This is a genomic window from Clostridium sp. (genome assembly GCF_036569345.1).
In the GTDB taxonomy this organism is placed as follows: domain Bacteria; phylum Bacillota; class Clostridia; order Clostridiales; family Clostridiaceae; genus Clostridium_AD.
On sequence record NZ_DATCQT010000218.1, the window covers coordinates 1 to 47,813 of the forward strand.

The following is a 47,813-nucleotide window of genomic DNA, read 5'->3' on the forward strand; positions in this document are numbered from 1 at the left end:
CGGGCAAAAGGGGGGAGTTTTGTGGGGAACTTTATTATAATACAGAAAAAGGAAAGAGGGTGGGAAGGTAGGTGGGTGAAGGGGTGGAGGGGTGATGGGGGATTTTGAGAATTTGCGGTAACTTTTTTATTAGGGAACATATTTTGTTCAATTATAATAAAGTTTCGGGATCTAACCAAATATCAAGCCACGCATTTAGTCATAATCGGCTAAATGCGTGGCTTTTATTATCAATTATGGAATTTATAATTGTATAAAGGTATAATACTTATAAGGTTTAGTAATGATATAACAATTTTTACAGGTGTTGGGTGTTGTAAAGTGAAAAATTACGTAAAATAAGAGTTACTTTAATTGCACTTGTAAGTAAGTTAATTATTAGACTTATCTAATAAAACACAAAGGAAATATTAGGATGTGAGGTTATAAATATGATTAATTTTAAAGTTGAAAATGGAGTTTTTAATTTTCGTGTTGCAGGAATTTTATTTAATAAGAATAAGGTACTTATACATAGGTTAATTAATGATGATTTCTATGCTTTCCCAGGGGGTAGAGTAGAAATGTTTGAAAGTACCGAAAATACAATTATTAGAGAGATGACAGAGGAACTAGGTATTAATGTTACAATTAATAGATTATTATGGGTTGTTGAACATTTCTTTAACAATAATGATAGCAAATACCATGAAATTTGTTTCTATTATTTAATAGAGTGTTGTGACAAAAACTTTTTGGGAAGAGAAGATATATTTTATATTACAGAAGGTAGTAATAAATTTGAATTTAGATGGGTTGATATAGCAGATATTAGAAACCATGTAATCTATCCTACATTTATTAAAGAAAAAATTGAAGACCTTCCTATAAATATAGAACGAATTGTTCATATTGATGAATAAAGAAAGGGGACTATAATTTCAAATTAACTCTCTAATTATGGACTCCATAAAGAACGCAGGCTTTGTGGAAAACTCTTCTGCTTTTTTATTTGTTCAATTAAGTAGTTAAAACCAGCTGCAGTGTGAAAAATCTTAAAAGGGTTATATACTGACATACAACTACATTAGAGGGAGATGATGACATTGCCAAAAGATGTTCAAGCAGTATTTATAGATAGAGATGGCACTATGGGTGGAGATACTGACGTAACATACCCTGATAAATTTGTTCTATACCCGTTTACAGATAAAGCTATAAATATGCTGAAAATCAAAGGAATCAGAATATTTGCATTTACAAATCAACCAGGCATTTCAGCTTATAAAGCTACAGAAGAAAATTTTATTAATGAGTTAGTTGGTTTTGGTTTTGAAAAAGCGTATATATGTCCTCATGCCCCAGAGAATAACTGTAAATGTAGAAAACCTGAAACTGGATTATTGTTAAAGGCAAAAGAAGAGTATGCACTTGACCTCACAAAATGTATCGTAATTGGAGACAGGTGGAGTGACATGATGGCCGCGGAAAGAGTTAATATGGGTAAAATACTTGTATTAACTGGGTCTGGTATTGAGACGTTAGAAAAAGACAGGAGTAAATGGTCAGAAATAGAGGCAGATTATATAGCTGATAATTTATTAGTGGCTGTTGAGTGGATTATGGCCTAAAGTTATAGGATTAGAAGGGGCTATTCCAACTGGTAAAAGCAAGTCTAAATTTTTAAGTTTTACTTAATAATTAATCAAAATAGAATCAATAGAGGAATTTACGAGTTAATTGATGGAAGGTGAGTTATATAAAATTATTATTTATATGTAGTAGAAACAAGTGGCGGAGTCTTACAGCAGAAAAAATATTTAATGGAGTAAACGGATATGATGTAAGGTCAGCAGGAACGGAAGCAAATGCTCGTATTAAGGTTACAAATGGCCATATAGGATGGGCAGATATAATATTTGTAATGGAAAGAAAACACTCTACAAGGCTTAAAAATAAATTTGGGAATTTGCTTAATGATAAGAAAATAATTTGTTTGACATACCTGATGAATATCAATTTATGGATGAGGAATTGGTTGAATTACTTAGGGGTAGGGTATCAGAGTATATTGAAGTAGATATTTACAAATGACTGTTATTAGATGATATTCATCCACTAACAGTCATTGCTTATTTATAGATATTTTGTATTTGGTGTTATATAATAGAATTAGCTAATTAAAAGAATCAATTTGAAGCATAGTTTTAATATTAAGTGGATTTTAAATTAGGCAGAGGAAGGAAGTGAGTATTTAGTGGGTCGTTGGAATTTTTACACGATTTCGCACTAAAGATAAAGTATGGATAATAAATTTCCCAACGCTGAAAAGATATTAGAATGTCTGTTAGAAAATTTGGACCAAGGAGTTCAAGTAGTAGATAGTGAAGGTAAAACCATCTATTATAATGCAGTGATGCAAAAGGTAGAAGGTGTAGAATTTAGTGAAGTTATAGGAAAAAAGGTTAATGAATACTTAAAGGATGTAAAGGATGAGGAATCTACCCTTATGAATGTATTAAAGACTGGTAAAAAAATCGTGGGACTAATACAACATTATGGAAGTGGATATAAGAAGAAGGTCACTACTATAAATACTACTGTGCCAGTAATTTTAAATAATAAGACTATAGCAGTGATTGAAATAGCTAAAGACATGACTCAACTAAAAGAATTAACTGAAAGTATTTGTAAATTGCAAAATTTAGATGCGAAGGTGAATGCACATTATGCTTTTAGTGATATATATAGTAATAATCCTGTTATGAAAAGCGTTATAGAAAAAGCTAAGAAAGCAAGTATGTCAAGTTCATCTGTATTAATATATGCAGAAACAGGTTCCGGAAAAGAAGTTTTTTCTCAAAGTATTCATTATGATGGGTTAAGAAAAGATCAGCCCTTTATACCTATAAATTGTGCTGCTATTCCTGCGCTATTATTAGAAGGAATGCTTTTTGGTACAGAAAAAGGAGGGTTTACTGGTGCAGAGAATAAAAAAGGATTATTTGAAGAAGCAAATCATGGAACCATTTTATTGGATGAAGTAAATTCTTTAGAACCGTATCTTCAATCTAAACTTTTAAGAGTACTTCAAGATGGATATGTAAGGCCTATTGGAAGTACTAAAAGTATACATATTGATGTAAGAATAATAGCTACGTTAAATGAGGAACCAAAGAAACTTATTGAGAGTGGTAAGTTAAGAAAAGACTTTTATTACAGGTTAGGTGTACTTAGAATAAATATACCTCCACTAAGAGAGAGAAAAGATGATATTATTTTATTTGTAGACAAGTTAATTGAAAAATATAATAAAATTCTGTGTAAAAATATAACGGGTATTGATGAAGATATGATAAGAAAACTTAAGGGATATAATTGGCCGGGAAATATTAGAGAATTAACTAATGTTATTGAAGTAGCAATGAATATGGCAGACAATAATTCTATTTTAACAGACGACCATTTTGATTCTGGGATAGAAAATGAAATTTGTCTAAATGATCACGAAAGTATTTCAAATATAGATAAAGACTTTGATTTAGAAGCTTATATGAGTAATATTGAAAAGAATATAATAGAAAAGATCTTGAGAAAAAACAGTTGTAATGTCAGTAAAACGGCTAGAGAACTAAGCATTTCAAGACAAAATCTTCAATATAAAATAAAAATACATAAAATAATATAATATTATTGAAATAAGCAAATTTTTTTGCTATTCATGCAAAATTTTTTGCATATACAATTATTCATAGAAAACACAGTAAATACTGGAAGTTATTGTTTTAATTGAATAAGTCATACAAAAAATATGCAGAATATTTTGCGAAATTTAAACACCTATGTCTAAGCAATGGCTTAAACACAGGTGTTTTTTCTTTGGCATGGTAGTTGCTAAATAATAACATAAGTATAAGAATTATGTATTTCAATAATAATTTAAATCTCGGGAGGTAAAAACTATGATTAAAAAAGGCACATGGGTTGAAGTAGAAGAAATTGTTTTAATGCCAATAGACAGAGCTACCAATATACCGGATGAAACAAAAAAGACTCCACTTAAATCTTGGATACGAGGGAAGTGCCTTAGTGATTCTGAATTAGGAAATGAGGTACAAGTTGAAACTAACATAGGTAGAATTGCTAAGGGGAAAATCGTTGAAATAGAGCCAGGATATTATCATACCTATGGTAAATATGTTGAAGAGATAAGTAATATAGGAAAACAAGCTAGAGAAATAATAGCTAAATAAAGTAATGATTTTAGGAATAGTTTTAAGAGGAGGTTATGCGGCATGAATAAATATGAGGAGCTTATGGGTCGAAAGAATGAAATAATACTTAAATCAATTGGTGTGGATTATAGTAAATATGAAACTGGAAAGTTTTCATTTGATTATGAGAGATTGATGGATGATGTTGAATATTCATTTAGTGAAGTTAAGGAAATTCAAAATGACGTAGGAGTTGGAAATACACCATTGCTGGAATTAAGGAATATAACGAAATTGGCAAGAAAGGTTTCAAAAACCGGAAAGGCAGCTAGAATATTTGTAAAAGATGAAAGCGCTAATCCCTCTGGGAGTTTTAAAGATAGAAGAGCATGCATATCTGTATTTGACGCAAAGAGGAGAGGGTACATTGGCGTAGGAGCAGCTACTTCAGGTAATTATGGAGCCGCAGTTGCGTCACAGGCAAACATTAGAGGTCTGAAATGTATTATAGCAAATGAATGTTATGATTCAAGAAAAATAGGGCAACCAGAGATATTAGAAAAAGGGAGAAAGTGTGAAGGCTTTGGAGCAGAAGTTGTTAGGCTTTCTGTAGGACCAGAATTATTTTATGATTACTTAAAAATACTTGAAGATACAGGTTATTATAATGCGTCATTATATTCTTCTTATGGAGTTGCGGGAATTGAAACTTTAGGATATGAAATAGCTGAGCAGTGTAGAGAAAGACTAGAAAAAGATCCTGATGCTGTTATTGTAACCCATGCAGGTGGTGGAAATGTTACTGGTACAGCAAGAGGACTTATAAGGGCAGGGGCCGTGGAAACCAAGGTTATAGGAGCGTCAGTTGATCTTTCAGGCCTTCACATGGCTTCCGATGTAGACTTTAACAAGAAATCTTTTACTACAGGACATACAGGATTCGGAATTCCATTCATGACCAATCCTGATAGATCAGATGTACCTAGAAGTGCAGCAAGGCCTTTAAGGTATTTGGATAGATATGTAACAACTACGCAAGGCGATGTATTTTGGATGACTGAAGTATTAGCTCAACTTGAAGGATTAGAAAGGGGACCAGCAGGAAATGTATCTTTAGTCGCTGCATTTTCAATTGCTCAGGAATACGATGATGATGCCATAATAGTTGTCCAAGAGACTGAATATACGGGAGCGGGAAAACATTTATTACCTCAACTTAATTTTGCTAAAGAAAATGGGATTAATGTGTATGTGGGCAATCCTAAAGAGCAAGTACCTGGTAAGAATATAGTAATTCCGGCTAACCCATCATTAGTAACAGTCACAGATATAGATATGGATGAGTTGAAAAATTCCTATATAAAAAATGTTCTTAAAAAACTGATTGATAATAGGGTGGAAAAGGTTGATATTGAGTTTTTAGCCTTAGAAACAAGATATTCTAAAGAAAAAATAATCGATATATTAAAACAGCATAATGTAGAGATAGTATAATATTTAAAAAAATAATTCTAAAATATTAGGGGGATTTAGTTATGGTAAGAGAGGATGATTTTGAAAAAAGAAGAGAGCATCTGAAAAATTTGACTAACGACCAGTTATATGAAAAATTTTGGAGTCTTACGAGTAAAGTTGTAAAACCAATGGTGGACTTAGCATATACTCATACATCACCAGCTATTGAACGTTCAGTTGTACTTAGAATGGGATTCTCTAGCATGCAAGCGCAACCTATAATTTCTTATGGTACAAAATGGAATTTACTAGGAAAAGGAATAGGAAATGTGATTTTAACTTACGCAAAGCTTAAAAATATAGATTATCTTAAAGCAGGAGTGGAGTTATCTAAAGGAATAGGATGGGAGATTATATCTGAAAAAATGAAGGGAAGTGACAACTAATGTACGGAAAATTAGAAGAAAATGAAAAGCTCAACGTAGAAGAAATATTAAAAGACCTTGACACGTATGAACCAAAATGGAGAGGGTGGCACTGGAGAGAAAAAAATGAGAAAGGTAATGTTGGAGAGTTTATATATCATGAAATATCTACATCTTTAAAAAGGAGTCAACCTCTTCCAGCAGCAAGAAGTTTTGGAAATATAGATCCACAGCCAAGAGCTACTATTACCACAGAAATTGCTTCAGGGAGATTTGAAGACGATATAAGAAGAATGAGAATGGCAGCATGGCATGGTGCGGATCACTTAATGGTTATTCGTACAATGGGACAAAGTCACTTTGATGGATTGCTAGAAGGAAGCCCGGAAGGTTTTGGCGGGGTACCAATAACTAGAAAAGAAATTAGAGCAACAAGAAAAGCAATAGATTTAATAGAAGATGAAGTAGGAAGAAAAATAAATTTCCATTCTTATGTATCTGGAGTGGCTGGTCCTGATGTAGCAGTAATGTTCGCAGAAGAAGGGGTTAATGGAGCTCATCAAGATCCACAATATAATATACTTTATAGAAATATCAATATGCTTAGATCTTTCGTTGATGCTGCAGTTGCAAAGGGCATAATGGCATATACAGGAATGCTTCAGATAGATGGTGCACATAATGCTAATGCGACAGCTATGAAGGGTTACAAGGTGATGCCTGAGCTTATGGTGCAACATGCTATAAATTCTTGCTTTTCAGAACTGGTTGGAATGAAACCAGAAAATATTGCGCTTTCAACAGTGCCTCCAACATCTGCTCCAGCACCTTGTATGAGATATGACCTTCCTTATGCAGTGGCGCTTAGAGAGTTTTTTAAAAAATACAAAATGAGAGCTCAAATGAATACAAAATATATAGAATCTTGTGAAAGAGAAGCAACAGTAGGGCATACTTTGAATCTTTTAATATCAGAACTAACATCAGCAGACATTCAAAGTACAATAACTCCTGATGAAGGACGGAATGTTCCTTGGCATTATAATAACATTCATGCTATAAACACAGCTAAACAGGCATTTATAGGTATGGATGGATTAATGGATATGGTAGAACTCAAAAAAACAGGATATCTCAGAGATAAAGCAAGAGAAATTAAGGAAAGAGCTGTTTTATTCCTTGAGGAAATAATCGACGTAGGTGGATATTTTAAATCCGTAGATTCTGGATTTTTTATTGATTCAGGTCAATACCCAGAAAGAAATGATGATGGTATTGCAAGGAAAATTGATGGTGGAGATGCAGCTGGAACAATAGTTAAGAGAGACTCAGATTATTTTGCACCAGTTTGTGGTCATTTTGGATACAATAACGTTCCAAAAGAGTATAAAAAACCTTGTGATGCTATAGATGAATGTACTTTATGTAATCATTCTAAAATTCAATATATTGATGAACTAGATGATAATGATAATGTATTTAAAAGAATGGAAAAAGTTAAAGAAGATGGTACTGTGGTTCCAGAAGTTCAATGGGCTAAAGATGGGTATGTAAAAATCACTTTTTGTATACCAGAAAATGAACAGATTAGCGAAGCAGCTGCTCTTGAAATGGGCAAAAGAATGAATTTGAAAAATGTTGAAATTATTCATAAACAAGTGTTACAAAAGGCTGAAGGAACTCTTGTAGAAATTAAGGGGGTATGTGATTTTACACCTGTAAAACGGGATGAGCTTGTTCTTCCCAAAAGAAGAAAAGTACTAACCGACCAAGTAATGAAAGAATATGTAAAAGAACATCCGCTTAGAGTTGTTGCAGCAACAGTAGGAGAAGATGAACATTCTGTTGGAGTACGCGAAGTTATTGATATTAAGCATGGAGGAATTGAAAAGTTCGGTATAGAAGCAATTTTCCTTGGAACTTCATGCCCAATAGAGAAACTTGTAGATGCAGCTATTGAATCTAAAGCGGAGGCGATACTTTGTAGTACAATAATTAGTCATAACGATGTTCACACAAAAAATATGAAAAAACTTAGTGATCTTTGTATTGAAAAAGGTGTAAGAGACAAGATTATTCTTGTTTCCGGTGGTACACAAGTAACTGATAAAATAGCTAAAGCAAACGGTATGGATGTTGGATTTGGTCGTGGATCAAATGGAACGTCTGTTGCATCATTCATAATCAAAAGGTTAATGGGTATTTCTGATAATGAAGTAGAAGAAGAATAAAAGGAGGCTTTAATTGTGAAGGTGGATTATCTTGTGGCTGAAATAGGGAGCACCACTACTTTGGTTACTGCTTTTAATCTAGGTTACGACGAGGCAGGACAGGTTTCTGTAAATATACCTTTTCAAGGTAATAGCTGTACTACAGTAATGGATGGTGACGTTACTATAGGATTAAAAAATGCAATTAAAGATATAGAAAGTCAAATACATGAATCAATTACATGGGAAAAGATGTTAGCAACGTCTAGTGCTGCCGGCGGCCTTAGAATAACTGTTCACGGTCTTATGGAGCACATGACAGTTAAGGCTGCTAGAGAAGCAGCTCTTGGAGCCGGTGGTATCATAAAAATGGTTACTGCTGGGAAAATGAGAAAAAGTGATTTAAAGAGAATACATGATATTAACCCAAATATGATAATGATTGCTGGAGGTACGGATTATGGTGAGCGGGAGACAGCTATTCATAATGCAGAACTTATAAGCGTTGAGAAATATAACAAACCTATTGTATACTGCGGAAACATCGAAAATGTAGAAGAGATGAAAGAAATATTCGTGGGACAAGAACTATATTTAATAGATAATGTTTATCCAAGTGTAGATGAATTAAACGTGGAGCCTGCAAGAAAAGTAATACAAGAAGCTTTTGAGAAAAATATTGTAAAGGCACCAGGAATGAGCAAAATAAAAGAAATGGTTAATGGAAGCATAATGCCAACCCCAGGAGCAGTAATGGAAAGTTCAAAACTTCTATATGAGTTAATAGGAGACTTAGTAGTTTTTGATGTTGGAGGTGCAACTACAGATGTACATTCTGTTACGGAGGGAAGCAGCGAGGTTTTAGATATGCTAATAAATCCGGAACCCAAAGCTAAAAGAACTGTAGAAGGAGATCTTGGTGTTTTTATAAATAGTAAAAATGTAATTGATTTACTAGACCTTAGGGATTTAGGTGGATTTACAAAGGAATATATAAAAAATCATATAAAACCTATACCACAAGATATGGATGACATAAATTCAAGTAGATTGCTAACCAAGAAAGCTATAGATGTTGCAATAAATAGGCATGTTGGATTTATCAAAAGAAAATATGTTGGGGAAAGTGGTTTTGAGGCTTATGGTAAGGATTTGTCTGAGGTTAAATATATAATAGGAACTGGAGGGGCACTGACAAGGCTTCCCAAAGGAGAAGAATTACTTTTGGGAATAAGATACTTAAAAGATGAGGTTACAATGCTTCCTAAAAAAGGAGCTAAAGTTCTAATAGATAAAAATTATATTATGGCATGTGCAGGAGTTTTAAGTAGAGAAAATAAAGAAGTTGCTAAAGCACTATTAATTCAAAGTTTAGGAATAAAAAAGGATATGGAAATTAAAATAGATAACTATCATCTATGAGGAGGAGAATATTATGAAAAACAAGATAAGAGTTGTAGTTTGGGGATTAGGGGCAATGGGAAGTGGTATTTCTAGAATGGTACTTAGTAAAAAAGGATTTACTATTGTAGGTGCTATTGATATGGATCCTAGTAAAGTTGGAAAAAAACTTTATGAGGTGTTAGGGATTGAGGCAAATGAAGATAATTCCTGTATAGTTACAAAGGATTCTAAAGATGTTATTAAGAAAGATTTTGCAGATGTTTGTCTTATGGCTACAGCTTCTTTTACGAAAGTTGTATTTCCATTAATAAAAATGGCGGCAGAAGCTGGCATGGATATTGTAACAACAGCTGAGGAAATGTCCTACCCAAGAGCATTAGATCCAGAATTGTCAGATGAAATGGATAAAATTGCGAAAGAAAATAAAATATCAATACTAGGAACTGGTGTAAATCCTGGATTTATAATGGATCTAGTTGCAATAATGCTTACAGGAGTCTCTGATACAGTTGATAGCATAAAAGCTACTAGAGTTAATGATCTAGCTTGCTTTGGCAAAGCAGTTATGGTTGAACAAGGTATTGGATTAAAGCCAGAAGCATTTATACAGGGAGTGAAAGACAATACAGTAGATGGACATGTGGGATTTTTACAATCCTTTGGGATGTTCGAGGAAGCATTTAATATTAAACTCAATAACATTAGACAAGAAAAATCACCAATTGTTACAACGCTGCCACGCAGCACGGATATCATTTCAGTAAATGCTGGAGAGGTTGTTGGATGTAGCCAATTGGGATATGCAAATTTAGGTGAGAATGTATTTGTCACCATGGAACATCCTCAACAGATAAGACCAGAACTTGAAAATGTGGATACTGGAGACTACATTACAATTAAAGGAGTTCCAAACTTGAACCTACAAATAAAACCGGAAATACCAGGAGGAATTGCAACAATAGCTATATGTGTTAATATGATTCCACTTGTAATGAATTCACGACCAGGACTTAAAACAATGCTGGATTTACCAGTTCCAAGAGCCATAATTGGTGATGTAAGGGATTTAGTAAAAGAAAGAGAAGTAAAATAATGCATAATTGATGATACAAGGTGGCTATAAATTATAAAAATAGAAACTTGAGAATTGATTATAAATAAGCAGACATGAGAGAAATCTTATGTCTGTTTTGTTATTGAAATTTTATTTGGTGTAAGAAGCGAATGGTGGAACAATTTACTGCGAAAGTGAAGTTAATAAAGGAAGCACAGTTATATTTACATTGCCTCTTGAAACTTAACTTATTAAATAAAAAGTAAAAAGTTTTAAATAAATGTAAATAAATATTATAATAAGAAATTAGTGGTAGATATTTTAAATAAAAGATGGTATTATTTTTATAATCGATAAAACCTACAAATAGTTGGAAATGTTTCAACTTTGGGAGAATTTTATAAAGATAATGGTTGGAGCAGTAAGTGATAAGAGGGAAAATTAAGAGAAAGAAAACACGCGTGTACTACTTTAAAAACAAAATAAGACTAAAATAAGGAGATAGAAAAATGGAATTAGTTTTTAATGATTATGGAGTTGAGGTTTTAAAAAATGAGAATAAATATTCTTTAAGATATGATGCTGGAGAAATAGTAATTGAAATGAGAGAAATATATATTACAATAGAAGAAGCAATACAGATAAAGGCTCAGAAAAGTTCAAAAGAGTTATATGATTATCTAATTAAAAACCTTAATAAACGAATGTTTGTATAAATAAATTGTAAACGATACACAGAAAAAAACGACTTCAACAATTGCTGAGGTCGTTTTAACTTATATGCTTTTTATTGGAAATTCAATTCTAATTATAGGTGCCATAACTTTATTAAATATGGAATTACTCCAATTGAATTTAAAAAAACAATAATGAGTAAAATTGGTGATACAAATTTAATAAATACATGTACAACATTTAACACAAGATCATTGTTTAAAGTTCCTTGATTTGATAACTCAAATTTAAAATCTTCTTTTTTAACAAAGTATCCAATGTAAATTGCTGTTATAAGTCCGCCTACTGGAAGTAATATATTAGAAGATAGATAATCAAAGGAATCAAAAAATCCTTTTTTCCCTAATATATGAATATTACCAAGGACACTTGTGGTATCAGCTGATAATGTAGCAAGAATACCAATCACCATTATTATACCAGTTGTAAGGAGTACTGCTTTTTTTCTACCCATACCTTTTTCTTCAGTAAAATATGCAACAGGAACTTGAACAATAGACATCATTGCTGTTGTAGCGGCTATTGCAGTTAAAACGAAAAATGCTACTAGAAGAACACTGCCAAAGGGTATTTTTGAGAATACAAGTGGTATTGTCATAAATAAAAGTCCAGGACCTGCGCTAGGCTGCATACCAAAAGAGAATACAGCTGGGAATATTGCAATTCCTGCTAGTATTGAAATAAGTGAGTCAGATATAGCAACCTTTGCAGACGTTGCTATCATATCATTATCGTGTGTAAAATAACTTCCATAAGTTATCATTATTCCTATTCCTAGAGACATTTTGAAAAATGCAAGTCCAAGAGCAGTTAATATAACGGGCCCAGTTAGCTGCGTAAAATCAACATGAAATAAAAAATTTAATCCTTGTGATGCACCTGGGAGTGTTAATGCTCTAACATCACAAATAATAATTAATATAAATAATACCGGCATAAGGGTTTTTGTTATTCTTTCAATTCCATTTTTAACCCCTGCGATTAAAATTAGTGAAACAACGATAAGAACTATAAATTGCCATACAAGTGGAGGTATTGGACCAACTAAAGTTGTCATGAATTTTGATCCGGCAGTAGCAGCAGTAACTCCGGCAAAATCACCTTTTAATGCCTTGAAAACATAGGAATAAACCCATCCAGCAACACAGCTGTAGAAGAACATAATTAAGAATGCTGATGCCACTCCCATAAATCCAATGATTTTCCAACCTTTAGCAGCTTTTAATTCTTTAAAAGCTCCCACTGCATTTTTTCTAGATTTTCTGCCTATGTAAAATTCACATGCCATAATGGGAATACCAACCAATGCAACACATAAAAGATATGCGAAGAGAAAAGCGCCTCCACCATTAGCTCCCGTTAAATAAGGAAATCTCCATATATTACCTAAACCTACTGCTGAGCCCAATGTTGCGAAAAAAACTGCAAATCCTGTTGAAAATGTTTCTCTTTTGTTTTTGCCCTCCATTACATATTCCTCCTTTTTATATTAAATTAAACAGTTCTTTACGGTAATGATTATAAAGCACTGTTTTAAGACAAAAAAATAGACAGTATTTTCACTATGAGGCGAAAAGATGTCCGCGGTACCACAGCATTTTGTATTTTTTACACTATAACATGTTTACATTGTTAAATCAACATAAAGATATAATAAGTAAAATGGGTTTAAATCTAATAGGCATGGTCAATACTTCTAAATAGAGGTGGTAGGTATGTCTTTTATCATTTCTTTACTAAAAACAAGAGATTTGCTTTTAATAAGGAAAAAATTAATTACTATATACATATTAAATGTAACAGATGTTATATTTACAATTTTCCTAATCAATACGGGTATGTTCTTAGAAACTAATGCTTTCATGGCACCATTTATAAACAATAGGCAATTATTAAGCATAATAATTAAGATAGTGATTCCATTAGTGCTTTTGTTTTGGGTATACCAAAGAATGAGAAAAGCTACTGAAAAGCAACTATACCAGTCAAATATTTTAATAAATGTGTGTTTAGTTTTTTATGGATTTGTAAATGTTTCACATATTATTTGGACTATATTATATTATGTCATGAAAGTTTAAGTTGGATTTTGGCTATCACTTTCATATGTGGTAGTCTATAATAAAGTGAGTGCATAAGTGAAATATAAATGTGTTTTTGAATTTATGTAGAACATTATAGTTAGTATGTTAAAAAATATTGTAAGGAGGAATAACGAATGTCAAAGAATGAGCAAATTTATGAAATAATAATAACAGAAGATGGTCTTAATACATATAGAGGGTCTAATCCTAGTGCAAATAAAATGGGTGAATATTTAGGGATTAACAGTATAATGACTGATTTTGAGTGGGATGGAGATATAAATAAAGGAATAATTCTTTATGCTAAAGTAAAAGATGATATATCAGTAGAAGATGCTTTAGCCAAGCTAGAAGAGGTTGAATATATTGAGAGGGTAGAAGAAAGTTAAGGTAAACTCATATATTATTATTAAAATTGAGACTGATTTGGAGAGGGAATTATCATTGCAACATATTCCCTCAACAGATTCAGCTTAATGCTACTTGCCTTTTGTTCCTATTCTAATTATTTCAGCCGCTACTTGGTAATGATCATCTGAAATTTGTTTATGATTAATAACCTTACCATTTTGAATAGTATCTTTAAAAGATCTTACTTTATAGCCTACCAAAGGAAATTGCTCCTGAACAACCTGACCAACAGGAAGGGTAGGATCCTTTATATATGTAGCAGGACCAGGTTGAACAGATTCATATATATCATTAACCAGATTATAGGATTTAATGTCTAAGCTTGAATTAGAGTAAACATTAAATGTCAGTATCTTATTTTGTACACTACTTTCGATATATACAGGAAATTTTAATGTATTGGTAAATTTATAGTCTAAATTACCCCAATCTACCGTAGCATCCATTCCAAGCGGTACATAACTTGAAGGTATGGTATGATGATGCCTCTCAGTAGATTCAAGGTTTGACCTAATCACCGCGTTATATAATGAAGTAGATACTTGACATATCCCACCACCATAATCCGAACTTACTTTGGTACCAATATCAACTGGGGCTGGTTGGTAGCCTTTGGCTGCCGTCCTTTTACCAACTGTGCCATTAAAACTAAAACTGTTTCCTGGCATTATAAGCGTTCCGTTTATACTATTTGTTGCAAGCGTTATATTTGTGGATCTACCAGCAGGAGAAGTACTAAAATTAGAAGAAAAACTTGAAAGTCTTGTATTAACAGTTTGAAGTTTTTCTTTTGTTATAGTTGGTAAAATAGGTTTAATCTCTGCTACCACAAGAATATCTTGAGATTTTATATCTCCGCTTATTTTACTTAGAATTTCTTTTTCCAGTTTATCAGTCATAAGTTTAAACCCTTGTTTATCAGATGTAACTAGAAAATTACTGCCACTTTTAGAAATAGTTGCATTTATAGGATTCATATTAATTTCTTTTTGCATTTTTGAAATTAGATCATGTAGTGGCTTAGAATCATAGGTGAACTTCAAATTAAGTGACTTATTTACAGGGTATTTAATCAGTTTATATCTTTCATAAAGATTTAAATCCTTACCGTAATCAAAAGCTTCTTTTATTACATCATCAATATTATATCCTGCATTTATTTTTGCATAATTTAATGAATAAGTTTTCAGAGGAGTTTTTATGCTTATATTTTTCTTTAACATAGTGGATTGATATTTTTCTGTTACTAAATCTTTGGCCTCCGCTAATGTTTTTCCGGATATATCCACATCACCTATTTCAACTCCAGGATATATAATACTTGTCCATTTTTGTGTGGTAAAATAAAGATAACTATAAAATCCACTCACACTCAAAATGATTATAAATAGTAAAATTATTATTGCAATTTTCTTTTTTTTCATAAGTTTAATTAATCCTCCATATTTCATTTATATTTTTTATATTAAAAGTATATTACATCATATCATATTTATCAACAATATTGACTATTATTACGTATAATTAACTACTATAACCATCTTTTTTTATTAAAATATAATATTTGACATAAAGAAATAAAAATCATTATAAATATAATAATAAAATAACTATATTTTCCATTTAATTCAGGCATAAATCTAAAATTCATGCCATAAATTCCCGTTATAATTGTGAGTGGCATCATAATAGTAGTGATTATAGTTAAAACCTTCATTACTTTATTCATTGAATTAGATAATTGTGAAGAATAAAGTTCTAAACAAGATGTAACCATTTCATGGTCAGATTCAATTAAGTCATAAATTCGAAGTACATGGTCATATATATCAGAGAAATATATTCTATGTTTTTCAGTTATAATATCATCATGCCTCAAAAGGGTGTTTAATACTTCCCGCAAAGGCGACACAACTCTTCGAAGCTTAATAACACTTTTTTTTACTCTCATAATATTATTAAGTGTACTTTGAACAGGGTTGTTCATGGATTCTTCTTCTAAAATATTTATTTTTTCTTCCACTTTATCTGTTACTACAAATAATTGATCTATTGCTTCATCAAGAATATTATATAAAACAAAATCACTTCCATAAGAAACAATATCTAACCCATTGTTTATATCGTTCATAATCTTTTTTACGGATCTATTTTCACCATAATGTATTGTTATAATATAATTGGAACATATGAATACATATATGTTATTATACGAAAATGCATTATTAGCATGACTATCAGATGTTACAATAACTAAAAAATGATAATCCTTATAGTCATTTATTTTACACCTTTTAGTTTTATTAATGCAGTCTTCAATAGTGAGATGATGAAAATTAAATTTATTTTTCAAAAACTTAAAATCATTATCACTAGGATTTTTAATATTTAGCCAAAACAATTTTTCAGTATTGGAATTTTTAGAAAATACTTTCTCTATGGAGTTATATTCTTGTACTTTATTATTAATAAATGTAATCACTAAAATCTCTCCCTTTATTGAAATATTGGCAATAAGTGTATATAATATATAATTACTGATATAAAATATTATTGAAGATATAAAATATAATATATCTCTATATTATAACTGTTTTATATAAGCAATAATAGTACAAGCACAATAATAAGAATTATGTGAAATGTGATTTTAAGGAATAATAAAGGTTTATTATTATATATTTACTATAATAACTAACATAAAATAAATTTCAGTGAAAAATTGTACAAAGGAGGAATATGCTGTGATATATATAAAGCCAATGAAAATGGTCAAGCTAGTTTTATGTACTTTTGGATTAGTTATAGGAGTAATATTCCCGTTATATGCAAACTTTTTTATTGAATGGATACCAGAGAGAAAATTAGCTTTTATTATTGGGTGCCTTGTGGCAGGATACATAGTGGGACTTTTTAGTTTTTATATAGTTAAAACTATATTATTAAACATAGATAAATATTATAAACTTACTTTTGCAGATAGATTAGGTATAGATAATCTTATTAATTTAGAAAAAGAGAATGATTTAATATTAAACATGAAAAGTGAGTTTAAACAACTGATTAATAATTATACCGTACTTATGGAAAATGAAAGTAATCATTTTTTAGAACTTTCCATTACTGATTGTTTAACTTCAGTGTATAACCACAGATATCTCTATGAATATTTCAGTAAGAAGGTTTTAAAAGGAATTAGCCCAATGACTTTATTATTTTGTGATATTGATCACTTTAAGTTGATTAATGATACTTATGGACACGTAAAAGGTGATATGGTACTGCAGGAAGTCGCTAAAATTATTCGTGAATCTACTAATGGGAATGAAGGCATTTTTAGATATGGTGGAGAAGAGTTTGTAGTTTTATTAGACAATTATTCTTGTGAAGAGGGTTTTAATACTGCCGAAAAAATCCGATTAGAAATTTATAACTCTAATGTGATTAAATCCTATTGTAATTCAGAAATTCTCACAATTAGTATAGGGCTTGCAGTATACCCGAATGATGGAGTAAATATAGACACTTTAATAAATAAAGCTGATAAAGCTATGTATAATGTTAAAGAATCTGGAAGAAACCGGTGCGAAATTTATAACCCTGAAATAATAAAAAACTAGTTAAAGAAATACTACTATAAGAATATATGTAGTTAAAGTAATTAAAAACAGAAAATTGAAAAAAAAGATGTTTTTATATTGACAAATTGATTTAATAGATATATACTGAAAAACAATATAACAAATAAAGCGATGAAAGAGAAAAAAATATAACATTTAAAACCACAGAGAACCAACGTTTGCTGAGAGTTGGTGTTGATATGTATATAATAATCACTCTTGAGCTGCTTAGTTGAAATTGAAACTATTGTGACTAGAAATTGCAAAAATAATATTTTGTGTAGCAATCACAGTGAAGTATAGTTTCGTATAGAGTAAACAAAGACGGATGCCCCCGATATAGGGCTATGGTTAGGGAAATGTATTTTAATCTTTTTATTTCTTTTGACCAAAAATAATGAGGTAATTTATAATAGTAAATTACGAACTAGGGTGGTACCGCGAATCTTTCGTCCCTATAGACATAGTTAAATATGTTTATAGGGATGGAAGATTTTTTTATTTTTTAAAAAAAGGAGGAGTTGTAATGTATAAAACTATAAGTGCAAAGGTGGAACATGGTATTGATGCTTTAGTAAGAGTTACAAATACTTTAAGAAGAAAAGAATTTAAAATTAAAGGACTCGTAATGACAGAAGGTGAAACTAGTGGGTATTCAAATTTAAGGATAACAATAGAAGAATACTCAAATTTAGGGATAGAACAAGCAATGATGCAGCTTAGAAAGATTATAAATGTTTATGAAATTGAGGAGTTTAACGACATTTCAGAAGTCGTTAATATTGCAGCTTCCAAGAAGATGATTTAAGGGATAAAATTTAATATAAAAAAATTATTGAAAAGAGGGTGGGGAAATGTTGCTTAATGGAGCTCAAATTGTACTTAAGTGTTTAAAAGAGCAGGATGCGAATATTATTTTTGGATTTCCTGGTGGATCTGTGATTCCACTATATGATGCACTTTATGATGAAGTTCAGTATTTCACGCATATTAGAACTGCACATGAACAAGCGGCAGTTCATGCAGCAGATGGGTATGCGAGAGCAACAGGAAAGGTTGGAGTTTGCTTTGTAACCTCTGGGCCAGGCGCAACAAATACTATCACGGGAATTGCAACTGCTTATATGGATTCTATTCCAATGGTTGTAATTACAGGGCAGGTTTCACGGGATTTGCTTGGACGTGATTCTTTTCAGGAAATAGATATTATGGGGATTACATTATCTATTACAAAGCATAGTTGCATTATAAAGGATGAAAAGAATTTAGCATCTGAAATAAGAAAAGCATTCGAAATAGCCAGAAGTGGAAGACCAGGTCCAGTGGTCATAGATATTCCGAAAGACGTTTTCTTAAGTGAAACGGAATATACAAAGGTGGAAAATAAAGATAAAATACAAGAAACCGATTTTAAACTAGACATGGTAAAAATACAAGAAGCAGTTAAAATGATTCAGTCCTCAAAAAAACCTATTATTTATGCTGGCGGCGGAATTAAAACAGCCAATGCTTCAATTAAATTATGTGAGTTTGCTTTACTAGGGGATATCCCTGTTGCCAATACATTGATGGGACTTGGCACGATTCCAAGAGATAATAAATTATCATTGGGAATGGTAGGAATGCATGGATTTAGAGAAACAAATTTAGCAGTAACCAATAGTGATTTAGTTATAGCAATTGGTGCAAGATTTAGTGACCGAGTAATTGGGAAAGCAGATAAATTTGCCCCAAGTGCAAAAATCATTCACATTGATATTGACGAAACGGAGATACATAAAAATAAAAGAGCAGATGTGTCTTTAGTTGGAGATATGAATACAATTCTTAAATGTCTAATTTCTTATATGGATCAAAAGGATAGAAAATCTTGGCATGATGAAATAGCAGGATGTAAGGTTGCTCAGTTAGCAAACTTACAAAACAACACTAAGGTTGAAATAGGTTTTACGCATTGTAATGTACTTCAATGTTTAAATGAAGCTCTTGAGGAAGATACAATTGTTACAACAGATGTTGGACAACATCAGATGTGGACAGCTCAACAATGGAACTTTAAGCATCCTAGAACATTTATAACCTCAGGAGGCCTCGGGACTATGGGATTTGGGCTTGGTGCCGCCATCGGAAGTCAAATGGGACAAATAGATAAAAGAGTACTTTTGGTAACCGGTGATGGAAGCTTTAGAATGAGTTGCAATGAGCTTCAGACGATTTCAAAGTATAAGCTTCCTATAGTTACTGTGATCATGAATAATCATACCTTGGGAATGGTAAGGCAATGGCAGAGAATGTTTAGTAGCTCAAGATACTGCGAAACAGATATTGGAGATGAAGTAAACTATGTAAAACTCGCAGAAGCATATGGCATCGAGGGGTACAGGGTTACAAATTCACAGCAATTAAAAAGTGTACTTGAAAAGGTTAAGATTGGAAGAAAACCTATAATTATAGATTGTGTAATAGATAAAGACGAAGGGGTATTTCCAATTGTACCACCAGGAAAATCAATTCAAGAGTTAGTCTTAGAATAAAGGGAATCCATGGGGGACCACGTATGAAGAAAAAAATCAAACTTGTTAAATTCTCTAAAATCTTTGACCCGTACAAGGGATTATCTAGGGAGATTTATATTTTAGCCTTGGGAAGGATGATAAATGCCGCAGGAAGCTTCATTTTTCCACTTATAACACTGATTCTGACTATAAAAATCGGTGTTAATAAAACTGATGCGGGATATATTATATCTGCTTCAGGTATACTTTTTATGGTTAGTGGGGTAATAGGGGGTAAGCTTACAGATTGCCTCGGAAGAAAAAAAATAATAATTACATTCAATTTCTTAGGCTCAATTTGCTATTTAATTGCTGCCTGTTTAGGAACATCTATTTATTTAGTGCCTATGGTAATTTTAGCTGGTTTTCTTATGGCAATTGCATCACCAGCTTCAGGAGGATTAATTGCAGATATTACTACACCTAAAACTAGAGATGGGGCATACTCTTTATTTTATATGGCCATAAATGTTGGCTTTACCATATCGCCTATAATAGGTGGGTTGTTATTGAAAAATTATTTATGGCTATTATTTTTACTTGATGGAGTCACTTGTCTTATATCTGTTCTTTTAATTTTCATTTTCATTCCCGAATCTATTAATAAAACAAAAGAAAAATTAGGTGAAGATAGAAAATATGAAGACCATATGGAAGGTTCCATTTTTAAGGTGTTATTAGAGAGACCGATTCTTATATACTTTGCCTTAGTAATGTTTGGCTATAATTTTGTATATTCACAATTATCTTTTTTATATCCCTTGCATGTTTCTAAATTAGTTCCTAGTAATGGAGCTGGATTTTATGGAATTTTAATTAGCATTAATGCATTAATAGTGATAACTATGACTCCAATAATTACAAAATTAATCTCAGGGAAAAAGTCCATAGGAAGAATATTTTTCGGTGGAATGTTTTATACTGTAGGCTTTGGGATGCTAGGTTTTATAAGTTCAATACCTTTTGTATATATTTCTGTAATTATTATTACAATAGGTGAAATAATAATTACTATTAGCTCTGGTCCTTTTGTTGTAAATCATACACCTGCGTCCCATCGTGGTAGAATGGATGCGGTGCTACCAATAATTATGGGATTTGGCTTTACTATTGGGCCGGCAATCATAGGTACGATCCTTAAGTTTACAACCATAGAAAATGGGTGGAGATTTATTGGATTAATTATGTTAGTCTATACTTCTTTCACATATTTTCTTTATAGATATGATGAAAAAACAAAAGTTCATAAGACTTCAAGCTTCGAAGAAACTAAAGCATAGGTATAACAACTAGTGTTTTTAATAGGATTCACAAATAGAAAATATCCACCTGAAAAGATGGATTTTTTATGGTTCCCGTAATTAGTTGAAATTTAGCAGGATGACTCAAAATACAAAAAAATAAAATTGATAGGTGCACCTTTAATGGCCACAATTTAGTTAATCTTTATGTTTAACTCTTGGTAAAAAAAATAGATGTAAATGTTAGTAATTATGTTATATTATATATTATACTAATAAAAATAATGTTGCAATAACCCATCTTGGGTTGAGGACATTAATACTTTAGATAAGTTTTAAACAATGGAGGGGTTGTTTTGAAAAAATCACGGCGTCGAAAATCTAAAAGAAAAAAGGTTATTAAAAAATTATTACTATTGTTCTCTATAATTCTAGTATTTGTTGCTATCAAAACTATTTTCTTTTCCAGCAAGAAGGGTGAGATTAATCAGATTACGAAGAAACCTAATATTGCAACTACTTCTAATAATATTAAGCAACCTGTTGATTCGGTTAAAGCACAAGATACAAATACAGAAGTACTGCTATCTGCTGTAGGAGACTGCACAATAGGCACTGATAGTAAATTTGGTTATTCAAATTCTCTTCCGGCTATGGCACTTAAGCCTAATAACAATTTTTCTTATTATTTTAAAAATGTATATAATATTTTAAGCAAGGATGATGTTACAATCGCTAATTTAGAAACAACATTTACTGATTCAAATGACAGAGCGGATAAACAGTTTAACTTTAAAGCCAGCAGCGACTATGCTAAAAGTCTAACTCTCGGTTCCATTGAAGGGGTGAATATTTCTAACAATCATATTTATGATTATAAAGAAAAAGGGTTTAAGGACACAGAGAATGCTCTTGAAAAAGAAAAGATTAACTACTTTGGGGAAGGATCTAAATGGATAACAAAAATAAAAGGACAATCCTTTGGTTTCCTAGGTTATAGAGGTTGGTCTTTAGACAAAGATTTCTTAAATAAGTTAAAATCAGATATTATAGAATTAAAAAAAACTAACTCAGTTATAGTCATAAATTTTCACTGGGGAAACGAAAGTCAGTATTATCCAATAGATGCACAAAAGGAACTGGCACATTTTGCTATTGATAACGGGGCAGATATAATACTCGGACACCACCCCCATGTAATTCAAGGCATTGAACAATATAAGAATAGGATTATTGCCTATAGTTTAGGAAATTTCTGCTTTGGTGGAAACTCTAATCCCAGTGATAAGACAACCTTTATTTTTCAGAGTAAGTTACGGTTCACTAATAATAGTTTAACAGCTATAGGCGTAAGAGTAATCCCTTGCAGTATATCTTCAGTTGATTATACTAATGACTATTGTCCAACGCCACTAGCAGGTGATTCTAAGATAAATTTACTAAGTAACTTAAATAAACTCTCAGCTAATTCTGGTTTTAAAATAAGCGATAAATTTTATTACATAAATACTAATAATATTAACTAAAAGCACAAATTACATAGGTAATATAACTGTAATTATTGTTCCTTCATTTAATTCGGATTTTACAGTTATTTCACCTTGTAAGTTATCAATAGCCTCTTTTACCAGTGCTAGCCCAATTCCAGAACTTCCTGATTTTGTAGTATATCCTCTTTCAAATATTGTATTTATATCTTCTTTTTTTATACCAATTCCTGAATCTTGAATTACAATTTTAATCTTAGATGTGGTTTCTTGAATTCTAACATTAACAGATCTATTATCATTTATATTTTTACTAGTTGCTTCCATAGCATTTTCTATTAAATTTCCTATTATCGTCACTAAGGCATTGTTAGAAATTTTTTCAAGGTCATTCTCAAGATTTGTAACTTTATCAATGACTAAATTTATTTTTAATTCCTTTGCTCTACTGAATTTTCCAAGCATTAATGCTGCAATGGTAGGGTTCTTAATTTTATTTGTAACCTCACTTAAAAGTTTTTGCTTTTTAACAGTAATGTTAGTAATATATTTTTTAGCTTCCTCCAATTCCCCAATGTGTATAAGACCTAGTATTACATGGAGTTTATTCATAAATTCATGATTATTCGCTCTAAGTGCTTCAACAATTTGTTTTACCCCGGTTAGTTCTTCAGCTAGATTAGTTAACTCAGTTTTATCCCTAAAAGTTGCAATTGCACCTATGATTTTCTTCCCGTCTCTTATTGGAACTCTATTAGTCACAATTAAAGTGTTATTTATATGTTGTTCTTTGTCAAATTCAGATATTCCCAGTTCTGTTATGGATAATAAACGAGTAGTTGGGAATAGAACATCCATCTTCTGACCTATAATTTGATTTTTACTATATTTATCTTCTGTTTGTAATATTTTAAGGGCGGAATCATTAATAAGGGTTATTTGCCCACTTTTATCAATTGCTACTAGTCCTTCGTGAATTGCATCAATTATGCTCATTTTTTCATTATAAAGCTTTGTTATCTCTTGTGGTTCTAGACCAAGTAATGTTTTTTTTATATTTTGGGCTAATAAAGATGCCCCTATTATGCCTACAGTTAAACTTCCTAATGAAATAAAAATTAAATACAAAAGAGCAGTATGTTTTGAATTTTGAATATTTTGGGTTAGTGTTCCTACAGCAACAAAACCAATTTCTTTCTTATTATTTATATCATAAATCGGAGTGAAGGCTCTTAAGGATTTTCCCAAGGTTCCTGTAGCTTCGGAAAAATAAGTTTCTCCATATGTTAAAGCTCTATACTCATCTCCACCTACAAATTTGTTTCCTATCATCTTTGGATTTGGGTGAGAATATCGTGTTCCATTCATATCAACCACGATAATATATTCTATTTCTTTAACTCTCTTTAACAAAGTATTTACATAAGGTCCTATAATTTTATGTTTATCTTTTGTTTCTAAGGATTCTTTTACTTCGGTTGAATTAGCCACCATTTCAGCAACATTCATTGTATTTATTTTAACCTTACTTTCGATATTATTTGTCATCCAAGAGGTTACAAAAAATATAATTATGGAAATTGAAATAAAGACAAGTATTGTTATTAATATAGTGAGCTTTGTTTGTAACTTAATTGTTTTTTTCATTTTTATTACCTCATTCTTTTTTGTAATTTTAGTTTTCCACTATATTCATTATATATTTATTTCCTAAATTATTATATACAAAAAAGAGATGCAATTAAGCATCCCATTTTTGAATTTTTAAATTTGTAATACGAAATCTAGCGCTTAGCAATATTCATGTATATTTCTTAAATTAATTTACATATCAAGAAAGAAATTTCATGAGTAACGCTGCTACGACGACCATTGAAGCTCCACCAATTCTAGTAGAAATTTGTGCGAAAGGCATTAATTCCATTCGGTTTGAAGCTGATAGTATTGCTACGTCTCCTGTTCCGCCAAGTCCACTATGACATGAAGTTACAATTGCAGCATCTACAGGATACATATTTACATATTTTCCCACAAAATATCCTGAAGCAATCATAGCTAAAACCGTAGATAAACATATTGCAACGTATGATGGAGTAATGGCATGTACTAAATCTGCCCATGGAACAAATAGTACTCCGAGTCCAATCATTAGTGGGAAAGTTAAAGAACCAGATATAAATTTATATAATTGATTTGCACCTTGTTCCATTTTTTCTGGCATTAGCTTTAATACTTTTAATAGTGCTGCTGAAAAGATCATAATAACTGGTCCGGGAATTGGGATGAATTTACTTGCAAGACTACCGAAAATAAATAGGGTACAAGCAATCAATAGTCCGGCTCCCATTAATGAGAGATCTATTGATTTTTCTTCAGTGGTATCTATCATATCATCATTACCACTTTTAACTAACACACCATTACCAGTAAGTTCTGGTTTCTTTTCACCTAAACGTTTTAATAATCCTGCTGAAACAATGGCTATAACATTTCCAAGTAATGCGGCTGGAATCATTTGGGCCACAAAGACTTGCTGACCTTGCTGAAGAATTTGTGAATATGATAATGTAAGTGGTAATATTCCTTCACCTATACCTCCTGCTACAATCGGCATTACGATAAAGAAGAAAGTTCTGTAAGGTGTATATCCGAATGCTAACCCTACAAGTATTCCAGCTGCTATAGCTGCAATTGTTCCAACAATTAAAGGAACGAACATCCGTGTAAAACCTTTAATTAATATTTTCCTATTCATTCCAAGTATACTTCCGGCTACTAAAACAGAAATATAAAGATATAAGAAGTTAGATGTCTTCATAACAGCCGTAATCGCTTTCACGGATGTTGGATTTAAAATGTGAGCATATAACATATAAGATGGAATAAATAGACATAATATTGCAGGTCCACCGATATTTTTTAATATTGGTATTTTTTTACCTAACTCACCTAAAAATATACCCATAATCATGATTGTTGCAAAACCACCAATCATATCTGCCGGAAGCTTTTTGTTGATTGAAGCGGTAAAGATAATACAAGCTATAACAAGATACAAGGGTAATGGAACAACACCAATCTTTAAAGTAATAAACTTAGAAAAAAGACTTTGTGGTTTTTTTGGTTGAACGTTTACATCTGATTGCATATTAAATACCTCCTATTTTTATTAATACCATTTCTTTACTATAATGATAATAATAAAAGAATCAGAGAAATTTTAATAGTATATGAAACTTTATAAAGTGTTATGTAATTAAAAAAAGTATATATCGATACATTATAGATAATTATTAATAGAATTCGTGTTTGACGTTGAGCATCTATACCTATTAACTGGTCTACCTAAAGAACCATAAATCACTTCTTTTGTTAAAGACTTTATTTCCTCTAGAAAGTTTAGATACTTCCGAATAGAAACTCTTGATATTCCTACAAGACACGCTAATTCATCAGTTGAAAAAGGTGTATCATCTATTTCTAAGATTTTATTCCATACAAGATTTAAAGTGTTTCTATCAAGTCCTTTTGGAAAAGGTTTAAGGGTATGCTGTTGCTCATTATGAAGTAGAAGATCTAATTCCTCTTGGCTCATATCTTTTTGACTCTTCATAAATTTTTCTCTGTTTTTATAAGATGATAATGCTGAATCAAATCGTTCAAATTCGAAAGGTTTAATCAGGTAATCTATAGCCCCATACTGTAGAGCTTTTTTTATACTTATGCTATCTTTAGCTGCGCTTACTATAATAACATCAATATTTTTATCTGTTTTTCTAAGTTGTGAAAGTAGCTCAAGTCCATTAATTCCAGGCATGTATATATCTAATAATATTAAATCTATAGGTTCTTTTTCTAAAATTTTAAAAGCTTCGTCTGAGGAAGCAGCAATTCCTTTTAAATCAAAGCCACCAACTTGTCCTAAATAATATTTATTAAATTTTACAACCATTGGATCGTCTTCAACAATTAAAACCTTGATCAATTTATAGTACCTCCCGCTTAGTGTCATAGCTAGGGTTACACCCACTATATATTTTAACACATTATTACAAAACTTATTAGTAATATAAAAAAATGTATTAATTTTTAGGTCTTAGAAAAAAATACTCATAATTATCAGTCTATAATATATTCTAAATTTCATATGAGAAATCTGGGAGAAAATAAAATTATTTTTAATATCTTTCTTTAATTCTTTACATAATTAAAGGAGGATATATTATCCTCCTTTAATTTATAAATATAAATTTTTTGTAGAAATCTAAGTATTAACTTTGTGGACGATTAAAGTTTCCTCTTGTTTTTTGTAAAATTGTATCAGATTGAGCCTGGGTTATTACTTTACTAGTTACCAATGCACTTAATGGATTAGGTCTAACATAATTTTTTGCATTCCCTTGTTGTCCATTTTGTGTAGTATTTTTAGCTTTAACCTGAGTTCCTGTTTTTGAAATATTTTTTGTCAAAGCTACAAGAACCTTATCTGACTGAACTTGTTTTATAGTGCCATCTGCAACGAGGCCTTTAAGAGCATCTTGATATTGTTTTTTCATTGCGGCTGGATCAGGTCTTTGATAATTACCTTGTGCTGTTCCTTGATTTGCTGAATTTGATTTTGCAGCACTACTCTTGCAACCAACTAACAAAAGAATAGACATACTGATGGTTATTAAACCTAAGGTTATTTTACTTGATTTATTATTTCTATTCATTATGACACCGTCCCATTACTAATCTTTTCAATAACGTTTTTTCCTATCTTATTATAAGACTATTCTATCTTTGACATCTGAATCAGAAATTATTTTTCCATCTCTGAAACGAACTATTCTTTTAGTATGCTGAGCAATTTCTGCCTCATGGGTTACCATTACAACCGTTGCACCTTCACTGTTCAGTTTCTGAAATATCCTCATAATTTCAACAGAAGATTTTGAATCTAAGTTACCTGTAGGCTCATCTGCCATAATAACAGCAGGATTATTAACAATAGCTCTAGCAATTGCAACCCTTTGTTTCTGACCTCCAGATATCTCATTGGGTTTGTGTTTAACTCTATCACTAAGCCCTACCTTATCAAGTGCTTCTAGCGCTCTTTCTCGTCTTTCCTTGGAACTAAATCCTGAATATACCATTGGAAGTTCAACATTTTCAAGTATACTCATTCTAGGCAAAAGATGGAATGACTGAAATACGAAACCTATTTCTTTATTACGTATATAAGCAAGTTCACTATCAGTAAGATTAGAAACATCTTGATTATTCAATAAATAAATACCAGAATCCATTCTATCAAGGCATCCTAGAATATTCATGAATGTAGATTTACCTGACCCTGAAGGTCCCATTATGGAGGTAAATTCACCTTTTTCAATTTTAAGTCTTACATTAGCTAAGGCTACGCAGTCAATTTCCCCAGTTATATATTTTTTAACTATATCCTTTACTTCTATAACTACCATATTTTATTCACCTCCAAATCTTTTAAATTTGTTTTATTCATATCTCAAGGCATCAATTGGTCTTAATTTTGAAGCTTTACTTGCAGGGTAGAGTCCAAAAATAACTCCAACTCCAGCTGAGAATCCAAAGGCAATAAGTACAATACTCGGTGATATTAATACCGACATATTGGCAAATTTGCCTAATAAATAAGCACCTAAAAAGCTACCTAGAACCCCCACTATCCCTCCAACTCCTGAAATTACAAGTGATTCTATCAGGAATTGAAGCAAAATATCTCTCCGCCGCGCTCCAACAGCTTTTCTTAGTCCTATTTCCCCGGTTCTCTCTATTACTGATACAAGCATTATGTTCATAATACCTATGCCTCCAACAAGAAGTGATATACCAGCAATTCCACCAAGCATTAGTGTCATACTATTTGAAGATGCAGTGGCAGTTGAAAGTAAATCGCTTTGGTTAAATACCCTAAATAATGTACTGTCGTTATTAGATTTTCTAAGCATAAACACTTGAAGATTTGCCATAGCATCATTTACAGTATCTTGGGTGGTTGTTTCAACATAAAAGGTTCTTATGCTTTTATTCTTTAGCAATCTCTGAGCTGTAGATATAGGTATAATAATTTTGTTGTCATTTGATCCTGCACTACTGCTCCCCTTTGATTGCAATACTCCTATTATTGTAAACTCATTTCCATTAACTAACATGGTTTTTCCAACTACATTTCTATTTGGGAATACAGCATCAATAACATCTATACCGACTACTGCAACTTTATATCTATTATCAATATCATTTTGATTAATAAATCTCCCTGACTGCGCACCTATTTGTTTTATTTCTTCATAATTAGGTGTTGTAGCTTCCACAGATGTTGTAGTATTCTTAACACCAGCCTTTATAGTTACATTACCATTAACTATTGGAGCGATTTCCTTAATGCCAGGCTTTGTCTTTAATGTATCAATTTCCTCATTACTAACTGTTATTTCTCTTTTACCTGTTATACTGACCGTAATCAAATTGGTACCAAGTCCTTGAATCTGATCTGCAACTTGTTTTTTTGTTCCTTGTCCCATTCCAATTAATATAATCACAGAAAGTATACCTATTATTATACCTAACATTGTAAGGAACGAACGCATCTTATTTGCTACCACAGAACCTAAAGCCATTTTAATTGCTTGAGTGAACTTCATTTTCATAACCTCCTTACTCAAAATTATTCACATATTACCTTAGAGTTCTATAGCTAATTTCCTGATCTTCCACCGTATCCACCGCCACCGCCAGATCCACCGTATCCACCAGTTCCACTTAATGGATTAGTTGTTTTAGTAGTACTAGTTGTTGCGCTCTTTATTATTGCAACCAATACTGTATCTCCTTCATTTACGCCACTTGTTACTTCTATATAATTTTGGTTAGCAATTCCAACTTGAATACTTTTTCTAGATATATCACTACTTGCTATAGCAGTAGTAGCCCCTCCACCACTTCTTACACGTTGAGTCCCAGTTGTACCTGCATTTCCATTTGAACTATTTCCACCATAATTGCCTGAATATCCTGAATTTCCTGTACTAGTTGTAGTATTTCCAGAAGTTTGAACAGTTACAGATTTATTAGTACCAGTACCTTGAACTGCTTCAATTGGAAGCATAATTACATTATCCTTGGTTTGTACAGAAATTTTAGCATTTGTAGTCATTCCTGTTTTAACTCCAGTAGCATTATCGATGGAAACTGCTACATCATAAGTTGTAACTGAGTTTGTTGTTACACCTATTGAAGAAATTTTAAGTACTTTTCCCGTAAATGTTTTACCTGTGATTGCATCAATTGTAGTAGTTGCAGTCTGTCCAACTTTTACTTTATCTATATCTAATTCATCAACAGCAACTACTGTTTGCATTTGATTTAAATCAATAATAGTTGCCACCGCTTTGCCTGACTGAATATCGTCACCAGGATTAAAATTAAGTGCTGCTACAGTCCCATTAACTGGAGATTTGAAGCTATTATATCCTGTTTGTACTTGAGCATTGCTTAAAGTGGTTTGATCCTGCTGAATATTAAGATTTTGTGAACTGATTGAATTGTTAATATCCTCTGCATTTAATGTATATAGAGTATCGCCTTTAGTTACTGCAGAACCTGCAACAACATATACATTTGAAACGGTAGAAGCCGATCCACTTGATCCGTCAATATCTACAGGTGTAGACTTCCCATTACTTCCTTTATAAGAAATGACCATTGCATGACCTAAAGCCTTTCCTATAACTGATGGGTCATCTCCAGATGCTATATTAACAGTTTGAACTATTCCACTTACTGGAGCTTTTACATTTAGTGAATTTAAACTTTTTTTAAGCTGATCCAGTTTTAAATTATCTTGAGAAAGTGCATTTTGTGCCTTTTGAACACTTTGATCAGCGGTTTGGTCAACTAGGTTTCCAATAGATTGTCCACTCTTTACCAAATCTCCAGGTTTTACACTAAAAGAACCCAATTTTCCATTGTTTTGTGCAACAATATCCTTAGATACAGTAGAACCAGCAATACCACTCGCAGTAACTACAACTTCAATATTGCCTTTTGTTGCCTTAAGCTTCATATATTGCGTTGCATTAGCAGAAGGCTTGGTTAGTGCAGAGTATCCAAAATAACCTCCCAATAAAGCTACTGTAACACCACATACTATTATAGCCGGCATTTTCCATGATTTTTTCATTGATTTAATTTCGCTGATTGATTTCATTGCTTACTTCCCCTCATGCTAAATTGATATCCTAATTCATTGAGCTGTTTACTTGTTAACTTATTTAAAAGAAAATATTAAAAATTCATGTGAATGATATAATAAAAGAATTAGGATTACTTTAAATTTATTATAATAAGTATATGTGTCTATTGTGTGTCAATTAAAAAATAAATTTTTGTTAATTAAATAATTTATTGTAATCAAATACATTAATAAAATTTTTACTCAAATTAAAAGGTTATTATGACGAATATATTTAGATTTAAACAATTAATATAGTTTTATATAGCTAAATATGTTAGTTTATTTTTAAGTAATTATATTAATAATAAAGGTAAAATATTAAATGCAAAAACACCTACGACGAATCGCAGGTGTTTTTTATTTGCAAGCTTCATAAAATACTTTGTTAATAATATCTTTAGAGGGAACGCCTTCATGCAATTTAACTCCGTCAACATAAAATGTAGGAACATAATAGTAATCGTATTGCTTAGCTATCTCTGGCTGACGCTCTTCATCTATTATTATAACCTCAATGTTTGCATATTCTGGATTCGTATCCTTTAGGTCTTCTATTATAGAAGATGCTTGTTTGCAGTAAGGACACCAGTCTGTTATAAACATGATTACTGGTTTCATTTATTATCACCACCTATTTTCTGTATAGTATATATTATTATGAATATAAAAAATATTATACACTATTTTTCCCATTTGTTATTTGAAAAAGAATATATAAGAGGAAATATTAAATGTTATTTAAATAAACTAATTTATTTAATTTATATAATTAATGGATAAGATAAGTAACACAGCTCATTAAATGATAACTGGTATAGATTTATTAGAGGAATTTAGCACATCTTGTAGAATTATATACATTGATTAAAAATTAAGGAGTGAAATTATGAACAACACGAAAAAACTTGGTTTATGGACCTTGGTAATGTTAATTTTTGTACCAACCTTTGGATTCGGAAATATTGCATCAAATGCAGTGACACTTGGGCCGGCCGCGATTCCATCATGGCTTATAGTTGCCCTATTATTTTTTCTCCCTTTATCAATAATGATAGCTGAACTGGCTTCTGCTAATAAAGACAAAGAGGGAGGTTTATACACGTGGATAGAATGTTCAATTGGTCCAAGATGGGCGTTCATAGGTACTTGGTCATATTTTGTAGCTAACTTATTCTATTTGCAGATGGTTTTTTCAAGAATTCCAGTTATGATATCTTGGACTATTTTTGGTGAAAACAGATTTAACGATGCAAATGCATATTTGTTACCTTGGATAGGACTCGGACTAGCAATAGCATTGACATATATAGCTACAACTGGAGTTAAAAGATTCTCTAAAATAAGTGATTTAGGAGGAAAGTTAACTTTAGCAGTTACAGTTATATTTATATTATTTGCAGTTGTGGGAGTATTAATTGGCAAACAGCCATCAGCTACAGCTTTCACACCAGCTACAGTTATTCCTAAATTTGATGCTGGTTATTTTTCAACTTTCTCATGGTTAATTCTTGCTGTTGCTGGGGCTGAGGTCGCTGGGACATATATAAAGGATGTCGAAAATCCTAAAAAAGTTTTTCCAAAGGCCGTTATTATAGCAACTGCATTTGTAGCAGGCGCATATATTTTGGGATCCCTTGCAATATGCTTAGTTGCAGCACCTGAATTAATAACTAAAGCTGGCGTTAAGGATGCAGGTTATGTTGTTTACAAAATATTAGCAGAAAACTGGGGTTTAAATGGTAAAATATTTGTTCAAATATATGCATTTATTTTAACTATATCATCTATAGCCGCATTCGTAGTATGGCTTGAATCACCAATTAGAGCTATGTTCTCAGAAGTCCCTAGTGGGACATTTCCTAAATTTTTAACTAAAAAACGTAAAGATGGAACACTGGTTAATGCACTTTGGGTTCAATGTGCCGTACTATTAGTATTAATAATAGTGCCACTTGCGGGACTTAATAATATAGATAAATTCTTTAATCTATTAACTACACTATCCGCTTTATCCCTTGCAATACCTTATATTGTTCTTGCATATGCATATTTAGTATTTAGGCTTAAAGGTAATGTACCTCCTTTCGTAATGTTAAAATCAAAAGCATCTGTTATAACGGCTTCAATTGTTGTTTTTGTATTAGGAATATTAGCCTTCTTTGGTGCTGGATGGGGAGATGTTGCAGGAGCTAAGAATTTCTCGGAAGCAATAATTCCAATTTTAAAGAATTATGGTGGACCAGTAGGGTTTATAATTTTCGGATTATGTATAACATATGTTACAAAAATGTTTTCTAAGAGTAATATTAATGATAATTAGCGGACATTATTGATAATTAGAAAATTACAAGTAATAAAGGAAATATAAGTTAATTGTTGAATAGTATAAACAAACTATTGTAATTAGAAGATGTATTTCTGTTGTAATTAAATTACAACAGAAGTATCTTTTCATAATATATTTAAAGGAGGGGAAGAACTTTGTCATACTTAATTTTAGAATCTAGCTTACTATTACGTTAGTCAAGTTTGCATTGCTACCTTTTAAAACAGCATAAGTCAACTTATCCATTGTAGCGCCGTCGAAAATAGTTTTTTTTACCTCTGCACTCCTAAAGTCAACATTTCTAAAAACAACATTTTTAAAAGATGTCCCTCTTAAACTCGTACAATCAAAAATAGTACCAACGAACGTCTGATTATCAAAACATACACCGGATAAACTTGAACTGCTAAAATTTGTATTATCTAAGCGGCAGTTTTTAAAACTTGCACCTTTAAGTTCAGATTTAATTATTTTAGCTCCAGTAAGATCAGCACCATCAAATTTTACATTAGTCAAATCACAACCTTTAAATGAACCATTAGTTAAATCTGCACCGCTAAAATCTGATCCTTTCAAGGCACTACCGTTAAACTTTCCATCATGTATGTTTACCCTTTTAAAATAAGAATTCTGTAAATCACTGCCTTTAAAGGAGCTGTTAGTTAAGTCTGAATCGCTGAAGTCTGATTCTTTCAAGGCGCTGCCGTTAAACTCCCCATCATGTACCGTAACCCCTTGAAGATCAGAATTCTGGAGGTTAATATTTGAGAAATTACGTCGAACCATCTGTTGTAATTCTCTTGTTTTTGCAGTGATACTTTCTATGATCTCTGATATATCTCCAATGGACTCGACAGTCATATTATAAGCAGTATCCTCATCATAACCCTGACTTTTCAAATCATTAAGCTTCTCTTGTAAATCATTAGACAATTCTTCTTTCAATTCGTTGACCGCATTTAAATTCTCATATGATGAAAATACTCCATCTAAATATTTACTTAATTTATCATTCATCGTTATTGCCACCTTCCTTTTATAATAATTGATCTAGAATACGCTTAGCATTCTCCCAATTTTTTTTATTTTCAAAATAAGTCTTGTTTCCTTTTTCGGTAATTTTATAGTACTTTCTCCTTCCACCCTGGGTCTCATCACCCCAATATGAAGTTATATCACCATCATTATCTAGTCTTTTCAGGCTAGAATACATAGTAGCCTCCTTAAGTTCATATTCACCACCAGAGTTTGAATGTATTAATTTCGATATTTCATATCCATATTTATCACTGCTCATCAATAATTTCAAGATAATTGTATTAGTATGTCCTCTAAGCAAATCTGAGGAGATTTTATTATCAATCATTGTGTCACCTCCATATATAGAATATACATCATAGTATAACGACTGTCAAGGTAATATTACTATAATAATACTATTAACAATTTAGGTATTTGAAAAAAAAAAGTACTTCGTATTTGACCATAGGGAGATTTTGTTCGTTTTGTAGTTACATTTCATAACATATTAGACATAATTCGACTTGTGATATTTTTATCACATATGATATACTAAAATTGTTTTATAATACAACATGTTAATGGAGAAATAATCTTGGAGGTTTTTATATGAAAATTAAACAATGATATTATCAATAATTATAGGGGCTAGTTTATTAGTAGGATGTGGTGCTAAAGAAGCAGCAACAAAAGCGGCGGCAGCAAAAGTAGCAGCTGCAAAGGCAGTGGCAGTAAAAGCAACAGCGGCAAAAGTAGAGGCAGCAAAGGTAGCTGCAGAAAAAGTAGTGGCAAAAAAGGCGGCGGTAGCTAAAGTAGCAGCAGAAAAAGCAGCGGCAATAAAAGTAGTAGCGGCAAAAGCAGCGGCAGAAAAAGTAGCAGCAACAAATGCAGCCAATGCTGCAAATGCAGCGAAAGTAGCTGCAACTAATGCAGCAAATGCAGCAAATGCAGCTACAAAGAAATAGTAAGCAAACAAAAAGCTAACCCATTTACAAATTAATGGATTAGCTTATTTATTTTACAACTTAAATTTTTGAACCATAATATTTAGTTTCTCGGCGAGTATTGCTTGATTTTGAGAAGCTTTCGTTATTTCTTGAATTGCCATAACGGATTCATTAACACTTGCTAATATTTCCTCTGAGCTAGCAACTGATTCCTCGGCTGTAGCTGATACATTTTCTATGGCTTTTTGAATTTCAGATACAGTTTCATTTACTATAGTCATTGAATTTCCAATATCGGAGGATAGCTTATTAAATACAAGAGCATCTTCACCGTATTGATTACTTGTATCTATAAACAAATCATAGTCAGGTTTAACTTTATTATCAATAAAACTCAATACATCATGTGCGTTGCTAGAAAGATTCTGGAATGCTTTATCAACTTTCTCAGTAACTTCTTGAATCCTTTTAACTGCAATTTCTGACTCTTCAGCTAATTTCCTGACTTCATCAGCAACCACAGCGAAACCCTTACCATGTTCTCCTGCTCTTGCTGCTTCGATAGCTGCATTAAGTGCGAGAAGATTTGTCTGACTTGCTATATTTCCTATTTCATCAGCCATTATCTTAACTTCACTAACAATTTTTCCATCTTCGATAGCTTTTAATATGTTTCCTTGTTTCTCTAAATATAATTTATTTGTGCTACTAGCGTTATTTTCAGCACTTATTTTAACTTTATTTGCTTTTAACTCTATATCATTTGCAATGTTAGTCCCATTATTTGCTCTTAAAGTCACATCAGCCACATTAACTGCAATACTTTCTGTGGTTGCATTTACTTCCTGCGTTGTAGCACTTAACTGTTCTGCTCCTAATGATACTTGTCTTACTGATTCATTGACAATATCCATTTTTGCTGATATTTCTTCTGTTGTAGCAGATAACTCTTCACTGGTTGCGCTAATATCAGTGGAACTTTCTGATATTTCTATAAGCAATGTTTTTAAGTTTGTTATAGCTTTATTTATTGCTTTTGCCAAATTTCCTATCTCACTTTTATTATCAATATTAACAGTCTTTGATAAGTCATTTTCTCCTAGAGCTTCAGCTACGATTAAAACCTTTTTTATCTGTTTTGAAATGGAAATGGAAATTATTAAACCTAAAACAATTGCAACAAAAAGTCCTAGAGCGGTTACCACTATAATTTGAGAATTTGCTTTATTGTATGATAATTGACTTTTGTCATAATCAACTTTTGCCATATCCATGCTTAATTTTATCTCTTTGTCTAACCATGTAATCCTAATAGCTGCAAGAAATCCTTTTCTCCTTGAATTGAATTCGATTTAACATTATTAATAGCATTTACACCTATTAAATCATTGGCATAAATATTATTTATATTTTTATCGATACTATTCATGTTATACATTCCAATAAACCCGACAATGCCTATGAAAAGTGAAACTAAAACGAATGATAAGACTAGTTTTTGAACCATCTTTAAATTATTAAACCATTTCATTAATTTCACTCCTCTTTTAAAACATTATTTTACTCTCTTTTAATATCGTTCAATTTGCTTAATAATTGAGATTTTTTTGTTTATTAAAAAATATATCATTATATAAAATTTAAATAATAGCTAATGGAAAGTAGGTAAGTGTATAATGTAAATAATGTATTATTGTAATGCCATATTTTATTTATTTTTAAATAATTATAATTAAGTAGTAAACAGGAGGTATTAAAAATGAGTGAGGGCGCATTTGGAATTATACTTGACATAATAGGAGAAGTGTTAACAGCTGGTAAACCAAAAAATAACGACTTGAAAAATATTAAAGAAAATAACAGCTATAATTTAACCCATAGCAATAATATTGATATTTTTAATATTATAAAGGATTACTATAAAAATCGTGTAAATAGAAGTGCAAAGTATTCAGAAAAAACAGGAGTAATAACAGATATAGTTGGATTAGATCCAAAGAGAGGTATACTAGGTTATACAGAAAATGGGACAGGGAAGTTAATAGAAATTAATAAAAGTACATATTAATGTGCAGAACTAATTAAAAATAACGAGTTCTAAAATAGACATATGAAGATATAACATATTAATTCAACAGAAAAATCATAAAAAACAACACTAATCCATACAAATATAGGGTTAGCGTTGTTTTCTATTCTTTATTTAGTTCTATAAGCGGAATTATTAAATCATCAACAATATGTTCTACATATTCAATTTTAATGGGTTTTCCAGTAATTATGAGTTGATAAAATAATAATGCTGGGCCCACATCGGCTAGAAGCTTTAATTGCTGTCCCTCTAATTTTTTATTTATATTATACTCAATGGCATCACTAAAAATAGATGTTTGATTGGTTATACAATCCAAGCGGATCGCTTTAGATAATAATTTGTCTCTGCTTATTGCTGTTGCTATGGACAGCATTACCTTTTGTCTAACTGCGTCTCTTATCCCGAAATATATGCTAAGTAATTCACATAAATAATCTCTCAAATTGTCTGTGCAACGTTTATGATTAACCTTTTGCTCACAGGGCATCATGAGTGTTATGGCTTCTGCCATAAGATACGGTTTAGATTTCCATCTGCGGTATAAGGTAGCTTTTCCTGCATGAGCCCGGAGTGCAATAGCATCCATGGTTACCGAATCATATCCCTGCTCCGCTACTAGCTCCAAAGCGGCCTTAAGAATAGCGAGATCACGTTGTTTATCTACAGGTCTTCCAAGCTTAGTAGGGACTTTTACTTCTACATTTTCAATTAAATTGGATTTGTTTATTATATCCATCCCCTAGCCCCCATTCTCTATTTTCTATAAATATAACACAATGCAAATAGTTTTTCAACATAACTGAACAAAATAGTTTTGAAACTATTGTGTTTTGATAATGGCTATGATATACTCACACTTATGAATGATAGGAATCGAAGGGTGGAAAATTTATGATATTTAAAAAATTATGTTTAGAAGATAAAAGTAGTATAGACAAATATATATATCCATACAAATTCTTGAGCTGTGAATATTCTTTTACAAGTTTATATATTTGGAAAGATGCTTGTGACGTTCAGTATGCCATATATAAACAAGCTCTTATAATAAAAAAGAAGGATTTTGATGGAAACTATCATTTTATGCAGCCTTTAGGGTATGATAAGAAAGACTTGGAAGAAATTATAGATCGATTAAAAGCATATAGACAAGAAAATGATATGAAATATTTATTTAAAGATCTAGAGGAGAGTTTTATAGAGGAATTTAATGTCTTACTTAACGAAAAAAATGAATTTTGTATAAAAGAAGATAGAGATAATTTTGATTATTTATATGAAGCCAAAAAACTTATGACTTTATCAGGTAAAAAGCTTCATTCAAAAAAGAATCACTACAACGCTTTTACTAAGACCTACGATTATGAGGTAGTTGAAATAAGTGATGAAAAAGTAATTAAGGATGTTAGTATTGCCGCTGAAAAGTGGTATGAACAAGCAAATGAAAAAGATATTAAACTTTATTATGAACTTTTAGCAATAAAGGATATACTTAATAATATGAACTTGTTAAATCTTAATGGAGTAGCAGTATATGTTGATGGAAAAGTAGCAGCATTTAGTATTGGGGAGAGTTTAAATGAAAAACTTGCTGTAATTCATATTGAAAAAGGTGATAAAAGTATAAATGGTGTATATAGTTTTATCGCAAAAACATTGATAGATAAATGTTTTAATAATTCAGAAATAATAAATAGGGAACAAGACTTGGGCATTGTTGGACTTAGAAAATCTAAAATGTCTTATTATCCTCTAAAACTAGAGAAAAAATTTATTCTTAGCTTTTAGAAAAAAAATATAATATATTAAAGAATATATTGAGAAAGAGAGGTGGTTTTCTGATGAAAAAATTATCAGGTATTGCTGTTTGGACTATAGTTTTCGTTGTTATTGCAGTATTTATGCTTGCTAAAACAGATCAGACTTCAACAATTATTAATTTTAACCAATTTCAGAATGATTGGACAAATAATACTATAAAAAGCTTCGTGGTTCAAGAAGATCAGATGACAGTTTCGGGAACTTTGAAAAATGGATCTACATATAAAACCATAGTTCCATCTGCGAGACTGTTTCAATTCATAAAAGATCATCCAAAGACTCCAACTATTCAGGAAACGTACATAAAGCCAGCCACTATTCCAATGTGGTTAGAGTATTTGCCTACTATACTAATGATATTAATCCCTTTAGGATTTTTGTATGTATTCATGAAGCAGTCTAAGGGTGCTGGCGGAAGCGGCGGTGTAATGAAGTTTGGAAAAAGCAAAGCAAAACTTGCTGATCCTAATGCAAAAAAAGTTAGTTTTAATGATGTTGCAGGAGCAGATGAAGAAAAGGCTGAACTTGCGGAAATAGTTGATTTTCTAAAACAGCCTAAAAGATATTTGGAAATGGGTGCTCGTATACCAAAGGGAGTTTTATTAATAGGGCCTCCAGGAACTGGTAAAACACTTCTTGCAAGAGCCATTTCAGGAGAGGCGGGAGTTCCATTTTTCAGCATCTCAGGTTCAGATTTTGTAGAAATGTTTGTCGGCGTCGGAGCTTCTAGAGTACGAGATTTATTTGAACAGGCAAAAAAGAATTCTCCTTGTATAATTTTTATTGATGAAATTGACGCTGTGGGAAGGCAAAGAGGTGCAGGCGTTGGTGGAGGAAATGATGAAAGAGAGCAGACATTAAACCAACTGTTAGTTGAGATGGATGGTTTTGGAGAAAATGAAGGAATCATAATGATTGCAGCTACCAATAGGGCAGATGTACTAGATCCAGCACTACTAAGACCAGGTAGATTTGACAGACAAATACTTGTTGGAGTTCCTGATAGAAAAGGTAGAGAAGAAATTCTAGCAGTTCATTCTAAAAATAAGCATCTTGAACCAGAAGTTAAGCTTAGCGTTCTTGCTAAAAGAACACCGGGATTTACAGGTGCAGACATTGAAAATCTAATGAATGAATCAGCACTTTTAACTGTGCGAAGAGATAAAAAACTTATAGGAATGGCTGAACTTGAAGAAGCTGCTACAAGAATAATGGCTGGACCTGAAAAGAAAAGCAGAGTAATAGTTGAAAAAGATAGAAGGCTTACAGCATATCATGAAGCAGGTCATGCAATTGTAATGAATTTACTTCCAAATTCTGATCCTGTTCATCAGATAAGTATAGTTCCAAGAGGAAGGGCTGGCGGATATACTATGCGTCTTCCAGATGAAGACAGATCATATATGTCTAGGTCAAGACTTGAAGAGGAGATTGTAGGACTCTTAGGTGGTAGAGTTGCTGAGAAACTAGTTATTGGAGATATTAGTACTGGTGCAAGCAATGATATTGAGAGAGCGACTTCAATCGCAAGAAAAATGGTAATGGATTATGGAATGAGTGAAACTCTTGGAACAATTGCATTTGGTTCAGGTAGTGATGAAGTATTCCTTGGAAGAGACATGGGTAAAGATAGAAAATATAGTGAAGAAACTGCATTTAAAATAGATGAAGAGATAAAGAAACTTATAGATGAAGCATATAAAAGAGCATTGACAATTCTAACTCAGAATAGGAGTAAACTTAATGCTGTTGCTGAAGAACTTCTAGTACGCGAGAAGCTTGAAGCAGTTGATTTTCAAGAAATATTTGCAAGAAGCTAAGTAAGTTATATGAACTTTTAAAAATTGTAAATAGATTAACATAGATATGAGGCCACATAATGGAGTTAATTTCATTATGTGGCCTCATATATTTACCCATGCGAGGTTGTATTGTTTAGAGTTTTATTAGAGTGATTTGATATTATAAAAAAATATACTATGTAATTAAGGCATAATTCCAAAATATATAGTACAATAAAAGTAAAATAGATTAAAATAAGGATGTAAACTACAATTATTATTTTTTTGATTTTATACGATGGGTACCTTTTACTGAGTAATGTAATAATGTCTACATTGCAAAGGAAATAATTTCAATAAGAGGCGCTTTAAAATAAATTTTTATTTGAGAGTGGTGATTAATATTGGGCGATGAACTAAAAGTTAAAAAAATTATGAACTATATGCAGGATATGATGGTAATTATTAGAGAATCGGACATAAACACACAATATAAAGAAGCTTTAGAACAGAAATTTGATTTAGTAAATATGAATTATAGTACTTTTATTGACAACTATCTTGATTTCAGGGATATTGCCAATAATTTACATGATGGTATATACATCTCTAATGGAGAGGGGAATACCGTCTTTGTGAACGACGCCTATGTCAATTCAACGGGAATTAGCAGGAATGAAATCATAGGTAGAAATGTTAAAGATATTATTAGTGAAGGGAACATATACAAAGGGGCGGTAACTATGGAGGTTATAAAAAATAGAAAAGAAATAAACTCCATTGGAAAAATATTAAAGAATAATAAAGATGTTTTAGTAACAGGCAACCCAATTTTTGATGAAAGTGGAAATATTAAGTTAGTAGTTATTAATAACCGAGACCTTACTGATTTAAAAGAACTAGAGAATAAGATTGTCAAATTAAAAGAATGTGGGAAAAAATCAATAGAAGAAATAAAATTTCTACGCCGCAAACAAGTGTCAAGTAAGAATACTGTTTTTACAGATGAAAAAATGCAGTTTATAATGCGACTTGTTCAAACTGTCGCACCAACGGATACAACCATTTTAATAACCGGGGAGTCAGGCACAGGAAAAGAAATAATTGCAGATGAAATCTATCATTATAGCAATAGGAAAGACAAACCTTTTATAAAGGTGAATTGTTCAGCTATTCCAGCAGAATTGGTGGAATCAGAGCTCTTTGGGTACGAAGGTGGGGCGTTTACAGATGCAAAAAAAGATGGAAAGATGGGTCTATTTGAATTAGCAAAACGGGGGACAATACTCTTAGATGAAATAGGTGATATGCCGTTAAATATGCAAAGTAAATTACTTCGAGTATTACAAGAAAAAGAATTCATGCGCGTTGGTGGTAAAAAAGTGATAAAGATTGATTTTAGAGTTATTGCATCTACAAATAAAGACCTTAAGAAGGAAGTTAATGAAAAAAAATTCAGAGAAGACTTGTTTTACAGATTAAATGTTGTTCCTGTAAATATACCACCTTTACGGGAACGAAAGGGCGATATAGAAAATTTAATTAGTGAATTTTTAAATATTTATAACAAAAAATATAATAAAAAAGTTCAACTTACTACTGGTTCTTTAAAGATGCTTCAAAATTATAAATGGCCGGGTAATGTGAGGGAACTAGAGAATTTTATCGAGAGGGTAGTAGTTATATCCCTGAAAAATATTATTGAAGAAAATGATATAGCTTTATTGCTTGGCATAGAAAAGCATGATTTAAATTTAGGGACATTACAGGATAACCTTAATATTAAACAAGCAGTACTAGAATTAGAAAAAAACATTATAACAAAAGCTATAAAAAAATATGGATCTACACGAAAAGCAGCTGAACATATAGGTATTAATCAATCCACAATTGTAAAGAAATGCAAAAGACTAGGAATAAATCTTTCTGAAATATAAAATAGGAGTTGGAATTGATGATTAAATTCATTAATTCTAATTTCTATTTCTTGTTAATAGCTAGAAACTGATATTAGTGATTACTTATGGAATCGAAAACGATTACAAATGGAATCATATTAAAGATGAACAAATGCAAACGTTTACTGTATATTTTGAAATAGGAGTGATGAATTTTATCATCACTCCTATTTATTTAGTTAGAGGAACGTTGATGTATTAGTGCAAAATGAATTGGCATCACACTTGCTATATATAGTGTTGTAGAAATAAATTAAAATGAAAGGAAGTTATAAGATGGAAAAAACAATTATTACAGCAGCATTGACAGGAGCTTTCCCAAGAAAGGACAAAAACCCAAATATTCCAACTACACCTCAAGAAATTGCAGATCAGGCATATGAGTGTTGGAAAGCTGGAGCAGCGATCGTTCATCTTCATATGATTGATGAACAAGGTAAAGGAACAATGAATAAAGATAGTTTTGCAGAAACTGTGAAATTAATCAAAGAAAAAAAAGATTGTGATGTAATTATAAACTTAACAACTTCTGGAGATATATATGCAACAGATGAAACTAGAATGTTACATTTAGATGAGTTGAAACCTGAAATGGCTTCTTATGATGCGGGTACAATGAACTGGATGAATAACTCGGTATTTTATAATACACCACTATTTCTAGAAAAATTAGGTAATAAGATGCAAAAAAATAAGGTTAAACCAGAAGTAGAAATCTTTGATGCGGGAATGATCTACAACACATTGTATTATGTGAAAAAAGGTGTTCTAGATACACCGGTGCATTACCAACTTGTTTTAGGCGCAGCAGGCGGAACTGCAGCAACTGTTGAAAACCTTGTTTATTTAAAGAGCTTAATTCCTGAAGGATCCACTTGGTCAGCTTTGGGCATAGGACAACAGCATTTATCAATTCTTTATGCAACTATTGCTCTTGGTGGACATATTCGTGTAGGACTAGAAGATAATATTTATTATTCACACGGAAGAGTGGCAAAATCAAATGCAGAAGTAGTAGAAAGAGCAGTTAGAATACTTAAAGAATTTAATAAAGAAGTGGCTACACCAGCAGAAGCAAGAGAAATATTAGGTATAAAATAAAGGGGAGGAAATATAAAATGATTAAAAAAATAGCTGTAATTGGCGCTGGAACAATGGGACATAGCATTGCAGAATCTTTTGCCCTTTATGGGTATCCTGTAAATTTATTTGATACTAATGAAGAAACACTAAAAAACGTAAAAAAGACAATGGAAAAAGAATTGTCAGAGTTAGTGGAAGAAAGCCTATTTGATCAGGAAGTTGTTACAAAAGCATTAAATAATATTACACTTTTTAACGATTTAGAGATGGCAACAAATGATAGAGACTATGTAATTGAAGCTACACCTGAAAAGATTGAAATAAAGAGAGATTTATTTTATAAATTGGATAAGTATGCACCTGAAAATGCAATTTTTGCTAGTAACACTTCCAGCTTAAAATTAAATGAAATGCTGGTAGCTGTGAGCGATGAACGAAAAAAAAGAATGCTAGTCAATCACTGGTATAATCCAGCACTTATAATGCCAATAGTAGAAATATCATTCTTTGGGAACATGCCAGAAGATATTTTTAAGGAAGTGCAGGAGCTTTTCAAATCAATAAAGAAACAAACAATTAAAGTTCTAAAGGATGTTCCAGGGCTTGTTGCTAATCGTATACAGCAAGGAGTCGCCAGGGAAGTATTTTCCCTCATACAGCAAGGAGTTGCAGAACCTGCTGAGATAGATAAGGCATTAAAATTTGGTCCAGGATTTCGTTATGCAACAACAGGTCAATTAGAAGTGGCTGACTTTGGTGGTTTAGATATTTGGTGTACAGTAGGAGATAACTTGTTAAAAGAAATGGATAACTCAACGCAGTCAAATCAAATATTACGTGAAAAAGTTGAAGCTGGAAAGCTGGGAATTAAATCAGGAGCTGGTTTCTATGAATATAAACCAGAAGAAATTGAAAAACTTAAAAAAGAATTTAATAGAAGATTGATTCATCAGTTGAAAGCTTCAGAATTCTATATAAAATAAACAAAAATGTTCAATATTAAAAGAAGGAATTAATATAGAAAAGGATGGTAAAAAAATGATAAAAAAAATGCTTTCATTTTTTCTTAAAGTCATGGAAAAGTATTTACCAAACCCATTTACTATAGCATGGATCATTACTTTATTTGTAGCTGTTATGGCTTTGATTTTCACTCCTACAACTCCATTTGGAATTGTTGAAGATTGGGGTAACGGTGTATTTAACTTACTTTCATTTGCAATGCAGATGTCTCTTATGTTAATTAGTGGATATGCTTTAGCATCATCTAATGTAATACAAAAATATTTAAAGAAATTGGTTCGAATACCCAAAACTCCAAAGCAAACAATTTTATTTATTGCTTTGGCATCCATGGTTTTATATTATTTGAATTGGGGACTTGGATTAATTGCAGGAGGATTACTTGCAAGAGAAGCTGCTAAATATCACAAAGATACAGATTTTCGATTGATTGTAACGGCAGCTTTTTCTGGAATAATAATTACACATGGTGGATTGTCAGCATCAGTACCTTTATTAATAAATACACCAGGACACTTTGCTGAGAAGGCAATTGGGCTAGTTCCGCTCACACAAACTATTTTTGGAAAACAAAATTTATTTATAGTCGCTGGGTTAATTATAATTATCCCACTTGTTTGTTTACTTATGATGCCGAAAAAAGGTGAAGAAGTTGTCGCAGATCCTTCACTTTTTGCAGAAGATGAAATAGAAACCTCTGTAGAAACAACAACAAACTTAACTTTAGCAGATAAATTGGATAAAAGTATAATTTTAAATATAACATTATGGGCTATGGGTTTATGTTTCTTAGTATTGTATTTTATGAAAAAGGGATTTAACTTAAATATCAATTCGGTAATAATAATATTTATTGTAGCCGGAGTATTATGTCATGGATCATTAATTAAATACGTAGAAGCTTTTAATAAGGGCACAAGCACAGCTGGTGGAATTATTCTTCAGTTTCCTTTCTACGCAGGAATAATGGGAATTATGGTAGGAAGTGGTCTTGTGACTCTAATTTCAAATTGGTTACTAAGCGTTGCAACTGCAAAGACATTTGAACTATTTTGTTATTTTTCTTCTCTTATCATTAGTATATTTGTTCCTTCAGCAGGGGGGCATTGGGCTGTACAAGCGCCATTCATGATTCCAGCAGCTAGTGCTCTAGGGGTAGAACCATGGAAAGTTGCAATGGGAGTTGCTTGGGGTGAAAGTATTTGGAATGTTGTTTGTCCATTCTGGGCTCTACCATTATTAGCAATTGCAAAAATAAAAATACGTGACTTAATTGGTTATTCTGTGTTGTTATTCATCGTTGGAAATATAGTCGCAATCGCAGGAATTATGATTTTCCAGTAAATAATCAATATATTGAAAGGACGCAAACATGAATATAAAAAATGTAGCAGTATTAGGTACTGGGACTATGGGACATGGTATAGCGCTTCTTTCTGCAAAAGCAGGATTGAATGTAGTTATGTATGGTAGATCTGATGAAAGTTTAAATAGAGGATTTAATAGTATAAAAAATGCTTTAAATCTTTTAAAGACTGAGGGAAAATTAGATGATAAAAGCTATGAAGAAATCTTAGGCAAAATAAAGGGAGTTAAAACCATAGAGGAGGCAGCAAAAGATGCTGATTTTATAATTGAATCCTTAGCTGAAGATTTGGAACTTAAACAAAATATCTTTCAAAGGTTAGATGAAATTTGTTCACCAGAAGTAATCTTAGCATCCAATACATCAGGACTTAGTCCAACAGGGTTAGCTAAAGATACAACACACAAAGAAAGGGTTATTGTAGCTCATTTTTGGAATCCTCCACAGTTAATGCCTTTAGTAGAAGTAGTGCCTGGAGAAGAAACATCACAAGATACTATAGTAACAACATTGGAATGGGTTGAGTTTATAGGTAAAAAAGCTGTTCGTATGGAAAAGGAATGTTTAGGATTTATAGGAAATCGTCTTCAACTTGCACTTCTTCGCGAAGCTTTATATATAGTTGAAAAAGGTTGGGCAAAACCTGAAGAAGTAGATAAAGCAATGGAGTATGGTCATGGAAGGAGATTACCTGTTACTGGACCATTATGCAGTGCAGATTTAGGAGGATTAGATATATTTAACAACATATCTTCATACTTATTTAAAGATTTATGTAATTATACAGAACCTTCTAAGCTGTTAATGGATAAAGTTTACGGAGGAGAACTAGGAAGTAAAAGTGGAATAGGTTTCTATAATTGGACACCCGAATTTTTGGAAAAGAGACAAAAGGAACGTACAGAAGTACTTTTATACTTCTTAGAAAGAGATATTATAAAAAATAAACATAAATAAGATGATATGTGTGTGAAAAAACAGTTAAAAAATTCTGAGAATATTACCTCAGGGTTTTTTAATTTTTTTGTATAAATTTTGAAGGAGAATTATTAAAGTTTATTGAATTATATCAATAGAATGTTTTATAAGAATTAATAAATATAATCTTTATTAAAAATTAGTATAGTCAGAAAACAATAATTAACAATTGCCACGTTTTAGGAAAGAAAGTGATTATTTCTATAAAAAGTTACATTCAAATTAATTATAGGCATGACAAAAAGGCTTTTTTACACTCTATTTTAAAAAAGCCGTAGGCT

Annotated in this window: 44 protein-coding genes and 1 other annotated feature; of the genes, 28 read left to right on the forward strand and 16 right to left on the reverse strand. The window is 31.6% G+C overall.

The genetic code is table 11. The features are described from left to right. Positions 1 to 431: 431 nt before the first annotated feature. From VIM70_RS22970 to VIM70_RS23020, 11 genes are all read left to right on the forward strand, one after another. Entirely contained in the window at positions 432 to 902 is a 471-nt protein-coding gene (locus VIM70_RS22970) for an NUDIX hydrolase (RefSeq protein WP_331948103.1), read from the forward strand. 183 nt (positions 903 to 1,085) lie between these two features. Then, positions 1,086 to 1,610: an HAD-IIIA family hydrolase gene (locus VIM70_RS22975; protein ID WP_331948104.1), complete on the forward strand. Its 525-nt coding sequence runs from the start codon at positions 1,086 to 1,088 to the stop codon at positions 1,608 to 1,610. 119 nt (positions 1,611 to 1,729) lie between these two features. Then, the gene (locus VIM70_RS22980) at positions 1,730 to 2,059 is read left to right on the forward strand and encodes a protein tyrosine phosphatase (protein ID WP_331948105.1); all 330 of its coding nucleotides are present in this window, start codon (positions 1,730 to 1,732) and stop codon (positions 2,057 to 2,059) included. A 222-nt stretch (positions 2,060 to 2,281) separates the two neighbouring features. Continuing rightward, positions 2,282 to 3,667, forward strand: coding sequence for a sigma-54 interaction domain-containing protein (locus VIM70_RS22985; RefSeq protein ID WP_331948106.1), 1,386 nt, complete (start codon positions 2,282 to 2,284; stop codon positions 3,665 to 3,667). A gap of 274 nt (positions 3,668 to 3,941) precedes the next feature. After that, entirely contained in the window at positions 3,942 to 4,232 is a 291-nt protein-coding gene (ortA, locus tag VIM70_RS22990; protein WP_331948107.1) for a 2-amino-4-oxopentanoate thiolase subunit OrtA, read from the forward strand. Between the two features lie 42 nt (positions 4,233 to 4,274). Continuing rightward, positions 4,275 to 5,687, forward strand: a complete 1,413-nt coding sequence (gene ortB, locus VIM70_RS22995; RefSeq protein ID WP_331948108.1) for a 2-amino-4-oxopentanoate thiolase subunit OrtB — start codon at positions 4,275 to 4,277, stop codon at positions 5,685 to 5,687. 41 nt (positions 5,688 to 5,728) lie between these two features. Then, a complete protein-coding gene (locus VIM70_RS23000) occupies positions 5,729 to 6,094 on the forward strand; it encodes an ornithine aminomutase subunit alpha (protein WP_331948109.1) in 366 nt (121 codons plus the stop codon). Further along, positions 6,094 to 8,304 carry a D-ornithine 4,5-aminomutase subunit OraE gene (oraE, locus tag VIM70_RS23005; RefSeq protein ID WP_331948110.1) on the forward strand — a complete coding sequence of 737 codons (2,211 nt, stop codon included), beginning with the start codon at positions 6,094 to 6,096 and terminating at the stop codon, positions 8,302 to 8,304. Before VIM70_RS23000 ends, oraE begins: the two co-directional genes overlap by 1 nt. A 15-nt stretch (positions 8,305 to 8,319) precedes the next feature. Then, positions 8,320 to 9,705 (forward strand): GlmL-related ornithine degradation protein, encoded by a 1,386-nt coding sequence (locus tag VIM70_RS23010; protein ID WP_331948111.1) that lies wholly within the window; start codon positions 8,320 to 8,322, stop codon positions 9,703 to 9,705. Positions 9,706 to 9,718: 13 nt separating this feature from the next. After that, complete coding sequence (ord, locus tag VIM70_RS23015; protein WP_331948112.1) at positions 9,719 to 10,780, forward strand: 2,4-diaminopentanoate dehydrogenase; 1,062 nt, start codon at positions 9,719 to 9,721, stop codon at positions 10,778 to 10,780. A gap of 470 nt (positions 10,781 to 11,250) precedes the next feature. Then, positions 11,251 to 11,457 (forward strand): hypothetical protein, encoded by a 207-nt coding sequence (locus tag VIM70_RS23020; protein ID WP_331948113.1) that lies wholly within the window; start codon positions 11,251 to 11,253, stop codon positions 11,455 to 11,457. 92 nt (positions 11,458 to 11,549) lie between these two features. Here VIM70_RS23020 and VIM70_RS23025 read toward each other — a convergent pair whose 3' ends face one another. Continuing rightward, the gene (locus VIM70_RS23025; protein ID WP_331948114.1) at positions 11,550 to 12,944 is read right to left on the reverse strand and encodes a sodium-dependent transporter; all 1,395 of its coding nucleotides are present in this window, start codon (positions 12,942 to 12,944) and stop codon (positions 11,550 to 11,552) included. A 247-nt stretch (positions 12,945 to 13,191) separates the two neighbouring features. Between VIM70_RS23025 and VIM70_RS23030 the strand changes: the two genes are divergently transcribed. Beyond that, entirely contained in the window at positions 13,192 to 13,557 is a 366-nt protein-coding gene (locus tag VIM70_RS23030; protein ID WP_331948115.1) for a DUF5658 family protein, read from the forward strand. Positions 13,558 to 13,694: 137 nt separating this feature from the next. Continuing rightward, positions 13,695 to 13,949, forward strand: coding sequence for a hypothetical protein (locus VIM70_RS23035; RefSeq protein ID WP_331948116.1), 255 nt, complete (start codon positions 13,695 to 13,697; stop codon positions 13,947 to 13,949). Between the two features lie 90 nt (positions 13,950 to 14,039). Here the strand turns inward: VIM70_RS23035 and VIM70_RS23040 are convergent, their stop codons facing one another. Then, entirely contained in the window at positions 14,040 to 15,395 is a 1,356-nt protein-coding gene (locus VIM70_RS23040) for a VanW family protein (protein WP_331948117.1), read from the reverse strand. Between the two features lie 107 nt (positions 15,396 to 15,502). After that, complete coding sequence (corA, locus tag VIM70_RS23045; RefSeq protein WP_331948118.1) at positions 15,503 to 16,453, reverse strand: magnesium/cobalt transporter CorA; 951 nt, start codon at positions 16,451 to 16,453, stop codon at positions 15,503 to 15,505. 262 nt (positions 16,454 to 16,715) lie between these two features. Between corA and VIM70_RS23050 the strand changes: the two genes are divergently transcribed. The 5 genes from VIM70_RS23050 (at position 16,716) to VIM70_RS23070 (ending at position 22,913) form a co-directional block, all read left to right on the forward strand. Further along, complete coding sequence (locus VIM70_RS23050) at positions 16,716 to 17,591, forward strand: GGDEF domain-containing protein (protein ID WP_331948119.1); 876 nt, start codon at positions 16,716 to 16,718, stop codon at positions 17,589 to 17,591. Between the two features lie 123 nt (positions 17,592 to 17,714). Continuing rightward, positions 17,715 to 18,051: a binding site (T-box leader), on the forward strand. A gap of 66 nt (positions 18,052 to 18,117) precedes the next feature. Beyond that, on the forward strand, positions 18,118 to 18,399 hold the full coding sequence (locus tag VIM70_RS23055; protein WP_331948120.1) for an ACT domain-containing protein: 282 nt from the start codon (positions 18,118 to 18,120) through the stop codon (positions 18,397 to 18,399). A gap of 46 nt (positions 18,400 to 18,445) precedes the next feature. Continuing rightward, positions 18,446 to 20,125: a biosynthetic-type acetolactate synthase large subunit gene (gene ilvB / locus VIM70_RS23060; RefSeq protein WP_331948121.1), complete on the forward strand. Its 1,680-nt coding sequence runs from the start codon at positions 18,446 to 18,448 to the stop codon at positions 20,123 to 20,125. Between the two features lie 23 nt (positions 20,126 to 20,148). After that, a complete protein-coding gene (locus tag VIM70_RS23065) occupies positions 20,149 to 21,426 on the forward strand; it encodes an MFS transporter (RefSeq protein WP_331948122.1) in 1,278 nt (425 codons plus the stop codon). Positions 21,427 to 21,743: 317 nt separating this feature from the next. After that, positions 21,744 to 22,913 (forward strand): CapA family protein, encoded by a 1,170-nt coding sequence (locus VIM70_RS23070; RefSeq protein ID WP_331948123.1) that lies wholly within the window; start codon positions 21,744 to 21,746, stop codon positions 22,911 to 22,913. Positions 22,914 to 22,922: 9 nt separating this feature from the next. On the opposite strand, the gene VIM70_RS23075 is transcribed toward VIM70_RS23070, so the two are convergent. The 8 genes from VIM70_RS23075 to VIM70_RS23110 form a co-directional block, all read right to left on the reverse strand. After that, positions 22,923 to 24,521, reverse strand: a complete 1,599-nt coding sequence (locus VIM70_RS23075) for a sensor histidine kinase (RefSeq protein ID WP_331948124.1) — start codon at positions 24,519 to 24,521, stop codon at positions 22,923 to 22,925. 184 nt (positions 24,522 to 24,705) lie between these two features. After that, complete coding sequence (locus tag VIM70_RS23080; RefSeq protein ID WP_331948125.1) at positions 24,706 to 26,022, reverse strand: 2-hydroxycarboxylate transporter family protein; 1,317 nt, start codon at positions 26,020 to 26,022, stop codon at positions 24,706 to 24,708. Between the two features lie 132 nt (positions 26,023 to 26,154). Further along, positions 26,155 to 26,859 carry a response regulator gene (locus VIM70_RS23085; protein ID WP_331948126.1) on the reverse strand — a complete coding sequence of 235 codons (705 nt, stop codon included), beginning with the start codon at positions 26,857 to 26,859 and terminating at the stop codon, positions 26,155 to 26,157. Between the two features lie 286 nt (positions 26,860 to 27,145). Beyond that, positions 27,146 to 27,589, reverse strand: coding sequence for a hypothetical protein (locus tag VIM70_RS23090; protein WP_331948127.1), 444 nt, complete (start codon positions 27,587 to 27,589; stop codon positions 27,146 to 27,148). A 51-nt stretch (positions 27,590 to 27,640) separates the two neighbouring features. Next, positions 27,641 to 28,339 (reverse strand): ABC transporter ATP-binding protein, encoded by a 699-nt coding sequence (locus VIM70_RS23095; protein WP_331948128.1) that lies wholly within the window; start codon positions 28,337 to 28,339, stop codon positions 27,641 to 27,643. A 33-nt stretch (positions 28,340 to 28,372) separates the two neighbouring features. Then, complete coding sequence (locus tag VIM70_RS23100; protein WP_331948129.1) at positions 28,373 to 29,542, reverse strand: ABC transporter permease; 1,170 nt, start codon at positions 29,540 to 29,542, stop codon at positions 28,373 to 28,375. Between the two features lie 53 nt (positions 29,543 to 29,595). Beyond that, entirely contained in the window at positions 29,596 to 31,107 is a 1,512-nt protein-coding gene (locus VIM70_RS23105) for an efflux RND transporter periplasmic adaptor subunit (protein ID WP_331948130.1), read from the reverse strand. A 384-nt stretch (positions 31,108 to 31,491) separates the two neighbouring features. Further along, positions 31,492 to 31,752: a thioredoxin family protein gene (locus VIM70_RS23110; protein WP_331948131.1), complete on the reverse strand. Its 261-nt coding sequence runs from the start codon at positions 31,750 to 31,752 to the stop codon at positions 31,492 to 31,494. Positions 31,753 to 32,020: 268 nt separating this feature from the next. Here VIM70_RS23110 and VIM70_RS23115 point away from each other — a divergent pair, with 268 nt between their 5' ends. Continuing rightward, a complete protein-coding gene (locus tag VIM70_RS23115; protein WP_331948132.1) occupies positions 32,021 to 33,454 on the forward strand; it encodes an amino acid permease in 1,434 nt (477 codons plus the stop codon). Positions 33,455 to 33,637: 183 nt separating this feature from the next. Here the strand turns inward: VIM70_RS23115 and VIM70_RS23120 are convergent, their stop codons facing one another. Beyond that, the gene (locus tag VIM70_RS23120; protein ID WP_331948133.1) at positions 33,638 to 34,477 is read right to left on the reverse strand and encodes a pentapeptide repeat-containing protein; all 840 of its coding nucleotides are present in this window, start codon (positions 34,475 to 34,477) and stop codon (positions 33,638 to 33,640) included. Between the two features lie 19 nt (positions 34,478 to 34,496). Continuing rightward, positions 34,497 to 34,826 carry a PadR family transcriptional regulator gene (locus VIM70_RS23125; protein WP_331948134.1) on the reverse strand — a complete coding sequence of 110 codons (330 nt, stop codon included), beginning with the start codon at positions 34,824 to 34,826 and terminating at the stop codon, positions 34,497 to 34,499. Between the two features lie 277 nt (positions 34,827 to 35,103). Here VIM70_RS23125 and VIM70_RS23130 point away from each other — a divergent pair, with 277 nt between their 5' ends. Beyond that, complete coding sequence (locus tag VIM70_RS23130; protein WP_331948135.1) at positions 35,104 to 35,445, forward strand: hypothetical protein; 342 nt, start codon at positions 35,104 to 35,106, stop codon at positions 35,443 to 35,445. Positions 35,446 to 35,498: 53 nt separating this feature from the next. Here VIM70_RS23130 and VIM70_RS23135 read toward each other — a convergent pair whose 3' ends face one another. Continuing rightward, a complete protein-coding gene (locus VIM70_RS23135; protein ID WP_331948136.1) occupies positions 35,499 to 36,701 on the reverse strand; it encodes a methyl-accepting chemotaxis protein in 1,203 nt (400 codons plus the stop codon). Positions 36,702 to 36,721: 20 nt separating this feature from the next. Then, complete coding sequence (locus tag VIM70_RS23140) at positions 36,722 to 36,958, reverse strand: MCP four helix bundle domain-containing protein (protein ID WP_331948137.1); 237 nt, start codon at positions 36,956 to 36,958, stop codon at positions 36,722 to 36,724. A 228-nt stretch (positions 36,959 to 37,186) separates the two neighbouring features. Between VIM70_RS23140 and VIM70_RS23145 the strand changes: the two genes are divergently transcribed. Next, positions 37,187 to 37,495, forward strand: coding sequence for a hypothetical protein (locus VIM70_RS23145; protein WP_331948138.1), 309 nt, complete (start codon positions 37,187 to 37,189; stop codon positions 37,493 to 37,495). A 124-nt stretch (positions 37,496 to 37,619) separates the two neighbouring features. Here the strand turns inward: VIM70_RS23145 and VIM70_RS23150 are convergent, their stop codons facing one another. Further along, entirely contained in the window at positions 37,620 to 38,258 is a 639-nt protein-coding gene (locus tag VIM70_RS23150) for a TetR/AcrR family transcriptional regulator (RefSeq protein ID WP_331948139.1), read from the reverse strand. 155 nt (positions 38,259 to 38,413) lie between these two features. On the opposite strand from VIM70_RS23150, the gene VIM70_RS23155 reads away from it, so the two are divergent. The 7 genes from VIM70_RS23155 to VIM70_RS23185 all read left to right on the forward strand — a co-directional run bounded on the left by VIM70_RS23155 (position 38,414) and on the right by VIM70_RS23185 (position 47,511). Then, complete coding sequence (locus VIM70_RS23155; RefSeq protein ID WP_331948140.1) at positions 38,414 to 39,310, forward strand: DUF2156 domain-containing protein; 897 nt, start codon at positions 38,414 to 38,416, stop codon at positions 39,308 to 39,310. A 53-nt stretch (positions 39,311 to 39,363) separates the two neighbouring features. Further along, positions 39,364 to 41,163, forward strand: a complete 1,800-nt coding sequence (ftsH, locus tag VIM70_RS23160) for an ATP-dependent zinc metalloprotease FtsH (protein ID WP_331948141.1) — start codon at positions 39,364 to 39,366, stop codon at positions 41,161 to 41,163. A gap of 365 nt (positions 41,164 to 41,528) precedes the next feature. Continuing rightward, the gene (locus tag VIM70_RS23165) at positions 41,529 to 43,061 is read left to right on the forward strand and encodes a sigma-54 interaction domain-containing protein (protein WP_331948142.1); all 1,533 of its coding nucleotides are present in this window, start codon (positions 41,529 to 41,531) and stop codon (positions 43,059 to 43,061) included. A gap of 297 nt (positions 43,062 to 43,358) precedes the next feature. Further along, complete coding sequence (locus tag VIM70_RS23170; RefSeq protein ID WP_331948143.1) at positions 43,359 to 44,183, forward strand: 3-keto-5-aminohexanoate cleavage protein; 825 nt, start codon at positions 43,359 to 43,361, stop codon at positions 44,181 to 44,183. Positions 44,184 to 44,200: 17 nt separating this feature from the next. Next, on the forward strand, positions 44,201 to 45,148 hold the full coding sequence (locus tag VIM70_RS23175; RefSeq protein WP_331948144.1) for a 3-hydroxyacyl-CoA dehydrogenase family protein: 948 nt from the start codon (positions 44,201 to 44,203) through the stop codon (positions 45,146 to 45,148). 55 nt (positions 45,149 to 45,203) lie between these two features. Then, positions 45,204 to 46,532 carry a short-chain fatty acid transporter gene (locus VIM70_RS23180; RefSeq protein WP_331948145.1) on the forward strand — a complete coding sequence of 443 codons (1,329 nt, stop codon included), beginning with the start codon at positions 45,204 to 45,206 and terminating at the stop codon, positions 46,530 to 46,532. A 28-nt stretch (positions 46,533 to 46,560) separates the two neighbouring features. Beyond that, a complete protein-coding gene (locus VIM70_RS23185; protein ID WP_331948146.1) occupies positions 46,561 to 47,511 on the forward strand; it encodes a 3-hydroxyacyl-CoA dehydrogenase family protein in 951 nt (316 codons plus the stop codon). The last annotated feature ends 302 nt before the right edge of the window (positions 47,512 to 47,813 follow it).

Coding starts and splice junctions, on each gene's coding strand:
- VIM70_RS22970 (WP_331948103.1), top strand. CDS start 432: ATGATTAATTTTAAAGTTGAAAATGGAGTTTTTAATTTTCGTGTTGCA.
- VIM70_RS22985 (WP_331948106.1), top strand. CDS start 2,282: ATGGATAATAAATTTCCCAACGCTGAAAAGATATTAGAATGTCTGTTA.
- ortA (WP_331948107.1), top strand. CDS start 3,942: ATGATTAAAAAAGGCACATGGGTTGAAGTAGAAGAAATTGTTTTAATG.
- ortB (WP_331948108.1), top strand. CDS start 4,275: ATGAATAAATATGAGGAGCTTATGGGTCGAAAGAATGAAATAATACTT.
- VIM70_RS23000 (WP_331948109.1), top strand. CDS start 5,729: ATGGTAAGAGAGGATGATTTTGAAAAAAGAAGAGAGCATCTGAAAAAT.
- oraE (WP_331948110.1), top strand. CDS start 6,094: ATGTACGGAAAATTAGAAGAAAATGAAAAGCTCAACGTAGAAGAAATA.
- ord (WP_331948112.1), top strand. CDS start 9,719: ATGAAAAACAAGATAAGAGTTGTAGTTTGGGGATTAGGGGCAATGGGA.
- VIM70_RS23020 (WP_331948113.1), top strand. CDS start 11,251: ATGGAATTAGTTTTTAATGATTATGGAGTTGAGGTTTTAAAAAATGAG.
- VIM70_RS23025 (WP_331948114.1), bottom strand. CDS start 12,944: ATGGAGGGCAAAAACAAAAGAGAAACATTTTCAACAGGATTTGCAGTT.
- VIM70_RS23030 (WP_331948115.1), top strand. CDS start 13,192: ATGTCTTTTATCATTTCTTTACTAAAAACAAGAGATTTGCTTTTAATA.
- VIM70_RS23035 (WP_331948116.1), top strand. CDS start 13,695: ATGTCAAAGAATGAGCAAATTTATGAAATAATAATAACAGAAGATGGT.
- VIM70_RS23040 (WP_331948117.1), bottom strand. CDS start 15,395: ATGAAAAAAAAGAAAATTGCAATAATAATTTTACTATTTATAATCATT.
- VIM70_RS23055 (WP_331948120.1), top strand. CDS start 18,118: ATGTATAAAACTATAAGTGCAAAGGTGGAACATGGTATTGATGCTTTA.
- ilvB (WP_331948121.1), top strand. CDS start 18,446: ATGTTGCTTAATGGAGCTCAAATTGTACTTAAGTGTTTAAAAGAGCAG.
- VIM70_RS23065 (WP_331948122.1), top strand. CDS start 20,149: ATGAAGAAAAAAATCAAACTTGTTAAATTCTCTAAAATCTTTGACCCG.
- VIM70_RS23075 (WP_331948124.1), bottom strand. CDS start 24,521: ATGAAAAAAACAATTAAGTTACAAACAAAGCTCACTATATTAATAACA.
- VIM70_RS23080 (WP_331948125.1), bottom strand. CDS start 26,022: ATGCAATCAGATGTAAACGTTCAACCAAAAAAACCACAAAGTCTTTTT.
- VIM70_RS23090 (WP_331948127.1), bottom strand. CDS start 27,589: ATGAATAGAAATAATAAATCAAGTAAAATAACCTTAGGTTTAATAACC.
- VIM70_RS23095 (WP_331948128.1), bottom strand. CDS start 28,339: ATGGTAGTTATAGAAGTAAAGGATATAGTTAAAAAATATATAACTGGG.
- VIM70_RS23100 (WP_331948129.1), bottom strand. CDS start 29,542: ATGAAGTTCACTCAAGCAATTAAAATGGCTTTAGGTTCTGTGGTAGCA.
- VIM70_RS23105 (WP_331948130.1), bottom strand. CDS start 31,107: ATGAAATCAATCAGCGAAATTAAATCAATGAAAAAATCATGGAAAATG.
- VIM70_RS23110 (WP_331948131.1), bottom strand. CDS start 31,752: ATGAAACCAGTAATCATGTTTATAACAGACTGGTGTCCTTACTGCAAA.
- VIM70_RS23115 (WP_331948132.1), top strand. CDS start 32,021: ATGAACAACACGAAAAAACTTGGTTTATGGACCTTGGTAATGTTAATT.
- VIM70_RS23120 (WP_331948133.1), bottom strand. CDS start 34,477: ATGAATGATAAATTAAGTAAATATTTAGATGGAGTATTTTCATCATAT.
- VIM70_RS23125 (WP_331948134.1), bottom strand. CDS start 34,826: ATGATTGATAATAAAATCTCCTCAGATTTGCTTAGAGGACATACTAAT.
- VIM70_RS23130 (WP_331948135.1), top strand. CDS start 35,104: ATGATATTATCAATAATTATAGGGGCTAGTTTATTAGTAGGATGTGGT.
- VIM70_RS23135 (WP_331948136.1), bottom strand. CDS start 36,701: ATGGATATGGCAAAAGTTGATTATGACAAAAGTCAATTATCATACAAT.
- VIM70_RS23140 (WP_331948137.1), bottom strand. CDS start 36,958: ATGAAATGGTTTAATAATTTAAAGATGGTTCAAAAACTAGTCTTATCA.
- VIM70_RS23145 (WP_331948138.1), top strand. CDS start 37,187: ATGAGTGAGGGCGCATTTGGAATTATACTTGACATAATAGGAGAAGTG.
- VIM70_RS23150 (WP_331948139.1), bottom strand. CDS start 38,258: ATGGATATAATAAACAAATCCAATTTAATTGAAAATGTAGAAGTAAAA.
- VIM70_RS23155 (WP_331948140.1), top strand. CDS start 38,414: ATGATATTTAAAAAATTATGTTTAGAAGATAAAAGTAGTATAGACAAA.
- ftsH (WP_331948141.1), top strand. CDS start 39,364: ATGAAAAAATTATCAGGTATTGCTGTTTGGACTATAGTTTTCGTTGTT.
- VIM70_RS23170 (WP_331948143.1), top strand. CDS start 43,359: ATGGAAAAAACAATTATTACAGCAGCATTGACAGGAGCTTTCCCAAGA.
- VIM70_RS23175 (WP_331948144.1), top strand. CDS start 44,201: ATGATTAAAAAAATAGCTGTAATTGGCGCTGGAACAATGGGACATAGC.
- VIM70_RS23180 (WP_331948145.1), top strand. CDS start 45,204: ATGATAAAAAAAATGCTTTCATTTTTTCTTAAAGTCATGGAAAAGTAT.
- VIM70_RS23185 (WP_331948146.1), top strand. CDS start 46,561: ATGAATATAAAAAATGTAGCAGTATTAGGTACTGGGACTATGGGACAT.